The sequence below is a fragment of the Actinocorallia longicatena genome, assembly GCF_039534125.1.
Lineage (GTDB): Bacteria > Actinomycetota > Actinomycetes > Streptosporangiales > Streptosporangiaceae > Actinocorallia > Actinocorallia longicatena.
Genome location: NZ_BAAAUV010000003.1, coordinates 283,403 through 339,266 on the forward strand (window position 1 = coordinate 283,403; position 55,864 = coordinate 339,266).

General features: G+C 71.4%; 53 protein-coding genes (2 of these 53 cut by a window edge). 25 read left to right on the forward strand and 28 right to left on the reverse strand.

Translation table 11 applies throughout. The features are described 5' to 3' along the window. The 4 genes from ABD785_RS06955 to ABD785_RS06970 all read right to left on the reverse strand — a co-directional run. Positions 1-11, reverse strand: partial view of a transglycosylase family protein gene (locus tag ABD785_RS06955; RefSeq protein WP_344823447.1) — the 5' end (the start) only. Its footprint begins 604 nt before the window's first position; the window shows 11 of its 615 coding nt (coding positions 1-11); the start codon lies at positions 9-11; its stop codon lies off the left edge, out of view. A 71-nt stretch (positions 12-82) separates the two neighbouring features. Next, on the reverse strand, positions 83-928 hold the full coding sequence (locus ABD785_RS06960; protein WP_425547742.1) for a TatD family hydrolase: 846 nt from the start codon (positions 926-928) through the stop codon (positions 83-85). After that, positions 918-2,699, reverse strand: coding sequence for a methionine--tRNA ligase (gene metG / locus ABD785_RS06965; RefSeq protein WP_344823450.1), 1,782 nt, complete (start codon positions 2,697-2,699; stop codon positions 918-920). Before metG ends, ABD785_RS06960 begins: the two co-directional genes overlap by 11 nt. Before the next feature lie 36 nt (positions 2,700-2,735). Further along, positions 2,736-3,710: a GlxA family transcriptional regulator gene (locus ABD785_RS06970; RefSeq protein WP_344823453.1), complete on the reverse strand. Its 975-nt coding sequence runs from the start codon at positions 3,708-3,710 to the stop codon at positions 2,736-2,738. 106 nt (positions 3,711-3,816) lie between these two features. On the opposite strand from ABD785_RS06970, the gene ABD785_RS06975 reads away from it, so the two are divergent. Beyond that, positions 3,817-4,713: an NAD-dependent epimerase/dehydratase family protein gene (locus ABD785_RS06975; RefSeq protein WP_344823456.1), complete on the forward strand. Its 897-nt coding sequence runs from the start codon at positions 3,817-3,819 to the stop codon at positions 4,711-4,713. On the opposite strand, the gene ABD785_RS06980 is transcribed toward ABD785_RS06975, so the two are convergent. Further along, positions 4,697-6,040 (reverse strand): glycosyltransferase family 39 protein, encoded by a 1,344-nt coding sequence (locus ABD785_RS06980; protein ID WP_344823458.1) that lies wholly within the window; start codon positions 6,038-6,040, stop codon positions 4,697-4,699. The two genes, ABD785_RS06975 and ABD785_RS06980, sit on opposite strands and share 17 nt — an antisense overlap. 33 nt (positions 6,041-6,073) lie before the next feature. Then, positions 6,074-7,531, reverse strand: coding sequence for a hypothetical protein (locus ABD785_RS06985; RefSeq protein WP_344823461.1), 1,458 nt, complete (start codon positions 7,529-7,531; stop codon positions 6,074-6,076). A gap of 143 nt (positions 7,532-7,674) precedes the next feature. On the opposite strand from ABD785_RS06985, the gene ABD785_RS06990 reads away from it, so the two are divergent. Continuing rightward, entirely contained in the window at positions 7,675-9,339 is a 1,665-nt protein-coding gene (locus ABD785_RS06990; RefSeq protein WP_344823463.1) for a hypothetical protein, read from the forward strand. A gap of 71 nt (positions 9,340-9,410) precedes the next feature. Here the strand turns inward: ABD785_RS06990 and ABD785_RS06995 are convergent, their stop codons facing one another. Further along, a complete protein-coding gene (locus tag ABD785_RS06995; protein WP_344823465.1) occupies positions 9,411-10,628 on the reverse strand; it encodes a glycosyltransferase family 2 protein in 1,218 nt (405 codons plus the stop codon). Positions 10,629-10,859: 231 nt separating this feature from the next. Between ABD785_RS06995 and ABD785_RS07000 the strand changes: the two genes are divergently transcribed. Together ABD785_RS07000 and ABD785_RS07005 are read left to right on the forward strand one after the other, a co-directional pair. Beyond that, positions 10,860-12,119, forward strand: coding sequence for a hypothetical protein (locus tag ABD785_RS07000; protein WP_344823467.1), 1,260 nt, complete (start codon positions 10,860-10,862; stop codon positions 12,117-12,119). Positions 12,120-12,127: 8 nt separating this feature from the next. Further along, complete coding sequence (locus tag ABD785_RS07005) at positions 12,128-13,468, forward strand: hypothetical protein (protein ID WP_344823470.1); 1,341 nt, start codon at positions 12,128-12,130, stop codon at positions 13,466-13,468. On the opposite strand, the gene rsmI is transcribed toward ABD785_RS07005, so the two are convergent. After that, complete coding sequence (gene rsmI, locus ABD785_RS07010; protein ID WP_425547743.1) at positions 13,426-14,283, reverse strand: 16S rRNA (cytidine(1402)-2'-O)-methyltransferase; 858 nt, start codon at positions 14,281-14,283, stop codon at positions 13,426-13,428. The two genes, ABD785_RS07005 and rsmI, sit on opposite strands and share 43 nt — an antisense overlap. Positions 14,284-14,334: 51 nt before the next feature. Here rsmI and ABD785_RS07015 point away from each other — a divergent pair, with 51 nt between their 5' ends. Continuing rightward, positions 14,335-15,894: a dolichyl-phosphate-mannose--protein mannosyltransferase gene (locus tag ABD785_RS07015; protein WP_344823475.1), complete on the forward strand. Its 1,560-nt coding sequence runs from the start codon at positions 14,335-14,337 to the stop codon at positions 15,892-15,894. Positions 15,895-15,921: 27 nt separating this feature from the next. Here ABD785_RS07015 and ABD785_RS07020 read toward each other — a convergent pair whose 3' ends face one another. Together ABD785_RS07020 and ABD785_RS07025 are read right to left on the reverse strand one after the other, a co-directional pair. After that, positions 15,922-16,509, reverse strand: a complete 588-nt coding sequence (locus ABD785_RS07020; protein WP_344823478.1) for a DUF305 domain-containing protein — start codon at positions 16,507-16,509, stop codon at positions 15,922-15,924. 17 nt (positions 16,510-16,526) lie between these two features. Further along, complete coding sequence (locus ABD785_RS07025) at positions 16,527-17,186, reverse strand: class I SAM-dependent methyltransferase (protein ID WP_344823480.1); 660 nt, start codon at positions 17,184-17,186, stop codon at positions 16,527-16,529. 42 nt (positions 17,187-17,228) lie between these two features. On the opposite strand from ABD785_RS07025, the gene ABD785_RS07030 reads away from it, so the two are divergent. Beyond that, positions 17,229-18,194 carry a magnesium transporter CorA family protein gene (locus ABD785_RS07030; RefSeq protein WP_344823482.1) on the forward strand — a complete coding sequence of 322 codons (966 nt, stop codon included), beginning with the start codon at positions 17,229-17,231 and terminating at the stop codon, positions 18,192-18,194. Positions 18,195-18,324: 130 nt separating this feature from the next. Here the strand turns inward: ABD785_RS07030 and ABD785_RS07035 are convergent, their stop codons facing one another. The 5 genes from ABD785_RS07035 to xylB form a co-directional block, all read right to left on the reverse strand. Further along, positions 18,325-18,558 carry a hypothetical protein gene (locus ABD785_RS07035; RefSeq protein WP_344823483.1) on the reverse strand — a complete coding sequence of 78 codons (234 nt, stop codon included), beginning with the start codon at positions 18,556-18,558 and terminating at the stop codon, positions 18,325-18,327. 137 nt (positions 18,559-18,695) lie between these two features. Then, positions 18,696-19,121 (reverse strand): PPOX class F420-dependent oxidoreductase, encoded by a 426-nt coding sequence (locus tag ABD785_RS07040; RefSeq protein ID WP_344823485.1) that lies wholly within the window; start codon positions 19,119-19,121, stop codon positions 18,696-18,698. 56 nt (positions 19,122-19,177) lie between these two features. Then, complete coding sequence (locus ABD785_RS07045; protein ID WP_344823488.1) at positions 19,178-20,314, reverse strand: ROK family protein; 1,137 nt, start codon at positions 20,312-20,314, stop codon at positions 19,178-19,180. Further along, positions 20,301-21,449 (reverse strand): xylose isomerase, encoded by a 1,149-nt coding sequence (gene xylA / locus ABD785_RS07050; RefSeq protein ID WP_344823490.1) that lies wholly within the window; start codon positions 21,447-21,449, stop codon positions 20,301-20,303. The genes ABD785_RS07045 and xylA overlap by 14 nt, the downstream gene beginning before the upstream one ends. A 2-nt stretch (positions 21,450-21,451) precedes the next feature. After that, positions 21,452-22,822 carry a xylulokinase gene (gene xylB, locus ABD785_RS07055; protein WP_344823492.1) on the reverse strand — a complete coding sequence of 457 codons (1,371 nt, stop codon included), beginning with the start codon at positions 22,820-22,822 and terminating at the stop codon, positions 21,452-21,454. Between the two features lie 135 nt (positions 22,823-22,957). On the opposite strand from xylB, the gene ABD785_RS07060 reads away from it, so the two are divergent. Genes ABD785_RS07060 through ABD785_RS07070 form a run of 3 tightly spaced genes read left to right on the forward strand, consistent with a single transcriptional unit; the run spans position 22,958 to position 26,054 of the window. After that, positions 22,958-24,112 (forward strand): PP2C family protein-serine/threonine phosphatase, encoded by a 1,155-nt coding sequence (locus tag ABD785_RS07060; RefSeq protein ID WP_344823494.1) that lies wholly within the window; start codon positions 22,958-22,960, stop codon positions 24,110-24,112. Then, positions 24,112-25,614, forward strand: a complete 1,503-nt coding sequence (locus ABD785_RS07065; protein WP_344823497.1) for a sensor histidine kinase — start codon at positions 24,112-24,114, stop codon at positions 25,612-25,614. The genes ABD785_RS07060 and ABD785_RS07065 overlap by 1 nt, the downstream gene beginning before the upstream one ends. Continuing rightward, on the forward strand, positions 25,611-26,054 hold the full coding sequence (locus ABD785_RS07070) for a response regulator (protein ID WP_344823500.1): 444 nt from the start codon (positions 25,611-25,613) through the stop codon (positions 26,052-26,054). The genes ABD785_RS07065 and ABD785_RS07070 overlap by 4 nt, the downstream gene beginning before the upstream one ends. Positions 26,055-26,109: 55 nt before the next feature. Here the strand turns inward: ABD785_RS07070 and ABD785_RS07075 are convergent, their stop codons facing one another. Then, positions 26,110-27,276 (reverse strand): glycosyltransferase, encoded by a 1,167-nt coding sequence (locus tag ABD785_RS07075; protein ID WP_344823503.1) that lies wholly within the window; start codon positions 27,274-27,276, stop codon positions 26,110-26,112. A 270-nt stretch (positions 27,277-27,546) separates the two neighbouring features. On the opposite strand from ABD785_RS07075, the gene ABD785_RS07080 reads away from it, so the two are divergent. After that, complete coding sequence (locus ABD785_RS07080; protein ID WP_344823506.1) at positions 27,547-28,185, forward strand: TetR/AcrR family transcriptional regulator; 639 nt, start codon at positions 27,547-27,549, stop codon at positions 28,183-28,185. 90 nt (positions 28,186-28,275) lie between these two features. Here ABD785_RS07080 and ABD785_RS07085 read toward each other — a convergent pair whose 3' ends face one another. Beyond that, on the reverse strand, positions 28,276-29,067 hold the full coding sequence (locus ABD785_RS07085) for a hypothetical protein (protein ID WP_344823508.1): 792 nt from the start codon (positions 29,065-29,067) through the stop codon (positions 28,276-28,278). 143 nt (positions 29,068-29,210) lie between these two features. Here ABD785_RS07085 and ABD785_RS07090 point away from each other — a divergent pair, with 143 nt between their 5' ends. Next, positions 29,211-30,005, forward strand: a complete 795-nt coding sequence (locus ABD785_RS07090) for an SAM-dependent methyltransferase (protein WP_344823511.1) — start codon at positions 29,211-29,213, stop codon at positions 30,003-30,005. 103 nt (positions 30,006-30,108) lie between these two features. Here ABD785_RS07090 and ABD785_RS07095 read toward each other — a convergent pair whose 3' ends face one another. Next, positions 30,109-30,381 carry a GlsB/YeaQ/YmgE family stress response membrane protein gene (locus ABD785_RS07095; RefSeq protein ID WP_344823514.1) on the reverse strand — a complete coding sequence of 91 codons (273 nt, stop codon included), beginning with the start codon at positions 30,379-30,381 and terminating at the stop codon, positions 30,109-30,111. Positions 30,382-30,642: 261 nt separating this feature from the next. Between ABD785_RS07095 and ABD785_RS07100 the strand changes: the two genes are divergently transcribed. The 4 genes from ABD785_RS07100 (at position 30,643) to fxsT (ending at position 37,032) form a co-directional block, all read left to right on the forward strand. Beyond that, a complete protein-coding gene (locus ABD785_RS07100) occupies positions 30,643-31,272 on the forward strand; it encodes a hypothetical protein (RefSeq protein WP_344823517.1) in 630 nt (209 codons plus the stop codon). Next, on the forward strand, positions 31,269-32,264 hold the full coding sequence (locus ABD785_RS07105) for a YihY/virulence factor BrkB family protein (protein WP_344823520.1): 996 nt from the start codon (positions 31,269-31,271) through the stop codon (positions 32,262-32,264). The genes ABD785_RS07100 and ABD785_RS07105 overlap by 4 nt, the downstream gene beginning before the upstream one ends. Positions 32,265-32,366: 102 nt before the next feature. Next, positions 32,367-33,005 carry a TIR-like protein FxsC gene (locus tag ABD785_RS07110; protein WP_344823523.1) on the forward strand — a complete coding sequence of 213 codons (639 nt, stop codon included), beginning with the start codon at positions 32,367-32,369 and terminating at the stop codon, positions 33,003-33,005. A gap of 76 nt (positions 33,006-33,081) precedes the next feature. Next, a complete protein-coding gene (fxsT, locus tag ABD785_RS07115; protein WP_344823525.1) occupies positions 33,082-37,032 on the forward strand; it encodes an FxSxx-COOH system tetratricopeptide repeat protein in 3,951 nt (1,316 codons plus the stop codon). On the opposite strand, the gene ABD785_RS07120 is transcribed toward fxsT, so the two are convergent. Further along, complete coding sequence (locus tag ABD785_RS07120; RefSeq protein WP_344823528.1) at positions 36,963-37,898, reverse strand: alpha/beta fold hydrolase; 936 nt, start codon at positions 37,896-37,898, stop codon at positions 36,963-36,965. The genes fxsT and ABD785_RS07120 overlap by 70 nt on opposite strands. Before the next feature lie 150 nt (positions 37,899-38,048). Between ABD785_RS07120 and ABD785_RS07125 the strand changes: the two genes are divergently transcribed. Both ABD785_RS07125 and ABD785_RS07130 read left to right on the forward strand, forming a co-directional pair. Beyond that, on the forward strand, positions 38,049-38,414 hold the full coding sequence (locus ABD785_RS07125) for a BlaI/MecI/CopY family transcriptional regulator (RefSeq protein WP_344823531.1): 366 nt from the start codon (positions 38,049-38,051) through the stop codon (positions 38,412-38,414). Further along, entirely contained in the window at positions 38,411-39,286 is an 876-nt protein-coding gene (locus ABD785_RS07130; protein WP_344823534.1) for a M48 family metalloprotease, read from the forward strand. Before ABD785_RS07125 ends, ABD785_RS07130 begins: the two co-directional genes overlap by 4 nt. Positions 39,287-39,308: 22 nt before the next feature. Here ABD785_RS07130 and ABD785_RS07135 read toward each other — a convergent pair whose 3' ends face one another. After that, a complete protein-coding gene (locus ABD785_RS07135) occupies positions 39,309-39,884 on the reverse strand; it encodes a TerD family protein (protein ID WP_344823536.1) in 576 nt (191 codons plus the stop codon). Positions 39,885-39,948: 64 nt separating this feature from the next. Continuing rightward, on the reverse strand, positions 39,949-40,572 hold the full coding sequence (locus ABD785_RS07140; protein WP_344823539.1) for a hypothetical protein: 624 nt from the start codon (positions 40,570-40,572) through the stop codon (positions 39,949-39,951). Positions 40,573-40,737: 165 nt separating this feature from the next. Between ABD785_RS07140 and ABD785_RS07145 the strand changes: the two genes are divergently transcribed. Together ABD785_RS07145 and ABD785_RS07150 are read left to right on the forward strand one after the other, a co-directional pair. Then, positions 40,738-41,349: a hypothetical protein gene (locus tag ABD785_RS07145; protein WP_344823542.1), complete on the forward strand. Its 612-nt coding sequence runs from the start codon at positions 40,738-40,740 to the stop codon at positions 41,347-41,349. 149 nt (positions 41,350-41,498) lie between these two features. Further along, a complete protein-coding gene (locus ABD785_RS07150) occupies positions 41,499-42,083 on the forward strand; it encodes a TerD family protein (RefSeq protein WP_344823545.1) in 585 nt (194 codons plus the stop codon). Positions 42,084-42,085: 2 nt separating this feature from the next. On the opposite strand, the gene ABD785_RS07155 is transcribed toward ABD785_RS07150, so the two are convergent. From ABD785_RS07155 to ABD785_RS07165, 3 genes are all read right to left on the reverse strand, one after another. Continuing rightward, positions 42,086-43,273, reverse strand: a complete 1,188-nt coding sequence (locus ABD785_RS07155) for a molybdopterin molybdotransferase MoeA (RefSeq protein WP_344823548.1) — start codon at positions 43,271-43,273, stop codon at positions 42,086-42,088. Between the two features lie 44 nt (positions 43,274-43,317). Further along, complete coding sequence (locus tag ABD785_RS07160; protein ID WP_344823551.1) at positions 43,318-44,472, reverse strand: PucR family transcriptional regulator; 1,155 nt, start codon at positions 44,470-44,472, stop codon at positions 43,318-43,320. A 131-nt stretch (positions 44,473-44,603) separates the two neighbouring features. Next, positions 44,604-45,215 carry a TetR/AcrR family transcriptional regulator gene (locus ABD785_RS07165; RefSeq protein ID WP_344823553.1) on the reverse strand — a complete coding sequence of 204 codons (612 nt, stop codon included), beginning with the start codon at positions 45,213-45,215 and terminating at the stop codon, positions 44,604-44,606. A 77-nt stretch (positions 45,216-45,292) separates the two neighbouring features. On the opposite strand from ABD785_RS07165, the gene ABD785_RS07170 reads away from it, so the two are divergent. The 4 genes from ABD785_RS07170 (at position 45,293) to ABD785_RS07185 (ending at position 48,482) form a co-directional block, all read left to right on the forward strand. Beyond that, positions 45,293-46,762 (forward strand): flavin-containing monooxygenase, encoded by a 1,470-nt coding sequence (locus ABD785_RS07170; protein WP_344823556.1) that lies wholly within the window; start codon positions 45,293-45,295, stop codon positions 46,760-46,762. Between the two features lie 50 nt (positions 46,763-46,812). Beyond that, complete coding sequence (locus ABD785_RS07175) at positions 46,813-47,520, forward strand: DUF4097 family beta strand repeat-containing protein (RefSeq protein WP_344823559.1); 708 nt, start codon at positions 46,813-46,815, stop codon at positions 47,518-47,520. A 180-nt stretch (positions 47,521-47,700) separates the two neighbouring features. Beyond that, the gene (locus ABD785_RS07180; protein ID WP_344823562.1) at positions 47,701-48,144 is read left to right on the forward strand and encodes a DUF6325 family protein; all 444 of its coding nucleotides are present in this window, start codon (positions 47,701-47,703) and stop codon (positions 48,142-48,144) included. Then, positions 48,141-48,482, forward strand: a complete 342-nt coding sequence (locus ABD785_RS07185; protein WP_344823565.1) for an SHOCT domain-containing protein — start codon at positions 48,141-48,143, stop codon at positions 48,480-48,482. The genes ABD785_RS07180 and ABD785_RS07185 overlap by 4 nt, the downstream gene beginning before the upstream one ends. Before the next feature lie 64 nt (positions 48,483-48,546). Here ABD785_RS07185 and ABD785_RS07190 read toward each other — a convergent pair whose 3' ends face one another. Together ABD785_RS07190 and ABD785_RS07195 are read right to left on the reverse strand one after the other, a co-directional pair. After that, complete coding sequence (locus ABD785_RS07190; RefSeq protein ID WP_344823568.1) at positions 48,547-49,032, reverse strand: T3SS (YopN, CesT) and YbjN peptide-binding chaperone 1; 486 nt, start codon at positions 49,030-49,032, stop codon at positions 48,547-48,549. A 1-nt stretch (position 49,033) separates the two neighbouring features. Next, the gene (locus ABD785_RS07195; protein WP_344823571.1) at positions 49,034-49,747 is read right to left on the reverse strand and encodes a hypothetical protein; all 714 of its coding nucleotides are present in this window, start codon (positions 49,745-49,747) and stop codon (positions 49,034-49,036) included. A 188-nt stretch (positions 49,748-49,935) separates the two neighbouring features. Between ABD785_RS07195 and ABD785_RS07200 the strand changes: the two genes are divergently transcribed. Beyond that, on the forward strand, positions 49,936-50,643 hold the full coding sequence (locus ABD785_RS07200; protein WP_344823573.1) for a L,D-transpeptidase family protein: 708 nt from the start codon (positions 49,936-49,938) through the stop codon (positions 50,641-50,643). On the opposite strand, the gene ABD785_RS07205 is transcribed toward ABD785_RS07200, so the two are convergent. Next, the gene (locus ABD785_RS07205) at positions 50,631-51,764 is read right to left on the reverse strand and encodes a sensor histidine kinase (RefSeq protein ID WP_344823576.1); all 1,134 of its coding nucleotides are present in this window, start codon (positions 51,762-51,764) and stop codon (positions 50,631-50,633) included. The two genes, ABD785_RS07200 and ABD785_RS07205, sit on opposite strands and share 13 nt — an antisense overlap. A 108-nt stretch (positions 51,765-51,872) precedes the next feature. Next, on the reverse strand, positions 51,873-53,030 hold the full coding sequence (locus ABD785_RS07210) for an ROK family transcriptional regulator (RefSeq protein ID WP_344823579.1): 1,158 nt from the start codon (positions 53,028-53,030) through the stop codon (positions 51,873-51,875). Between the two features lie 94 nt (positions 53,031-53,124). Between ABD785_RS07210 and ABD785_RS07215 the strand changes: the two genes are divergently transcribed. Continuing rightward, on the forward strand, positions 53,125-55,864 hold the 5' portion of the coding sequence (locus tag ABD785_RS07215; protein WP_344823582.1) for a glycoside hydrolase family 97 N-terminal domain-containing protein. 554 nt of this gene lie beyond the right edge of the window; 2,740 of the gene's 3,294 nt are visible here — the first part of the coding sequence; the start codon lies at positions 53,125-53,127; its stop codon lies off the right edge, out of view.

Here is a 55,864-nt window from a genome sequence, read left to right on the forward strand (position 1 = left end):
TGACCAGTCACGGGCACAGGACCCTAGACCCGGTCACTCTCCGTGCGCAGCCGCTCGCCCAAACGTCCGGTCTTGTCGCGTGTCAGCCGCCGAAGCCGAACAGGCGCCTTCCGGTGGCGGCGATGGCCGTGCAGAGCGCGTCGACCTCGACGCCCTTCACCTCGGCCATCAGCCGCACCGTGTGCGGGATCAGGTCGGAGGAGTTCGGCTTGCCGCGGTGCGGGACGGGCGTCATGAACGGGGCGTCCGTCTCGACCAGGATCAGGTCGAGGGGGGCGGCCGCCAGGGCGTCGCGGAGCGGCTGGGCGTTCTTGAACGTGACGTTCCCGGCGAAGGACATCACATAGCCCTTGTCCGAGCAGATCCGGGCCATCGCGGCGTCCCCGGAGAAGCAGTGGAAGACGACCTTGTCCGGGGCGCCCTCCTCGTCCAGCAGGCGCAGGACGTCGTCGTGGGCGTCCCGGTCGTGGATGACCAGGGCCTTTCCGGTCTCCTTGGCGATCGCGACATGGGCGCGGAAGGAGCGCTGCTGGTCGTCCTTGCCCGCGTGGTCGCGGTAGTAGTCGAGGCCGGTCTCGCCGACCGCGACGACCTTGGGCTGCCGGGCGAGCCCGGCGATGACCTCGAGGGTCTCGTCGGAGACGTTCTTGGCCTCGTTCGGGTGGATCGCGACGCCCGCGTAGACGTCGGCGTGCTCGGCGGCCGTCCGCGCGGCCCACTCCGAGGACGGCACGTCACAGCCGATCGTCATGATCCGGGCGATTCCGGCGGCCTGCGCCCGGGTGACGGCCTCGGCCACCGTCATCTCGAGCATGTCGAGATGACAGTGGCTGTCGAACACCGGGACCGGCAGCGGGACGGTCGCCTTCGGGTCGATCGAGTTCGGGTCGATCGAGTTCGGGTCGATCGCGTTCGGGTCAGTCGCCAAGGCGGGCCAGCTCCTCCTCGACCACGGCCTGGTCGAGCTTGGGGAACAGCGGGACGGGCCGCTGGAGCGGGGTCCCCGCGGTGATCGGCCGGTGCTCCCAGCGGGCCTGCGCCGAGGCGTAGTCGCCGGTGATCACCGGGTAGGTGCGCTCGCCCTCGCTCACCTCGTCGATCCGCGGCATGCCCGACCACTCGCCGGTGCCGCCGAGCATCGTGAACACCTTCTGCGAGGAGTTCGGCAGGAACGGCGTGAGCAGGGTCTTGGCGTCGTCCACGACCTGGAGGGCGACGTGCAGGATGGTGCCCTTGCGGATCGGGTCGTCCTTGATCTTCCAGGGCTCCTGCTCGGCGAGGTACCGGTTGGCCTCGCGGACCACGTCGAACGCCTCGGTGATCGCGTTCTTGAAGCGGGAGCGCGACAGCTCGGCTCCGACCGTCGCGTAGGCCCCCGCGGCCTTGGCCAGCACGGCCCGGTCGGCGTCGGTGAGGTCCTTGGCCTCGGGGATCGCCCCGTACTCCTTGGCGGCCATCGAGACCGACCGGTTGACCAGGTTGCCCCACTGCGCGACGAGTTCGCCGTTGTTGCGGTCGACGAACTGCTGCCAGGTGAAGTCGGTGTCCTGGTTCTCCGGGCCCGCCACCGCGATGTAGTAGCGCAGGGCGTCGACGTCGTAGCGCTCGAGGAAGTCCCTGACGTAGATGACGACCTGGCGGGAGGAGCTGAACTTCTTGCCCTCCATGGTCAGGAACTCGCTGGAGACGACCTCGTCGGGCAGGTTCAGCGCGCCCAGGGAGCCGGGGTTCCCACCGCGGTCGCCCTCTCCGTTGTAGCCGAGCAGCATCGCCGGCCAGATCTCGGAGTGGAAGACGATGTTGTCCTTGCCCATGAAGTAGTAGGCCAGGGCCTCGGGGTTCTGCCACCACTCGCGCCAGCGCTCGGGGTCGCCGCTGCGGCGGGCCCACTCCACGGACGCGCTGAAGTAGCCGATCACGGCGTCGAACCAGACGTAGAGCCGCTTGTTGGGCAGGTCGCGCCAGCCGTCCAGGGGGATCGGGACGCCCCAGTCGAGGTCGCGGGAGATCGCCCGCGGCTGGAGGTCCTCCAGCAGGTTCAGCGAGAACTTGAGGACGTTCGGCCGCCACTCGCCCTGCTTGCCGTTCAGCCAGCGGCCCAGGACCTCGGTGAAGGCGGGCAGGTCGAGCATGAAGTGCTCGGTCTCGACGAACTCCGGCGTCTCGCCGTTGATCTTGGAGACGGGGTTGATCAGGTCGATCGGGTCGAGCTGGTTGCCGCAGTTGTCGCACTGGTCGCCGCGGGCGCCGTCGTAGCCGCAGATCGGGCAGGTGCCCTCGATGTAGCGGTCGGGCAGGGTCCGGCCGGTGGACGGCGAGATCGCGCCCATCGTGGTCTTGGGGAAGATGTAGCCGTTGGCGTGCAGTCCCGTGAAGATCTCCTGGACCACCGCGTAGTGGTTCTCGGTGGAGGTCCTGGTGAACAGGTCGTAGGACATGCCGAGGCCGTGCAGGTCGCCGACGATCACCCGGTTGTAGCGGTCGGCGAGCTCACGCGCCGTCACGCCCTCCTTGTCGGCCTGGACCTGGATCGGCGTCCCGTGCTCGTCGGTGCCGGAGACCATGAGCACCTGGTTCCCCAGCATCCGCTGGTACCGGCTGAACATGTCGCAGGGCAGCGCGAAGCCCGAGACGTGGCCGATATGACGGGGCCCGTTGGCATAGGGCCATGCGGGTGCGGTGAGGATGTGACGGGACATGCCATAAGCCTACGGCCGCCCCGCCCCCCGTCCGAATCATTTGGGACGGTCGCGGGGCTTCTCCGCGGCGAGCGCCCGGTAGGCCGACGGGGTCCGCCCGACGTGCCGGACCAGATGCCTGCGCAGCGAGTCGGGGGTGCCGAGGCCGCAGTCGCGGGCGATCCTGGCCAGGGGCAGATCGGTGGTCTCCAGAAGCTGGCGGGCCCGGTGCAGGCGCTGGTCCAGCAGCCAGCGCTGCGGGGTGCCACCGGTCTCGGCGCGGAAGCGCCGGGTGAAGGTCCGCACACTCGTGCGGGAGTGGGCGGCCAGGTCGGCGAGCGTCAGCGGGGTGTCGAGCCTGGCCAGCGCCCAGGCCCGGGTCGCCGCCAGGGAGACGTCGCGGGCCGCGGGCAGCGGTGTCGCGACGATCTGCGGCTGCCCGCCGGGGCGGAACGGCCCGACCACGGCCGCCCTGGCGACCTCCGTGGCGACGGCCGCGCCGAAGTCCGACCGCACGAGGTGCAGGCAGAGATCGATGCCCGCGGCGGCGCCCGCCGAGGTCAGCAGCGTGCCGTCCTCGACGAACAGCACGTCCCGCCGCAGGTCGACGCGCGGGAAGCTGATCTGGAACTCCGTGGTGTGGAGCCAGTAGGTGGTGGCGGCGCGGCCGTCCAGCAGGCCCGTCCCTGCCAGCACGAAACCGCCGGTGCAGATCGCCGCGACCCGCTTGCCCGCCTCCACCGCCCCCCGGACGGCCGCCAGCACCCGGGAATCGATCTCCCTGGCCTCCGTTCCCGCGATGACGACGCTGTCGGCCCAGGAGAGGGCTTCGAGGCCGTGCTCGAACCCGAGGGTGAGGCCGCCGCCGTCCTGCGGGATCCCGGGATCGGCGGTGCAGACCCTGACCTCGTACAGGGCCCGGCCCTCACGGACCGCCGCGCCGAGCACCATCTGGGGCATCGCGACGTCGAAGGCCTTCACCGGCGGGACCGCCAGGATGGCGACCCGATGGGCCGGGGTGTCGCCGCGCATTGGCCGGATCCTCCGCTCAGTTGGCCGGAAGGTCCCTGAACGCTCCCGGCGGGGTCGCGCAGAGTGGCGAACAGCGAGATCCGTCCTTCTCTTCCCGGAGCGTCCCATGCAGGTCATCATCGGCGCCGGCCCCATCGGCACCGCCACCGCCGTCCTCCTCGCCGAGACGGGCGTCCCCGTCCGGCAGATCACCCGCAGCGGCTCGGGCCCGGACCACCCGCTCGTCGAGCGGATCGCCGCCGACGCGTCCGATCCCGGGCTGCTGACCCCGCTGGTGGAGGGCGCGGAGACCCTCTACAACTGCGCGGCCCCGCCCTACGACCGGTGGACGACCGCATTCCCGCCGCTCGCCGCCTCCGTGCTGACGGCCGTCCAGCGGTCGGGGGCCGGTTATGTGATGCTGGGCAACGTCTACGGCTACGGCCCCTCCGACGTCCCGTACACCGAGGACACCCCGCTCCGCCCGTCCTCGGTGAAGGGCCGGCTCCGGGCCTCGCTGTGGACCGACGCCCTCGCCACCGGCCATCCCGTCACGGAGGTCAGGGCCTCGGACTACCTCGGGCCCGGCGCCTTCTCCCTCTACGCCCTGCTGGCGATCCCGGCCGTCCTGGCGGGCGATCCCGTCCTCTGCCCGGGCGACCCCGACGTCCCGCACTCCTGGTCGTACACCCGCGACGTGGCCAGGACCCTGATCGCGGCCGGGGCCTCCCCCGCCTCCTGGGGCCGCGCCTGGCACGTGCCCTCGGTCTCCGACCTGCCCGCACGGGCCCTCTCGGCCCGGCTCGCCGCCCTCGCGGGAGCCCCCGCCCCGGTCTTCCGGCCCTTTCCCCCCGACGGATACACCGATCCGGTCATGGCCGAGGTCCCCGAGATGCTCTACCTCTACGACCGCCCGTCCCTCCTGGACTCGACCGCGACCGAGCAGGCCCTCGGCCTGAAGCCCACCCCTCTGGACGACGTCCTCCGGCTGCATCTCCGGCCGAGGATCAGGGAGTGGTCCTGATCCAGAGCTGGAAGGTGCCGCGGGCGGTGGAGGTGCGCCAGGGGAGGGTGGTGACGCGCTGGTAGGACGGGGTGGCGCGGAGGGCGGCCTCCAGGGCCCTCGAGAGGGCCGGACGGGTTCGGCCGTCGAGGACGACGGCGTCCCAGTGGCCGTCGCGGACGGCCTGGGGGTAGGAGTCCGGCTGGCGGAGGCCCCGGTAGTCGAACCAGTAGACGTTGACCCAGGCGTCGGAGGGGTAGGCGGCGCGGAAGGTGTAGGGCAGGACCTCCGACGGCTCGGCGAACAGCCGGGCGCCCGGCTTCACGTACGGGCGCACGGCCTCGGCGAGGGCGGCCGTGCCCGGCCAGCGGTGGTAGAGGTCACCGGCCTGGTAGATGCCGGTCAGCAGCGGCGCCACCAGCAGGGCCGCCGCCCACCACCGGCGGGGAAGGGCGGCCAGCGCCGCGCCGGCCATCGGCGCGGCGAACCACAGGCCGAAGCCGATGTGCTTGTGGAGCGAGGTGTCGGAGTGCAGGTGGAGCTGGTAGAGCGGGGCCAGCAGGGCGGTCGCGCAGAGGATCCAGCCGATCGGCGTGCGCGCGGCCGCGGCCCCGATCACGGCGAGGAGCAGCAGGAAGCCGCCCCACTGGGCGGACTCGGTCAGCAGGAGCCCGGCCGGGGTCCCTCCGGCGGGACGGCCGGTGGTCGTGGAGCTCAGCGCGTCCCACGCCCCGGTGGCCGCCAGCAGCGCCGCCAGCCCGCCCAGCGCGACGCCCGCCACGACCGGCCCCCGGACCCACCGCCGCGCTCCCCCGCCCGAGGCGAGCACGGCCAGCAGCGCGATCGTCGGCAGGTAGAGGGCGGCGCCGTACTTGGTGCCCGCCGCCAGCGCGCCGGCCGGGCCCGCCGCCCACCACCACCGCTCGTCTGCGGCCAGCCGGGCGGCCAGCGCCAGCAGGAACAGGGCGGGAGCGTCGAAGGTCGCGAAGTTCCCCAGGAACGGGGTGGAGGGCAGGATCGCGAACACCGCGGCCGCCCACGGGGCCGCCGCCTCCCCGGCCAGCCGCCGGGTCAGCGACCAGGCCAGCGCGGTCGCGCCCAGCATGAAGGCCAGGCTCAGGGCCCGGGCCCCCGCGAGCCCGCCCGCGGCGTCCGCGAGCGCGCCCAGCGGCGGATACAGGTACGGGGAGCCCGAGAAGTAACGGACGAACTCCACCTCGCTGCCCCGGCCCAGCTCCAGATGGCCCGCCCACAGATAGAGCGCCTCGTCCTGGAAGACGGTGTTCCGCAGCCTCAGCGACAGGAGCGCCTGAACGAGCAGGATCAGAGCCAGCCACTTGCGTCCCACCGGCACAACCTATCGATGTCGGGAGGAAAGGCCTCAGGAGGCCGCGGCGAGTTCCTTCTCCTCCGCCGGCTCCTCCGCGACGGCCGGAGGCGTCCGGCGGGTCCGGTACCAGGCGAGAAGATCCTTGACGGCCATCGCGGCGGCGACGATCGCGAACGGCACCGCGGGAAGCACGTAGCGGTAGTCGAACAGCACCGTCGCGGGCGGGATGACCAGCAGCGCCATCGCCACCGACCAGGGCAGCAGGGCGTATCCGCCGAACTCGCGCCACCGCCGGACGATCCCGGCCAGGCCCACGAGGAGGATCACGCCGAGCAGCGTCCCGGGCAGCCGGACGATCTTCTGATAGCCGCGCATGAACCCCGCGTAGGGCTCGACGACCCGGGTGCCGCGCTTCTGGGAGTCGTACCTGGCCACGATCCCCTCCCGTCCCGGACGGATCCCGACGTCGCCCTTGGGGAAGAGGTACTGCCCGTAGGTCTTGGGGTCCGGATAGACCGGACGTCCCCAGGTGAAGGTGCGGCCGAAGTCCCGCAGCACGGTCCGCGCGTAGTCGCCGGGCTGAGCCATGATCGCCTTCTTGGCGAAGTCCCTGGCCAGATCGCTCTTGTAGGAGGCGAACGTGCCGCCCGGATAGCGGAAGATCTGCTCCTCCTCCCACACGTAGAAGTGGGAGACCGGCCGCTTCGACGGGGGCGTGCGGGTGCACAGCGGCGTCTCGTCGGGGGGCAGTTCGTCGAGGAACTTGTCGCAGTCGGCGAAGGTCATCGTGCGGCTGTAGAGGAACACCCCGTCGGAGCCCGACAGGGCGAACTTGCCGTTCTCGGCCGAGTACCAGCCCGCGTACCCCGCCAGCGGGACCACGACGGCCGCCGCGGCGGCGGCCAGCACCCACCAGTTGACCCGGCGCACGACCAGGTAGACCACCAGCACGAGGAAGAGCGGGAGGGCGACGGTCCTGGTCAGCGAGGCCGCCGCCAGCAGCAGCCCGGCGTAGATCCCGGCCTTCCAGGTCGGCACCGGCCGCCACAGGATGATCGCGACCGCTCCGACGATCATCAGCTCGAACGCGGCGTCCGACAGGACCAGGTGCTCGAGCTGGATCTGGTTGCCGTCCAGGAGCACCGGGACGGTCGCCAGCGCCGCGATCCAGGCGGGAAGGCCGCGGCCCCGAAAGAGATGGGGCCGCCGCAGCAGCCCGTAGATGATCACTCCGACGGCCAGCCCCATCAGATGCTGGAGCGCGACCACCACCCCGACGCTGTGGAACGGCTTGAGGACCATCAGCAGGAACGGGTAGCCGAAGGTCCGCACCGGATCGGGGCGCGGATGGATCGCCACGTCGAGATAGTCGTAGGAGTCGGAGAACCAGAGCGCCCACCGGAAGCCCAGCGTGGTGATCACCCGGAGCGCGAACGCGACGGCCAGCACTGCCAGGAACACCCGGTGCCGGGCACAGAAGGACCGCACCGAAACGGCGCTCAGTCTCACGTGTCCTCCCAGTAAAGTGCTTCAGCCCCCGGTACCCCTTATCGAGGGTAACCATCGCATCCAAAGACTTACCAGCGGGTACGGACCGCCTGTGGCGGAACAACGGAGTTGATGTGGGATCGATAGCGACCGCGCCCCCGAGAATGCACGATCAGCGCGGGGGAGATCGTCGCTGGTGGTGGCTGATCTCGGCGGCATGGCTGCTCCAGGCCGGGCTCCGGCTGTGGCTGGGATCACATCAGGATGTGCCGGCCGCCAATCCCGACGAGACCGGTTACCTTTTCGCCGCGCGTGTTCTGGGCGGCGGCGCCGACGCCGATCTGTCCGGTGCGACCTTTTACCAGATCGGCTATCCACTGCTGATCAGCCCGGCGTTCTGGTTCAGTGACGACCCCGGCACCGTCTATCACCTGGTGATCGGGATCAACTCTCTGATCAGTGCGCTGATCGTGCCGCTGGCCTATGTGGCGGGACTGCGCCTCGCCCTTTCCCGCGCGACGGCCTTCTGGGTGGCGCAGGCCGCCGCGCTGCTGCCCGCCTCGATCTTCTTCACCCAGTTCGTGCTGACGGACGCGATCCTGCCGGTGGTCGTCCTGGCGTGGCTGCTGGCGATCCACTCCTGGCTCGACCGCGACGCCCGCGGTGAGGGGGCCGCCCGGTACGCGGTCGCGGCGTCGCTGTCGGCGGCCTACGCCTACGCCACCCACAGCCGCGGGCTGGTGATCCTCATCGCCCACGCGGCGCTGCTGGGATTCGTGTTCGCCTTCCGGTGGGCGTCGCGCCGGCCGACCCTGATCGCCGGGGGCGTCCTGCTCGGCGCCGTGGCGGCCGCCTACGCCGCCAACCTGTGGCTCCAGGGCCACACCTATCCCGACGGGATCAAGGAGCTCGGCAACTGGCTGAGCGAACGGCTCACCTCGCCCGACGGCTGGGCCTGGACGATCTCCGGCGGCCTGGGCCAGATCTGGTACCTGACCGTCGCCACCTGGGGCCTCGGCGGGGTCGCCCTGGCCGGGGCGGCCGTGGCGCTGCGCAGGGCCGGCCGTCCCGAGCGGGCCGTCGCCGGGGTGACCCTGCTCACGGTCACCGGGATCGCCTTCGTGACGATCGCGGCCCTGCCCGACGAGCACCGGGTCGGCAACTACGTCTACGGCCGCTATCTGGCCTGCCTGGCACCGGCCCTGCTCGTCGCCGGGTTCGCCCTGCTGGCGCGGCGCAGGCTCGTCTGGGCGTCCGCCGGGCTGCTCCTGGGAACGGCGCTGATCGCCCAGATCCACGCCGGGACGCGCCTGACGCGCTACATCTTCGTCCCGTTCGACTTCCCCGAGACGTCCTTCCTCACCTGGGACTGGCACGGCTTCAAACTGTGGCCCGCCACGGCCGTGGCGCTGCTGATCCTCGGCGCGACCGCGCTGCTGGCCCGCAGGTTCACCGCAGGGGCCGTCGCTCTGCTGTGCGCGGTGGGCCTCGGCGCCGACATCATGGCGACCGACCGGATCTCCGACGTGATGACCGAGGAGATGCACGTCTCGGCCCGCCTGGACGCCCTGCGCCCCGATGACAAGGTCGCGGTCGAGTTCGACGTGCCGTGGAAGATCCGGCTCCCCCAGACCTTCGCGATCCCGTCGGAACTGGGCCGTTTCACCCTGGCCAAGGGCGAGCAGCCGCCGCCCGGCACCACGCTCGTGCTGACGGCCTGGCCGCGGGACGTCCCCGCCGACGCCGCCTGGCCCGGCCGTCCGTCCGGCTGGCACCCGGTCGAGGCCCGCCGCACGACCCTCGGCGACTGGGTCGCCTGGCGCCGATAGTCCTGGCACCCGGTGGAACGGGAACGGCCGGCCCCGCGCGATGCGGGACCGGCCGTTCTCTCGCTTGAGGATCAGTCCTCGACGGAGACCTTCGGGCGGATGGCCTCGAGGGTCAGCGCCGCGGGCTCGGTCTCGGTGCCGGGGTGGCTGGAGCGGCGGATGCCGAGGATCGACAGGAACGCCGTGCCCAGCACGAGCTGGCAGGAGAGCATCAGGGCGGTCGCCGCGGGGACGACCATGCGGAGGGTGTCGCGGGCGTTGAGCTCGCCGTAGTTGGCGCCGTGCCAGTGCACCAGCGAGGCGCCCATGCCGATGAGGCCGGCGAGGCCGAGCAGTCCGCCGATGATCAGGCCGCGCTCGAAGCTCCAGGAGCTCAGCAGCCACCGGGCGCGCTTGTCGGACGGCAGGAAGCCCTCCGCGACACCGTAGGCCTTGGTGAGCAGCGAGAACAGCAGCGCCTGGAATCCGATCACCACGGAGGCCGAGGCGGCGACGAGCGTGTCGACGTCGAAGGTGACCCCGCCGACCGAGATCTCGCTGAACGACAGCGCGATCCCGAAGACCAGGCCGAGGGTCATCAGCACGATGCCGGGCACGAAGAACATCCAGCGCGGGCTGTACAGGAGCAGGAAGCGCAGGTGGCGCCACCCGTCCCGCCAGGTGTTCAGGTGCGGCGGGCGGCTGCGGCCGTCCTTCTTCAGGGTGGTGGGCACCTCGACGATCTTCGCCTTGGCGAGGGTCATCTTGACGACGAGCTCGGAGGCGAACTCCATGCCCGAGGACTGGAGGCCCAGCGTCAGCGCGGTGTCGCGGCGGAAGCCGCGCAGCCCGCAGTGGAAGTCGCCGATCTTGGAGCCGAAGAAGAGGCGGCCGACGAACGAGAGCACCGGGTTGCCGAGGTAGCGGTGGAGCGGGGGCATGGCGCCCTGGTCGATCCCGCCCTTGAAGCGGTTGCCCATCACCATGTCCGCGCCCTTGCGCAGCTCCTCGACGAACGGCATCAGCGCGGTGAAGTCGTAGGAGTCGTCGGCGTCGCCCATGATCACATAGGTGCCCTTGGCGGACCGGATGCCGCCCATGAGAGCGTTGCCGTACCCCTTGAGCGCGACCGGAACGACCCGAGCGCCCGCAGACTCGGCCAAAGCCTGCGATCCGTCGGTCGAGCCGTTGTCGGCGACGATGACCTCTCCGTCGATGCCGTGGTCCTGGAGGAAGCTGACGGCCTTTCGGACGCAGGTCTCCACGGTTTCAGCCTCGTTCAGGCAAGGCATCACCACGGACAGTTCCATGGGAGGTCTCCTTAGATTCGGGGTCGCGGTGTGGTGGGGTGGCCTGGCGCAACATGCTGCCGCACAGATGGGGCGCGAGGCGAGCATGTTGCCAAGACGCAATCCTGGGGCGGCCAGTACCCCAGGATACGGTGTCTTCACCAGAAGCGGGGAAGGAAGCTCTTGACAAAGCGGCGAATAGCCCGCCACCTGGGCTTTCTCACCATTTTCCTGGTGGGTGTCATCCTTCGAGTGATCGTCTTTGTGGGATTCCGGTGGCAGTTGTGGTTCAACGACTCCTGGTCGTACGTGGAATCAGCGGTCCGCCATCAACCGCATGTCGCCAGGCCCAACGGATATGCGTTCCTGCTCCAGGCGTTCCGGCCGTTCCACGCCTACTGGCCGGTGATCCTCCTCCAGCATCTGCTGGCGCTCGCCGCCGCGGTGATCATCTACGCGCTGCTGCTCCGCCGCGGCTCCCGCCGGTGGACGGCCTGCCTGGCCGCCGCCCCCCTGCTGTTGGACGCCTACGAGCTCCAGCTGGAGCACATGGTGCTGTCGGACACCCTCTTCCTGTTCTTCGTGCTGGCAGCGGCAGGTGTGCTCCTGTGGCCCGGAGTCCGCGGCCCGTACGCCTGTGCCGGGGTGGGAGCGCTCCTCGCCGCGGCCGCGCTCACGCGCTCGATCGGGCTGGCCCTCGTGCCGATCGTGCTGCTGTGGATGGTCCGCAGGACGGGATGGCGCTCGTTCGCCGCGCTCCTGACCGCATGTGTTCTTCCCCTCACCGCATATGCGTTCTGGTTCTCCTCCGTTCACGGAAGATTCGCTCTGACGAACTCCGACGGCCCCTTTCTCTACGCCCGGTCGATGGCGTTCGCCGACTGCTCGCGATTCACGGTTCCGGCCGAGGAGCTACCGCTCTGTGATCTGCGTCCGCGATCGGAACGGCCCTCATCCCAGTTCTACGTCTGGGGTGCGGATTCCCCTCTCGCGCGCGTCCCGGGAGATCGGTTCTCTCCGCGCAAGAACGAACTCGCCGGTGATTTCGCCCGCCGCGCGATCGCCGCCCAGCCGCTCGATTTCCTCAAGGCCGCCGCCTCGGACGTGCTGAAGGTCTTCCGCTGGGACCGCACCGTCTACCCCGACGACTACACCTACAGCCAGTACCGGTTCGGGACGGCCACAAAGCCCGTCCAGCCGTGGGCGGAGCCGAGCCTGCGCGCCTACACCGGCGGCTCCCTCGAGCCGACGACGATCGTCCGGCCCTGGGCGACGATCATGGAGTGGTACCAGCGGTACTTCTTCGTGCGCGGCACGATGCTGCTGGCCCTGCTGCTGGTCCCGCTGGTGCGGCTCCGCTGGGACGCGCTGCTGCCGTGGGCGTTCGCCTGGGCGTTCCTGGTCGTCCCGGCCGTGACGGTCGAGTTCGACTACCGGTATGTCGTGCCCGCCGTTCCGCTGGCCGCCCTCGCCGCCGCGCTCTGCTTCACCCCCCGGGAGCCGGCGGAATGAGAGGACGGATGAGGGGACACCGGATCTTCGCCGGGCTGCTGGCCGCGGGGACCCTCCTGCGGGCGGTCGCGATGCTCGGGTACCGGCCCGCGCTCTGGTTCAACGACTCCTATGACTACGTGCGGATCGGGCTGGGCCCGTTCGCCCATCCGATCAGGCCCGCCGGATACGGGATCTTCCTGTGGCTGCTGAAGCCGTTCCACAGCTTCGGGCTGGTCGTGGCGGTGCAGCATCTGCTCGGGCTGGCCGTGGGGGTGCTGGTCTACCTGCTGCTGCGGCGGCGCGGGCTGCCCGGCTGGGGGGCGTCGCTGGCCGCCGCGCCCGTCCTGCTCGACGGCAACCTGATCGAGCTGGAGACGCTGATCCTCTCCGACACGCTGTTCCTGTTCCTGCTGGCGTCGGGGCTGGCCGTCCTGCTGTGGCGCGGACCCTCCTGGGCGGCGGGGCTGCTGCTGGCCGCGGCCACGCTCACCCGGACGATCGGCCTGCCGGTCCTGCTGGTCGTGCTGGCCTGGCTGCTGCTGCGCCGCCGCTGGCGCGCCCTCGGGACGGTCGCCGCGGCCGGGCTGCTGCCGCTGGCCGCCTACGCGGTCTGGTTCCACTCCGCCAACGACCGCTACGCCCTCACCGCCACCGACGGCGTCTTCCTGTGGGCCAGGACGGCCGCCTTCGCCACCTGCACCGGCGTCCCCGACGATCTGCGCTATCTGTGCCCGGCGGGCGAGCCGGGCGAGCGGAAGGCGTCCTCGTCGCAGGTGTGGGCGCCGGAGTCCCCCATCGGCTGGACCTACGGCGAGGCCTTCGACCCGAAGGTCAACGCCGACGCCCAGCGCTTCGCCCTCACGACCATCGCGCACCAGCCCCTGGACTACCTCCGGACGGCCGCCCACGACCTTTTCGCCCGGACCTTCGCCTGGAGCCACGGCGACCACCCCACCCGCGTGACGGCCGAGAAGTACCGGTTCCCGGTCAGGGCCGAGCCGTTCCCCGGCTGGCCGGTGCTCGGCGGCGGCACCCCCTCCTCAGTGGCCACCGCCTACGACCCGTCCGCCGGCACCGAGGCCGTCCGGCCGTGGTCGTCGTTCCTGCGCGGCTACCAGGCGGTCTTCCAGGTGCGCGGGCCGATGCTGGCGGCGGTCCTGCTGGTGCCGTTCGGGGTCTGGTGGCGGCGGCGGAGACGTCCGGAGATGCTCGCCTGGACGGTCGCGGCGGTCCTGCTGGCCGTCCCGCCGCTCACCGTCGACTTCGACCACCGGTACGTGCTGACCGCTGTTCCCTTCGCTGCGCTGGCCGCCGGGCTGGCGTTTCAGCGTCCCGCGGCGCCCTTGGCGTCCAGGACGGCCGAGTAGACGACCTTCTTCGGGACGTTGTTCTCCTTGGCGATCTCGGTGATGGCGTCCTTGCGGGGGATGCCCGCCCGCTCCCGTTCCGCGACGGCCGCGGCGAGGTCGGCGGGCTCGGTGAGCGTCGTGCGCGGCGGCGCCCCGGCGACGACCACCGTGATCTCGCCCTTGACGCCGTCGGCGGCCCAGCCGGCGAGATCGCCGAGCGGTCCCCGCTTCACCTCTTCGTAGGTCTTGGTCAGCTCGCGGCAGACGGCGGCGGGCCTTTCCTCGCCGAACGCCTCGGCGAGGGCCTCCAGGGACGCCGCCAGCCGGTGCGGGGCCTCGAAGAACACCATCGTGCGGGGTTCGGCGGCCAGGTCGGCCAGCCGGGCGGCGCGCTCCCCCGGCTTGCGCGGCAGGAAGCCCTCGAAGCAGAACCGGTCGGTGGGCAGGCCCGACAGGACCAGGGCCGTCGTCACCGCGGACGGGCCCGGCAGCACGGTCACCCGGACGTCCGCCGCCACGGCCTCCACCACGAGGCGGTAGCCGGGGTCGGAGACGCCCGGCATGCCCGCGTCGGTCACCACGAGGACGTCACGGCCCTCCAGCAGGTCCTGGAGCAGTTCGGTGGCGCGGGACCTCTCGTTCTGGTCGTAGTAGGACACGATGCGCGCCGAGAGCGTCACGTCGAGATCGGCGGCCAGCCGCCGGAGTCTGCGGGTGTCCTCGGCCGCGATGATCGGCGCGTCGGCCAGCGCCCTGGTCAGCCGGGGTGACGCGTCGTCGACCCGGCCGATCGGTGCGGCGGCGAGGATGAGAGTTCCCTTCACGAGTCCCATTGTCCACAGCGTCGAGGACTGCGCGGGCGACGCCACCCGTACGATGGCCCCGTGGTAGCCACCGAGATCGAGCCGGCGCGGGCGACGCCCCTGCGCGAACGGCTCGCACCCAGAGTTCCCGGCAGCATGCTGTGGGGGTGGCTCGGCCCGCTCCTGGTGACCGTCTTCGCGGGTTTCCTGCGGTTCGACCGGCTCGGGAATCCGCACTCGATCGTCTTCGACGAGACCTACTACGCCAAGGACGCCTACGCGCTGCTGCGGTTCGGTTACGAGCACTCCGCCCGTGACGATCCCAAGGGCATCGCCGACAAGCTCTTCCTCGCCGACACCCCGGGCCAGATCTGGACCGACGGCGGCTCGTTTATCGCCCACCCCCCGGTCGGCAAGTGGATGATCGCGATCGGTGAGGCGATCTTCGGCACCACTCCGTTCGGCTGGCGGTTCGCCGCCGCCTTCTTCGGCACCCTGTCCGTGCTGATCCTGTGCCGGCTGGCCCGCCGGATGACCGGCAGCACCCTGCTGGGCTGCGCCGCCGGGTTCCTGATGGCCCTCGACGGCCTGCACCTGGTGCTCAGCCGCACCGCCCTGCTCGACATCTTCCTCATGTTCTGGGTCCTGTGCGGGTTCGCCTGCCTGGTCAACGACCGCGACCACGCCCGGCGGACCCTGTCGGCCAAGCTCGACGGCGACCCCGACCGCTCGTTCGGGCTCGGGCCCTACGTCTTCCATCCGTGGCGGATCGCCGCGGGTGTCTGCTTCGGGCTGGCGACGGGCGTCAAGTGGTCGGGGGCCACGTTCCTGTTCGCCTTCGTGATCATGGTGTTCCTGTGGGACATGGGCGCGCGGCGGGCGGCCGAGGTGCAGTTCCCCTATGCCGGGGCGCTCGCCAAGGACGGTGTCGCCACCGTGCTCAGCCTCGGCGTCCTGCCGGTGATCACCTATGTCGCGACCTGGTCGGGGTGGCTGTTCACCAGCGGCGGCTGGGGGCGCGGGAAGGTCTCGCCGACCGTGCTGCTGCGGCCGTTCGAGGGGCTGCCGGACCTGTGGCGCTACCACGAGCGGATGTATGAGTTCCACAGCAGCCTGTCGACCAAGCATCCCTACCAGTCGTGGCCGTGGGACTGGCCCGTGCTGCGCAGGCCGGTCGCCTTCTTCTACCAGGAGTCCACGACGGGCTGCGGGGCCTCCAAGTGCTCCCGGGAGATCCTCGGCATCGGCACCCCCGCGGTGTGGTGGGCGGCCATCGCGGCGCTGCTCGTCATGGTCTTCCTGTACCTGGTGTACCGCGACTGGCGGGCCGGGTCGATCCTCCTCGCCTACGCGGCGGGCTGGATCCCCTGGTTCTGGTACGCCGCCAGCGACCGCACCATGTTCATGTTCTACGCGCTGCCGCTGCTGCCGTTCATGTGCCTGGCGATCGTCATGGCACTGGGAATGATCATCGGTCCGGTCGCCCAGCCCGCGGGCAGGCGGATCGTGGGATCGGCCATCGCGGGCGCCTATCTGCTGCTCGTGCTGATCAACTTCTGGTACCTGTATCCGGTGCTGGCCGCCAAGAGCATCCCCTACGACTCCTGGCACATGCGCATGTGGATGGACTCCTGGGTGTGACGGCCCATGTCGTGATCGGCGTGACGATCAGGGCTTGAGGAGGGCCCTCATCTCGGTGATCTCGGCGGTCTGGCCGTCGACGATCTTCTGGGCGAGGGCCTTGGCGGGGCCGAAGGAGCCCGAGTCGACCTCGTCCCCCGCCATCGCCACCGCGCCCTGGTGGTGCTTGATCATGAGTTCGAGGAAGAGCTGGTCGAACGCGGCGCCCTTGAGCCCGCCGAGCTCCTCCATCTCACCGGTCGACATCATCCCGTTGCCGCCGGTGTCGTCGCTCATCTCGTGATCCGCGGAGGGCGACTCGTTCCAGCCCTTCAGCCAGCCGGTCATCGCGGTGATCTCGGGGTCCTGGGCGCCCTTGATCCGTGCGGCGATCTTCCTGACCTCGGGGCTCTCCGCCCGCGTCTCGGCCAGGACGGCCATCTCCAGTGCCTGCTTGTGGTGCGGCACCATCTCCTGGGCGAACATGACGTCCTGCGGATTGTGGCCGCCCGGTGCCGCCGCGGCCGACTTCCCGCCGCCGTGGCCGTCGTGGGAGCCGGAGTCTCCGCCGCTGCATCCGGTGAGCGCCAGCGCGAGCACGGCGACCGGCAGGATGACGCGCTTCATCGTGTTCATGGTGGCGAACTATACCCCTATGGGGTAATTCGCCGGGCGGAGAATCCGGCGACGGAACCGGCCGTCTCGATCTCCACGTCGTCGAAGTGCGGGGACAGCCACGACTCGAGGTCGTCGGCGGATCCGGCCGGGCCGAACGTCCCGGTCAGCCGGAGGGCGCGCACCAGCAGGTCGCCGCGGCGCCGTTCGCCCGTCACGACCGCGGTCCCGCGCAGGGTCCCGCCGGGCCGCAGGACCCGGGCGAACTCGGCGACGGCCCCGGCCGGGTCGGCGAAGACGTGCAGCCCGTTGAAGCTGGTGACGAGGTCGAAGGAGGCGTCGGCGAAGGGCAGCGACCCGGCGTCGGTGCGGACGAACCGCACCTGGCCGAGCGAGCGCCCGGCGGCCTGGGCCCGCGCCCTGTCCAGCATCGTCTCCGACAGGTCCGCCGCCACGTACCGCAGCCGCCGGCCGCGTGACAGCGCCCGGAACGAGGTGCCGCCGCCGCACGGCAGGTCGAGCACGACGGAGTCGTCGGGCGTCCCGGCCAGCTCCCCGACGCTCTTCCACAACCTGTTGATCTCATAGCCCCACAGGGCCCGGCCGCCCGCCCAGGCGACCGGATAGCTCTGCACCCCGAGGTCGTAGACCGCGGCGGTGAGCCGGTCCCGTTTCCAGCGCTCCCGAAGATCGGCCATGGGATCACCTTTACACACGGCGTTTCTGGGGACTCAACGGGCATGGGCATCGTCAGGACCCGGGCATGGCAGGGCGGCAGGCTGTCGGACCGCGACTTCGACATCGCTCAGGTCAGTGAGCACATCGACGCCGGAGCGCTGGTCTGGGTCGATCTGTGCGACTACGACGAGGCCGATGTCAAGCTGATGGCCGACGAGCTCGGCCTGGACGATCTGGCCGTCGAGGACGCCCTCAGCGAGCACGAGCGCGCCAAGCTCGACCGCTACGCCGGTTATCTGTTCCTCAACGTCTACGCGACGGAGCTGGTCAAGGGCGAGCTCAGGGCGTACGAGATCTCGGCCTTCGTCACCGGGAACGCCCTCGTGACCGTCCGCCGGGGAGACGCCCGTCTCGCCGCGGACGAGCTGGAGGCCCGCTGGGATCCGGAGATGACCGAGCACGGCGTCTCCTACCTGCTGCACGGCTTCCTCGACCAGATCGTCGACCAGCACTTCACGGCCATCCAGGAGCTCGACGACGAGGTCGAGGCCCTGGAGGACCTGCTGTTCGAGGAGGCGAAGGACGACCGCGCCCTCCAGCACCGCGCGTTCCAGCTCCGCCGCAGCCTCGTCCTGCTGCGCCGGGTGGTCCTGCCGATGCGCGAGATCGTCAACACCCTGCTGCGCCGCGACCTCAAGCTCGTCCCGGACACCCTGGCCCCCTACTACCAGGACGTCTACGACCACACCCTGCGCGCCACCGAATGGACCGAGGGCCTGCGCGACCTCGTCGCCAACGTCATGGACACCCGCATCGCCCTGCACGGCAACCAGATGAACGAGGCGATGAAGAAGGTGACGAGCTGGGCCGCCATCATCGCCATCCCGACCGCCGTCACGGGCTTCTACGGCATGAACGTCCCCTACCCCGGCTACGACCAGTCCTGGGGCTTCTGGACGAGCATCGCCGTCCTCGCCTTCTCCAGCATCACCCTCTACGCCGTCTTCAAGAAGCACGACTGGCTCTAGAGCACCGCTATCCCGGCCATCCCCGCTCGCCCGGGAGGAGCTGCGCGGTCGTGAGCTCGGGATCGATCTCCAGCGGGATGAGCAGCAGGTTCACCGCCGCGTGCCCGCTCGGCGGGGTGGTGCCGGGGGATCAGATCTGTTCCTCCAGGGCGGCCACGGCCTTTTCGCCCTCGCGCTCGGCCTCGTCGGGCGACATGCGCTCCAGGGCCGTGCGGAGGGTGGTCTCGGCGGAGTCGACGGCGACCCGGGCGGTGAGGACGTGGGTGTGGGCGTTCTCCAGATCGCCGAGGCCCACGCAGTCGAAGGCGACCTGGGCATCGTGCAGAGCGGACTGGAGCTGGCGGGTGGCTTCTTCCAGGGACATCGGGGGCGTCCTCCTTTGGGCGTCGCGTGAGGAGCGTCTTACCCGCAGGACCAGGGGGAAACCATGACCGGAGAGTTAGGCCGTGTCTTACGGGTCTTGTCCGTCGCGCAGGAGGACGAAGATCCGTAAGTCACGGCCTAGTCGGCGACGTCGCGCTGGGCCAGGACCTTGTCGATGTGGACGCGGACCAGGAGTTCGCCGGGGACGCCGTTGCGGGCTCCGAAGGCCTCGGCCTTGTCCTCGCCCATGTAGCGGGCGGCGATCCGCGTCGCCCACAGGCGGACCTGTGCGAGGTCGTCGATGAGGGTGGCGCGGCCCTCCATGACCACGAAGGAGAAGGGCGGGCGGTCGTCGTCGACGCAGAGGGAGACACGCGGGTCCCGGGCCAGATTGCGGCCCTTGACGGTGTCCGCGCCGGTGTTGAAGACCAGGTCGTCACCGTCCAGGAGGAACCAGATCGGCGCCTGGTGGGGCCGCCCGTCGGCCCGGACGGTCGCCAGCTTGCCCGTCCGGGTCCCCTCGGAGACCAGCGCACGCCATTCGGAATCGGTCATCTTCGCCATGTCTCACACCTTCCACGAAAGCCGAGCACGGGAACCGTGTCCCCGGCAAAAAAGATCTAGAGCGGGTCGGCGAAGACCCGGTTGAGGACCAGGTCGGCGGCGCCCAGGGACGCGGCGGTGACGCCCAGGGACGAGAGCCTCAGCTCGCAGGGGGCCAGGTCGGCGGCCAGGACATGGGCGTCGAGCTCGGCCCGGAGGGGGTCGAGGAACCAGGGGGCGAGGTCGGCGAAGAAGCCGCCGAGGATCAGCGCGCTGGGGTTCAGGAGGTTGGTCAGGGCGGCGGCGCCGCGGCCCAGCCAGGTGCCGTGGTCGCAGAGGGCTTCGAGGGTCGCCGGGTCCGCGGCCTCGGCACGGGAGACCAGGGCGGCGACCTTCTCGTCGTAGGTGCCGGTCACGCCGGGGTCGATCCTGCGCAGCAGGGCCTCGAGGCCGACGACCGCCTCCCAGCAGCCGGTGCGGCCGCAGCCGCAGCGGGCGTCGTTCCCCGCGATGGGCATGTGCCCGATCTCGCCCGCGTAGCCGGAGCCGCCCCGGTAGACGCGGCCGTCCACCAGGAGCCCGGCGCCGATGCCGACGGTCCCGGTGAGGTAGGCGGAGTCGGCGGGGGCGCCGCGCCGGTGCTCGGCGACGACGGCCAGGTTGGCGTCGTTGTCGCAGGCCAGGCCCCCGGGCAGCCAGCCGGCGACCTCGACCTCGCGCCAGTGCAGGTTCGGGGCGTGCCGGACGGTCGCGGTGTCCGGGTCGACCAGCCCGGGGACGGCGACACAGGCTCCCAGCAGCGGCCGTCCGAGCCCCTCGGCGATCACCGCGATCGCCTTGCGGGCCTCCTCGGGCGACGGCGAGTGGACCGCGACCCGCTCGCGCAGGACGATCTCGCCGCCGAGGGTGACCGCGACGGCACTGAGGTAGTCGACGTTGACCTCGACGCCCAGCGCCACCGCGGGCCCGCCGTCCAGGGTGAGCAGCGTCATCGGCCGGCCGCGCCCGCCGGCCGGGGCGGGGCCGGTCTCGGCGAGGAGACCGGCCTCGATCAGGTCCGCGACGATCCCGGAGATGGCCGCCTTGACCAGCCCGGTGTCCCGCGCCAGATCGGCGCGGGAACGCGGGCCGTGGTCCCTGACCTGCCCCAGGACGAGCCGGGCGTTGTGCCGCCTGACGGTGGCCGGAGTGGCCGGACGGTCAGCGAACGCCATAAAGGTGCTCGAGGGCGAGCTGGTCGAGCCGCTCGAACGCCATGCCGCGGGCGGCGAGGGCGTCCACGTCGACGGTCATGTCCCGCAGGGTACGCCAGTCCTCCCCGTCGGCGAGGGTCGGGACGGACAGCTCGTCCACCCGGGCGGCGGACAGCGCGGCGACCACCTCGGGGTCGGCCCGGAACGCCCGGACCTTCTCCCGCAGGATCAGGTAGTTGCGCATGCAGCCCCTGGCCGACTCCCAGACGCCCTCGTCGTCCTCGGTGCGCGGCGGCTTGAAGTCGAAGTGGATCGGGCCGTCGTAGTCGCTGGAGTCGACGGCGTCGACCGTCCAGAAGGCGCCCTCGACGTTGCCGGCGCCGAAGCGCAGGTCCTGGTCGAAGCGGGGGCCGTGCTGGCCGTTGAGGTCGATGTGGAACAGCTTGCCGTGCCAGAGCGCCTGCTTGATGCCGTGCGCGTAGTTGAGGCCCGCCATCTCCTCGTGCCCGATCTCGGGGTTGAGGCCGACGATCTCGGGGTGCTCGAGCTCGTTGATGAAGGCGAGGGCGTGGCCGATGGTCGGCAGCAGGATGTCGCCGCGCGGCTCGTTCGGCTTCGGCTCGATCGCGAAGCGCAGGTCGTAGCCCTGTTCGAGGACGTAGCCGCCGAGGATGTCGAAGGCCTCCTTGAACCGGTCGAGGGCCGCGGTGACGTCCTTGGACGCGCCGGACTCGGCTCCCTCACGCCCGCCCCAGCAGACGTAGGTCTTCGCGCCCAGCTCGGCGGCCAGGTCGAGGTTGCGCATGACCTTGGCGATGGCGAAGCGGCGGACGTCGCGGTCGTTCGAGGTGAACCCGCCGTCCTTGAAGATCGGGTGCGAGAACAGGTTGGTGGTGGCGGTCGTGACGACCAGGCCGGTGTCGTCGAGGGCCTTGCGGAAGGCCGAGATCCGCTCGTCGCGGTCGGACTCGTCGAAGGCGAAGACGTCGTTGTCGTGGAAGTTGACGCCGTAGGCGCCGAGCTCCGCGAGCTTGTGGACGGCCCGCTCGGCGGGCATCGGGGCGCGGGTGGCGCTGCCGAAGACGTCCTGGGCGGCCCAGCCGACCGTCCAGATGCCGAAGGAGAACTTGTCCTGCGGGGTGGGTGTGTAGCTCATGGTCACTCCTCGTTCCAGGAAAGGGTGGCGTCGCGCAGCTCGACGTGCTGGCGGCGGATGATCGGGCGGCTCTCGCCCGTGAAGGTCTCGCTGGGTGCCTCGGGCCAGTCCGGCAGCGTCCCGGTCAGGGCCCAGGCGGCCTGGCGTGCGGCGCCGAGCGCCACGTACTCGGCCGGGCGCGGCACGCACACCGGCACCCCGAACACCTCGGGGGCGATCTTCCGTACGGCCTCGCTGACGGCGGCGCCGCCGATCAGGACGATCCGCGACGGCTCGGCGCCGAGCCGGTCCGCGGCCTCGGCCAGGCTCGCCAGCATCCCCTCGACCCCGGCGCGGGCCAGGTTCTCGCGGCCGGCGTTCCGGGTGGTCAGGCCGCTGAGCACCCCGCTGGCGGTGGGACGGTCGGGCGTGCGCTCGCCGTCGAGGTAGGGCAGGAGGGTCAGGCCGCCGGCGCCCGGCTCCGCCCGCAGGGCCAGCTCCGACAGTTCCTCGAGCGTCGCGCCGATCATGGCGGCGGTCGCGGTGAGGACCCGGGCTGCGTTGAGGGTGCAGACCAGCGGCAGGTAGCGGCCGGTGGCGTCGGCGAATCCGGCGACGGCCCCGCTCGCGTCCGCGGTGGGGGCGTCGCCGACCATGAAGGCCGTCCCGGACGTCCCGAGCGAGACGACCACGTCGCCGGGCCGCAGGCCGAGGCCGAGCGCGGCGGCCATGTTGTCGCCCGTCCCCGCGCCCAGGACCGCGCCCCAGGAGGTCTCCCCGACGGCCTCACCGGGCCCGGCGATCCGCGGCAGCTCCAGTTCCCGTCCGAAGGCCGCCTTGACGTGCTCGGGCAGCCACTCCCCGCCCGCCCGATGGGAGAAGTAGCCGGTGCCGGAGGCGTCGCCCCGGTCGGTCGTGTACCCCGACGCGCCCAGCTTCCAGGTCAGCCAGTCGTGGGGCAGCAGCACGGCGGCGGTCCGCCCGGCGTTGTCCGGTTCGTTCTCGGCCAGCCAGCGGAGCTTGGTGACGGTGAAGGAGGCCGTGGGAACGCTTCCGGTGGCATGGGCCCAGGCCTCACGCCCGCCGAGCTCGGCGACCAGCGCCCCGGCCTGGGGAGCCGAGCGGGTGTCGTTCCAGAGGAGGGCGTCGCGGACGACCTCGCCCCCGTCGTCCAGCGCGACCATGCCGTGCTGCTGACCGGCGACGGAGACGGCGGCGGCCCGGGACAGCAGGCCGTCACCGGCCTTCTGGAGCGCCTCCTGCCATGCCCCGGGAGGGCAGGAGGTGCCGTCGGGATGGGGTGCGGAGGCCGCCGCCACGACCTCACCCGTGGCGGCGTCACAAAGGACGATCTTCGTGTTCTGCGTGCTCGAGTCCACGCCTGCGACCAGCATGACTCTATTTTGTTCACTATATGAACTTAATGTCAATCGCCCGGCTCGGACCCAGGCCCTGGTAAGGGCCCCATATGATCGGCGTCTGCGAGTAAGGTCGCGGAAGGGTGGAATGTCGCATCTGCGGGAGATGACGTGGCAAGCGTGCTCCGGCTGCTGCTGATAGAGGACGACGAGGGTGACGCGGTGATCGTCGAGGATCTCCTCTACGAGAGCGAGACCGCCGTCGAGATGATCTGGGTGCGCACCCTCAAGGAGGCCGTCGCCGCACTCGACCGGGCCAAGCCCGACTGCGTCCTGCTCGACCTCCACCTGCCCGACGCCCAGGAGTTCAGCGGGCTCACGGCCGTCCGCGCGGCGGCGCCCGAGTCCGCGATCGTGGTCCTGACCGGGATGGCCGAGACCCACTCCGGGCTGGCGGCCGTCGCGGCCGGCGCCCAGGACTACCTGGTCAAGGGGCGGCTCGACCCGCAGTGGCTCGGCCGCGCCATCCAGTACGCCGTCCAGCGCAAGCAGGTCGAGACGGCCGCCGCCCAGCTCCAGGCCAGCCTCCTGCGCGCCGAGGAGCAGGCCAGGCTCGAACGCGGCCTGCTGCCCCGGCCGCGCGTCGACACGGACACCGTGAGCGTCGAGCCCCGCTACCGTCCCGGCCGCGAGTTCGCCGCGCTCGGCGGCGACTTCTACGACGTCGTCCAGACCGCCGACGGCGCGGTCCACGCCGTGATCGGCGACGTGTCCGGGCACGGCGCCACCGAGGCCGCCCTGGGCGTCTGCCTGCGGGTCGCCTGGCGATCGCTGGTCCTCGCCGGGCTGACCGGGGTCCGGCTGGTCGAGCTGCTCGAGGAACTCCTGGTCACCGAGCGTGAGAATGCCGACACCTTCGTGACGCTCGTCCAGGTGACACTGCCGCCGGACCGGGCCACGGCGCGGACCGTCCGGGCGGGCCACCACGGTCTGCTGCTGCGCGATCCGGTCGGCGGGGTGAGCTACGTTCAGACGAAGGGCGGGCTGGCCCTCGGGCTCTTCCCCGGCGAGGGCGACTGGGTCGAGGACGTCGTCGCGCTGAGCGACGGCTGCCGTCTCGTGCTCTTCACCGACGGCCTGTTCGAGGGCCTGATCTCCCCCGGAGACCGGCGGCTCGACCTCGACGGCCTGCTCACGCTGGCCCGCGCGCACGGACATCGGCAGGAGTTCATCGACGCCCTCATCGAGGGGGCTGAGGCCGCATCCGCCGGGTACGGCGGGCTGGAGGACGACGTGGCAGTGATCGAGATCGGATGGAGGGGCTGATGGGGCGGAGACTCACCGTCCGGCAGTGGTTCCTCGTGATCTTCGCGGTGATCGGCGCGCTGGTCGCCACCGCGAGCGTCCTCGGCGGCCTGGTGCTGAGCCGCACCGCGACCTCGACCGACCATCTCGTCGACGACCTCACGCCCGCCCGGATCGAGGCGCTGCGGCTCCAGTCGGCGCAGCTCGACCAGGAGACCGGCCTGCGCGGCTACATCCTGACCGGCGAGGCCGACGCCCTGACCCCCTACCGGCAGGGCATCGAGAACGAGAAGAAGGCCCTGCTGCGGCTGGACGAGCTCATCGGCCACGAGGACGGCCTCGGGACCGATCTCGACGCCGTCACCGCGTCGGCCGCGGCCTGGCGGCGCGACTACGCCGAGCCGATGATCGCGACCGTCCGGGCGAAGGGCACGGTCTCCGCCACGACCTCCGCGGCCGGGAAGTCCTCCTTCGACGGCCTGCGCGCCACCTGGGACGTCCAGAACCGGCATCTCACCGAGGAGGTCAGGGCCGCCAGGGACGACCTGTCGGAGATGTTCCGGATCAGGAACATCGTGTTCGCCGCGATGCCGATCGCGTTCCTCCTCGCGGCCTTCCTGGTGCTGCTGATCCTCAACTACGCCGTCGGACGTCCGCTGGCCGCCCTCAGGGACTCCTCGCGGCGGGTGGCGAGCGGTGAGTTCGACCACGCCATCGAGGGCCGCGGCCCCGCCGACCTGCGCTCCCTCGCGGCGGACGTCGAGGCGATGCGGGCGCGGATCGTCACGGAACTGGGCGGGGCGACCGACCGGGAGCGGGTCCTCGACGACCAGGCGGCCGAGCTGCGGCGCTCCAACGCCGAGCTCGAGCAGTTCGCCTACGTCGCCAGCCACGACCTCCAGGAGCCGCTGCGGAAGGTCGTCTCGTTCTGCCAGATGATCGAGCGGCGCTACGCCGACAAGCTCGACGACCGGGGCCTCCAGTACATCGGCTTCGCCGTGGACGGGGCGTCCCGGATGCAGGTGCTGATCAACGACCTGCTGGCCTTCTCCCGCGTCGGGCGGCTGAACGACGAGAAGGACGAGGTCCCGCTCGGCGAGACCCTCGCCAAGGCGATCGACAACCTGTCGACCACGATCGAGGAGAGCGGGGCCCGCGTCACGCTGCCCGACGATCTCCCGGCCGTGCACGGCAACCGCACCCTGCTCACCCAGCTCTGGCAGAACCTCATCGGCAACTCGATCAAGTTCCGCTCGGGCCCCGAGCCGTCCGTGACCGTCGAGTGGGACGGGGCGTCGGAGTTCACCGTGACCGACGACGGCATCGGCATCGACCCCGAGTTCTCCGACAAGATCTTTGTCATCTTCCAGCGGCTGCACACCCGTGACGCCTACACCGGCACGGGCATCGGCCTCGCCCTCTGCAAGAAGATCGTCGAACACCACGGCGGTGTCATCCGGCTCGATCCCTCCTACACAGGAGGAACCCGCATCCGCTTCACCCTGCCCGAAGGAACCCCGTGAACACTGACGAACCGAAGCCCATCGACGTCCTGCTGGTCGAGGACGACCCGGGCGACGAGCTCCTCACCCGGGAGGCGTTCGCCGACAATCTGAGCGGCAACAAGCTCCATGTCGTCCGCGACGGTGTCGAGGCGCTGGACTTCCTGCACCGGCGCGGCGACCACGCGGAGGCCACCCGTCCCGACCTGATCCTCCTCGACCTGAACCTGCCGCGCTACGACGGCCGCCAGGTGCTGGAGAGCATCAAGAACGACGACGAGCTCTCGACCATCCCGGTCGTGGTCCTGACGACCTCGGCCGCCGAGGAGGACATCCTCCGCAGCTACCAGCTCCACGCGAACGCCTACGTGACCAAGCCCGTCGACTTCGACGGCTTCATCAAGGCGATCCGCCAGATCGACGAGTTCTTCGTGACGGTCGTCCGGCTGCCCGGCCGCTGATCACACGAGCACGAGTGAAGGGCCCGGCCGCTGCGGCCGGGCCCTTCACTCGTGCTCAGGCGAGCTTCGCGTAGACGGCGGCCGTCTCGCGGGCGATGCGGTCCCAGCTGTGACGGGAGCGGGCTCGGTCGGCGGCGGCGATGCCGAGGGCCTCGCGCCGGACGGGGTCGGCGAGCAGGTCGCGGATCCGTCGGGCGAGCGCCACCGGCGGCAGGGTCGGGATCAGCAGGCCCGTGACGTTGTCGAGGACGGTGTCGCTGTGCCCGCCCGAATCGTGGGCGATCACCGGGATCCCGCAGGCCATGGCCTCCAGGGCGACGGTCCCGAACGGGTCGTGGTCCTGCAGTGCCAGCACCAGGTCGGCCGAGCGGATGAGCTTCGGCGTCTGCTTGCGGGTCACCCGCCCCAGGATGATCACCCGGTCCTCGACGCCCTCGTGCTCGGCGAGCATCCGGAGCGCGTGCGCGGCGGGGTCGGTCTCCAGGTCGGCGGGGGCGGGACCGCCCGCGACGACCAGCTCGGCGCCGGGGACGCGGGCCAGCGCCCGCACCGCGAGGTGGGCCTTCTCGCCGGGGCCGGTCAGGAGCAGGAGCCGGGCGCGGGCGCCGCGTGGGGCGATCGGCCCGATCTCGGAGAACTCCGCGACGTCGACGCCCGTGGGGACGACCGCGATGCTGCGGCGCGGCACGCCGAGGCGGACGAGGTCCTCGCGGCCCTCGCCGCAGGAGACCGTGGAGGCGATCGCGGCACGGCCCAGCGCCCGCTCGACCCTGGCCTGGGCCGCGGGGTCGACGTCGGGGTGGTGGGCGGCCAGGGTGCCGTAGGTCTGGAGCAGCGGCAGGCGGCGGCCGTCCAGGAGGTCGGCGATCGCGGCCGAGGCCGGCCGGGGGTCCGGGCCCGCGAGCCGGTGGGAGGCCGTGAGGGCTGCCAGCCCGGACGGCCAGTCGTGGGCGTGGGCGACGTCGGGCGAGTTCCTGGTCCACCGCTCGGCCAGGGCGTTCCCGAACTCGGCGAGATGGGGCAGGAGGTCGCCGCCGTGCAGGGGGCGTTCGGGACCGGCGGGCACGGGGTCGACCGTGACCCCGGCGGCGAGGGTGGTGCGGCGCTTGCCGGGCTGCTCACGGCGGGTGTGGACCGTCACCTGGTGGCCCTGCTTGCCGAGTTCACGGGCGAGGGCGGACACCTGGCCGACCCGGTCGACGGCTATCATCGCGATGCGCATTCGGGGCTCCTTGCGGAGGCGCCGGAGCGGTGGACCCGGAACACGGAAAGAGTGCCGTCAGGACGCGCTCACGCGCCTCCGGATCGATACTTCGAACGGGTTTCACCCGTCACCGGAGGGCGTGCCTGCGTCTTAGGCACTCACCCTTAGGTCTCCCCCCGGTCCCCGGGCGCTCAAACCTCCTTCGCGCGGGGAATCCTCGGCCACCTGCGGAAGAACCGGCGCGTGATGTGCGGCACAGGTGGGCGGAGCAGGCTCTAAAGTGGCCGGATGCCGGAGTCGCTGCCTCGTCGTCTGCCCAGGGGGCGTCATGCCCTGCCGCCCGACGAGGTGGCCAGGGTCCAGCGGGGACGGCTGTCGCTGGCGATGGCGGAGGTGATGGCGGAGAAGGGGTACGCCGCGACCTCCGTGGAGGACGTGCTCAAACGGGCCAAGGTCTCCCGGCAGAGCTTCTACACGCTCTTCGACTCCAAGATCTCCTGCTTCATGGCCACGTTCGAGTTCGCGGGCGACATGCTCATCGAGCACGTCCTCGGCGCGCTCACCGAGTCCGTCCCGGCCGAGCGGAGCACCCCGCTCGAGCGGTACGAGCACGCCGTCGAGGTCTACCTCAAGGCCCTCGAGGCCGAGTGGCCGTTCACCCGTCTGTTCCTCGTCGAGGTCTACGCCGCCGGGCCGCAGGCCATCTCCCGGCGGCGCGAGCTCCAGCAGGTGATGGCGGCCGCCATCGCCGACATGCTGGGCGTCACCACCGAGTCCGGCCGGCTGACCTGCTCCATGATCGTGGCCGCCACGAGCGCCCTGGTCACCGCCCCGGTCGCCGAGAACGACCGCGAGGCGCTGCGCGCCGTCGGCCCCGCCCTCGTCGACCACGCCCGCGACCTGATCAACGGCGGGCTCCTCGACTAGGGGCTGTTTCAAAGTCGGCGCCCGTGGCGAGCGGCGTCCAGGTGCGTGCCTGGGCGCCGCGCAGTAGGGCAGTTGACTTTGAAACAGCCCCTAGGGGGCCGGGATCAGGCCCAGGGCGATCAGGTCGTCGAGCGGTTCGGTGATGCTGCAGGTGCCGTAGGAGACGAAGGAGCCCCGGACGGCCTCGGCCTGGCGGGCGTCCAGGCCGGTCAGCAGTTCCGCCAGGCTCGGGCCCGAGCGCAGGGCGAGGATCCCGGCGACCGCGTCGGCGTCGCCGCCGTCGCGGGCGGCATGCGTGGCGGCCAGGACGTTCAGGAATCCGTGGTGCTCGAAGCCGGTGGCCGGATCGGCATGCCGGACGGCGTTGTGGAGACCGGCGGTGCACTTGAACGGCAGTCCCCTGGCGACGGCCGCGACCAGGCTCTCCGCCAGTTCGCGCTCACCGGGGAAGGCCTCGGCGACCGTCCCCCCGGTGCGGAACTTCGCCCGGTAGGGGGTCGCGGCCAGCAGGTCCAGCGCCTTCTCCGTGCCCGGGCCCCGGGGGACCTCGACCGTCCCGGTGGCTCCGGGCGGGAGGTCGCGGTCCAGGAGGGCTACCGCCGCCGCGACGTCCTCAGCGGCGAGTTCGACGCCCACGACGTCGAGCGGGGGCGGTTCCGCCGGGAGGCCCGTCCCGACGACCACGACCCGGGGACGCCGCCCGTCCGCGGCGGCGACCACCTCACCGATCCGGCCCCCCGCGATGATCAGGGGGCCGACCAGCTCGCGGTACCAGGCGTCGCGGTACTCCTCGTGCCCGGCGACGGCGTCCGGCGCGGAGGCGTTCCCCGGCGGGAACATCGCCGCGTCGTCGCACAGCCCGCGGAACAGCGGTGGAATCACTTTTCGGCCCCCTCAACGCGATCTGACCGCATCAAAACAGAAATCCTTACTGTTCCGATCGTACGGATTCGTCCCCCATGCGCGATGATCAGTAGTTGGATGTTCCCGACAGCGCTATCGATGAACGCGTAAGGAAGTTACCCGTGACGAACGAGGCACCAGGGCTCAACACGAACGTCCCTCAGACGGCGCGCATCTGGAACTACTGGCTCGGCGGCAAGGACAACTTCGACGTCGACCGCCAGGTCGGCGACGACATCCTCCAGGTCCTCCCGAACATGGTGCTGCTCGCGCGCAGCACCCGCGGGTTCCTCAAGCGCGCTGTCCACCACCTGGCCGCCGACCTGGGCGTCCGCCAGTTCCTCGACATCGGCACCGGCCTGCCGACCGCCGACAACACCCACCAGGTCGCCCAGGAGGCGGCCCCGACCTCGCGGGTCGTCTACGTCGACAACGACCCGCTGGTCCTGGCCCACGCCCGCGCGCTGCTGACCAGCTCGGACGAGGGCAAGACCGCCTACCTGCACGCCGACCTGCGCGACCCCGAGAAGATCCTCGCCGACGCCGCCGCCACCCTCGACTTCGACAAGCCGATCGCGCTGCTCCTGATGGGCATCCTCGGCCACGTCACCGACTACGACGAGGCCAGGTCGCTCGTCCAGCGGCTCATGTCGGCGCTTCCCAGCGGCAGCTACCTGATGCTCTACGACGCCACGAACGTCGTCGACCCGGCCGCCGCCGAGGCCATCGAGATCTGGAACAGGTCGGCCGAGCCGCCGTACGTCCTGCGCAGCCCGCAGCAGCTCGAAGGCTTCTTCGAGGGCCTGGAGATCCTGCCCCCCGGCATCGTCTCCTGCCCGCTGTGGCACGCTCCGTCCAGCGAGATCGGCGAGGCCGCGGAGCTCGACGAGTTCGGCGGGGTCGGCCGCAAGCCCTGACCACCGTCCGGGGTCACGCTCCCCTGACAGCACGAAAGCCGGTCCCCTCGGGGGGACCGGCTTTTCCGTGGTTCCTACGGTTGCGAACCGGGGGTCCGTGGTGTCACCGGACGCCGCGGCGGCCGTGCCAGCCGGCGACGAGGGCCACACCGACGGCGGCCAGGACGACCTGGAAGGCCAGCTCGATCCAGTCGACACCATCGGTGTCGGCCACGCCCGTGCCCCGCGCGATCGCGGTTCCGATCAGCGCGGCGACGATGCCCACGCCCACGGTCAGCAGCACACCGATCGGCTGGCGGCCCGGCAGGACCAGACGACCCAGCGCACCGATGATCGCACCGATGATGATGGCGGTGATGATTCCAGCGATGGTCATCTTTTCTTCTCCTCTGTCCTCGGGGGGTCTCGTGCGAAGCCGCTATGCCCGGTGGATCGCGGTTATCACCTCCATCCTCTGAGCGGCGCGGATCCGGGCGAGAACGGGCCGGTCAGCGGCGAGATCACGCCGGGCGGCTTTGCCCGCGGTCCCGTTTCAACACGAAAGGGGCGGGCACCACACCACAGTCCTGATGGCCGCTCCGGGGCAGACCGTGGAGGGCGTCGGGACCTGAGCCGACAAGCCTAGGAGAACGCGATCATGAGCACCGAACACACCGGCCACGTGGGGACCCCGGACCACGAGGACAGCGCTCCCGTGAACATCGTGCCGACCCCGCCGCAGGGCAGGGATTCCAAGAAGCCCGCCGGCGACACCGATGTGAAGGCCCGGGCGCAGGAGACCGCAGGCCAGGTCAAGACGGCGGCGCAGGACGGTTTCGCGACCGCCAAGGCCAAGGCCGCCGAGGTCGGCGGGCAGGCCAAGCAGGCCGTCCAGGACCCCGAGAACGCGGGCAAGGTCAAGGGCGGCGGCGCGGCGGCCGCCGGCACCGCGGCGGTGGCCGTCGTGGTGTGGGCCGTGCGCAGGCGCCGCAACCGGCCGCGGACCCGCTGGGAGAAGACCACCGACGCCACCCGCCAGGCCTGGGAGAGGGCCGCCGCCTACGGCGACGCCGCCCTCGCCAGCGACCAGGTGAACCACGCGGTCGCCACGGGCCGCAGGGCAGCGAAGAAGGCGGCGAAGCAGGCCGCGAAGCAGAGCCGCCAGGTCGCCGCCGCGGCGCCCGACGCGACTCCGCGCCGGGTCGGCGGGGCCGGCCTCCTGCTGGCCCCGGCCATCGCCGTCGCCGCCTACCTGGCGGGACGCCGTTCGGCAGCGAGCGGGTCATGACCCGGAAGGCGCGGCCGGAGGACGAGGGCACGGCCGCGCCTGAAGGCCCCACCGACCTGGCACCGCGGTCCTGGCGGGACGCGATCAGGCGGACGCTGAGCGAGTTCCAGGAGGACGGGCTCGCCGACTGGGCGGCCTCGCTCACCTATTACTCCGTTCTGTCGATCTTTCCCGCGCTGCTCGTGATCGTGTCCCTCGTCGGCCTCGGCGGGCAGTCGGTGTCCGACCAGTTCCTCGACAACGTCGGCGACCTCGCTCCCGGCGCGGTCAAGGACGTCCTCGACAACGCGCTCACCGAGCTCGGCAAGGGCAGGAGCGGCGCGGGCGTCGTCGCCCTGCTGAGCCTGGCCGGGGCCTTCTGGTCGGCCTCGGGATACGTGGGCGCGTTCATGCGCGCCTCCAACGTGGTCTACGACGTGCCCGAGGGCCGTCCGATCTGGAAGACGCTCCCCCTCCGGGTGGCGATCACCTTCGTGACGCTCGTCCTGCTGTCGGTCTCGGCCGTCGCGGTCGTGGTCTCCGGCCCGATCGCCCAGCGCGTGGGCGACCTCATCGGCCTGGGCCCGGCCGCGGTCACGACCTTCAACATCGTGAAATGGCCCATCCTGATCCTCATCGTCAGCGGCCTGATCGCCCTGCTCTACTGGGCCTCCCCCAACGCCAAGCAGGGCTTCCGCTGGGTCACCCCCGGCGGCACCCTGGCGATGGCCCTCTGGCTCGCCGCCTCCGCCGGCTTCGGCCTCTACGTCGCCAACTTCGGCTCCTACAACAAGACCTACGGCAGCCTCGCCGCCCTCATCGTCTTCCTCGTCTGGCTCTGGCTCACCAACCTGGCCATCCTCCTGGGCGCCGAACTCAACGCCGAACTAGAACGCTCCCGAGCCATCTCCGCAGGCCTCCCCCCCACCACCGAGCCCTACCTGGAACTCCGCGACACCCACACCCTCGACGACCCACCCCCCAACCCCACCCTCCCCAAGGACTCATCCTGAGCCCACCCGAGGTCAGACATGGCTCGGCGAGAACCGGTGTCAAGGCGGCTCTTCCGGTTTCATGAGGGGTTGGCTACCCTTCGTGTCACGGGGAGGGCCTGGATGGCAGCCGAAAGTCCGTACTTCTTCCTCAGCTACGCGCGAGGGCATTTCGACACCGGCAGTCACCCCCACAAGTGGATCGTCAAGTTCTTTAGGGATCTCTGCGCCGATATCGCCGAGCTGACCGGATCCCCCACCCCCGGTTACATGGACAAACAGCGGCTCGAGATCGGCACTCGATGGCCTTTCGAACTCACCGACGCCCTGGCCACCTGCAAAGTCCTCCTTCCGATCTTCTCGCCGCAGTACTTCACGAGTGACTACTGCGGCAAGGAATGGGAGATCTTCAGTCGCCGGATCACGCGTCACCCCTGGGGCGACGACCCGCCAAAGGTGATCATTCCTGTCCATTGGACGCCCATGGAGATCGAAGACCTTCCCGAAATGGTCCGGCACGTCCAGCACCGTCAGGCCGACCTGCCGCAGCATTACCAGCGGGAGGGGCTCTACGGGATCATGAGGCTGGGCAAGTACCGCGAGGCCTACAAGGAGACGGTGCTCCACCTGGCCAGGGCCATCGTGAAGGCGGCCGGCGTCGAACTCACTCCGCTGGACGAGTCCGAGCGGGTGCCTCCGCACCAGATCCCGAGCGCCTTCACCGACGTCAAGGCGTTCAAAGGCGGTCTCGATGATCGGTGAGTCCCCGTCCCGTCCGGGATCCCGGCGTGGCGTGCCACACGACAGGTTCGAGGAGCCCCCGGCTGAAGGAGGAGACATGGCCGACGAGACCGGCACGATCATCACTTTCTACTCGTACACGGGCGGCACGGGTAGAACGATGGCCGTCGCCAACGTGGCCTGGATCCTCGCCATGAACGGCAAGAAGGTCCTCGTCGTCGACTGGGATCTCGAGTCTCCGGGTCTGCACAAGTTCTTCCGGCCGTTCCTCGACGCCGACACCGTGGCGTCCACCGACGGCCTCATTGAAATGATCACTAATTACTCGTATGCGATGATCAATGGCGCGGATCCGTCGGCGCACAGAGCCCTGCTGGCCAAGCACGCCAAAGCCGAACGGCATGCGGTATCCCTCACGTTCGGTTTCCCCGACGGCGGCACTCTGGATCTTCTGACGGCGGGCCGGCAGAACCGCGACTACTCCTCGCTGATCTCGATGGACTGGGATCACTTCTACCGGGAGCTGGGCGGCGGTCAGTTCTTCGACGCTCTCGGCACCGATATGCGCGCCCATTACGACTATGTTCTGCTCGACAGCCGCACGGGTCTCAGCGATGTCGCCGACATCTGCACGATCCATCTGCCGGACGTGCTGGTCGACTGCTTCACGCTGAGCGAGCAGAGCATCGAGGGCGCGGCCAATGTGGCACGTCAGATCGACGACAGATACGAAGCGCGGGGCATCCGCATCCTGCCCGTGCCGATGCGCATCGAATACGGGGAGAACGCCAAGGTCGAGGCCGGACGTCACGCCGTCCGAAGGGCCTTCGAAGGCTTTCCGCGAGGTCTGGACCCGAAGGCCACCACCAAGTACTGGCTGGATGTGGAGATCCCCTACCGTCCGTTCTTCGCGTTCGAGGAGACCCTCGCGGCCTTCGGGGAGCCGGCCGGCTCCCCCACGTCGATCCTCGCCGCCTTCGAGCGCCTCACCTCCGTGATCACCGAAGGTGAGATCACCACCTCACCCGAGCTGGACGACAAGCTGCGCAACACGATGCTCGACCGGTTCACCCGCAAGAGCTCGGTCGCGCCGGCCGAGCTTCTCGTCGTCTACCTCTCCGACGACCGCTGCTGGGCCGACTGGGTGGAGAAGGTCCTGGAGTCCGCCCACTTCCAGGTCTCCACCCATTGCGTGGACGCCTCGAACACCGCCGAGCTCCAACACCGGATCGATGACGCGGGTCGTGCCGTGCTGATCCTTTCACCCGCGTTCGTTCGCTCGCAGAGCTCCAACGACACGATCGGCGCCCTGGTAGCCGCCCAATCCCTGGGCCTCCACCAGCGGCTCACCACGATCCGGATCTCCGAGGTGCGTCCGTCCGCGACGCACAGCCTGCCTCTCACCCTCGACCTCGCCGGGCTGGAGGAGGAGCAGGCCCTCGAGCGGCTCCTGGACGCTCTCGACCAGCCCATCATCGACGCCGAAGACCGACCGCAGGCCTCCCGGTTGGACGTGCGATTCCCCGGTGGGCGCAAATCCGACCCGATCGTGTGGAACGTGGCTCCGCGCAACGCCATCTTCACCGGCCGCGGATCGGCCCTGGAGCAGCTCCGCGACCAGCTGCTCCAGCGGGGGCAGAGCGTGGTCGTCGCCCAGGTCGTGCCCCAGGCGCTGTACGGGCTCGGCGGTGTCGGCAAGACCCATGTGGCCCTGGAGTACGCGCACCGCTTCCGCACGGACTACGACGTGGTGTGGTGGATCAGCGCGGAGTACAAGGACCGCGTCAACTCCTCGCTCGCGGAGCTGGCCGGGAAGCTCGGGATGGCGGTCGGCGAGAGCGTGGCCGAGGCGGCGGCCGCGGCCCGTGACGCACTGCGCCGGGGCGATCCGCATCCTCGCTGGCTGCTCATCTATGACAACGCCGATGATCCCGCCGAGCTGAAGGACGACCTGCCGGAGAACGGCCATGTCCTCATCACCTCCCGGAACCAGGCGTGGTCGCACGTGGCGGCTCCGCTGGAGATCGACGTCTTCACGCTCGAGGAGAGCACCGCCCACCTCGAGCGGAAGGTCCCGAGGATCAACAAGGTCGAGGCGAAGGAGCTCGGTGAAGCGCTGGGATTCCTGCCGCTCGCGGTCGAGCAGGCCGGTGCCTGGCTGGTGAGCACCGGTATGCCCGCCCGGGACTATCTCGCCCTGCTGGAGGAGCAGACCGGGCAGGCTCTCGAGCTGGCTCCCGAGGGTTTCCCCGTGGTCGTCGCCAAGACGTGGTCCCTGTCCTTCAAGCGCCTGAGCGAGAGTTCCCCTGCGGCGATCCGCATGCTCCAGCTCTGCGCGTTCTTCGCTCCCGAGCCCATCTCGACGAAGATGATCTACAGCGACGAGATGGCCCGGCTGCTCAGCCACTATGACTCGACCCTGCGGGAGAAGCAGATGGTCGCCAAGGTGGTGCAGGAGCTCAACAGGTTCGCTCTCGCCAAGGTCAGCTACGGCGACAACACGATGCAGGTACACCGGCTCGTCCAAGCGGTCGTCAGCGCCCAGATGTCGGCAGAGGAACGCGCCACGGCCTGCCATGACGTCCATCGCATTCTCTGGGGGGCCAAACCCGCGCAGGAGGGCACGGACATGCCGACGGACGACCCGGCGAACTGGCCGGTGTTCGAGCAGATCCTGCCGCACCTCAACCCGTCACGAGCCGCCGAATGCCCCGAGGACGAGACCCGGCAGCTCCTCACCGACCTGGTGCGCTACCTGTGGAAACGCGGCGAGTTCATCCGCGCCCTGGAGCTTGGTGAAGCACTGTCGGCTCGCTGGCTGGAGACCTTCAGCGCCGATGACCAGCAGCTTCTCTACATGCGTTTCCAGATGAACAACGCGCTGCGCTCGCTCGGCAAGTTCGAGGCCGCTTATGCCGGTGACCACGAGGTCTACACCAAGCAGCGGGAGCTGCCGGACATCGGCCCCGACCATTCCCACACCCTGATGACGGCGGGGGGACTCGGTGCCGATCTCAACGGGCTCGGCCGCTTCCGCGAGGCCATGGAGCTGTACAAGGAGACCTACGACAGGCAGAAGGCCAACTTCGGCGAGGACCACCCGCTCACGCTGAGCGCGGCCAACAACGTCGCGGTCACCTTCCGCCTGCTCGGCCGCTACACCGACGCCCTGGCCATGGACGGCGACACCCTCACCCGCCGCCGCGCGGTCCTGGGCGAGAAGCACCCCCTGACGCTCTTCTCCGCCGAGAACCTCGGCCGCGACCTGCGCGACTGCGGGCGCTACCGCGAGTCGGTCGAGGAACTGCGCCGCGCTCACGCCCTCTTCGCGGAGGTGCTCAAGACCACGAACGCCACCGAGACACTGCGGACCGCCAAGAGCCTCGCGGTGTCCCTCCGCCGCCTCGGCCACTACCAGGACTCCAAGGCGCTGATGGAGGAGACGCTCAGGGGCTATCTGCAGCACTTCCCCAGCACACCGGAGCGTCCGTCGACCGAGCTCGCGCTGGCGAGCTGCCATGCCGCCCTCGGCGACGACCAGACGGCGAAGACCATGGCCCAGGCCATTCACGACTCCCAGCTCGACGATCTCGGCGCGGATCACCCGTTCACCCTCGTGACCGGCGCCAATCTCGTGGCGTTCCTGCGCGGGATCGGCGATCTGGAGGCCGCGGCCGACCTCGGGAGCCGGACGCTCACGGCGCTCCGCTCCAAGCTCGGTCCCGACCATCCCTACACACTGGCCTGTGCGGTCAACGTGGCCAACACCCTCGCCGATCAGGGTCAGCCGCAAGCCGCCGCCGACCTGGAACGGGAGACCCTGCGCCTGTTCAGGGACGTGCTGCCCCCCGATCATCCCGACACGCTCGCCTGCCAGGCGAACCTGTCGATCTCCCTGCGCCAGAGCGGCAAAGCCACGGAGTCGAACGATCTCCGCAACCGGACCGTCGACTCCCTGCGCCTCATCCTCGGCGAGGATCACCCACTGGTCGCCGACGCCAGAGCCCATCGCCGGATCGACGGAGAGATCGAGTTCCAGCCCCTGTGACCGTGCGCCAGCCCGGAGATGATGTCCGGCATGATGTTGAGCGCGCCGAAGTGCCCGCGCCCGGGCTGGATCACCACATGGCTGCCCGGGATGCGCGCACCGAGATTCCGGGCGTGACCGACGGGTGACAGATGGTCATCGGCCCCGTGCCATACGAGGGTCGGGACCCTGATGTCGGCCTGGTCGAAGCCCCAGGGTGCGACGAAGGCCAGCAGATCGTCGATCCAGCCGTCGGTCGACTGCCGGATGCCCTCGGTCCAGCTGCTGATGAGCAGGCTGCGGATGCCCGCGTCGTCGATCACCCTGCGATCCGATTCGGTGAGTTCGGCATAGAGTTCACGGACCAGCAGGTTCGGATCCCTCTGGAAGCGCTCGGCCTCGAGGCGGGCCATCACCGCTCTCGCTCCGCGCCTGGCCGCATGGTAGGCGCGCCGGTTGAACCCGGTCATCTGCTCCGACCATTCGCCGATGGAGTCGTCGGCGGTCTCGGCCAGTCCCACCAGGACGGCCACCCGGGTGACGCGGTCCGGCAGGAGCGCCGCACACGCCAGCGCGTGCGGCCCACCGCCCGAGCGGCCGAGCACCGCGAACCGGTCCAGGTGCAACGCGTCGGCGAGATCCGCGACGTCGGCGGCCACGTCGACGACCCGGCGTCCCGGCTGACGATCCGAACCTCCGTAGCCGGGCCGATCGAAGGCGATCAGCCGGACTCCCATCTTGTAGAGCACACTCGAACGCGGACAGGGGCCGAGCCTGCTTCCCGGAGTTCCGTGCAACAAGAGAACCGGTCTCCCGTCAGGCCTCCCGAACTCCGCGACGGCCAGTCGCCTGCCGTCACGGACCCTGACGATCGCTGTCAAAGACATTCTCCCGTCGGAGTCGGCAGCCGTCTCCAGGATGTCTCACGATCGCGGCCGGGGGAAGACGCCGAATGCTCACTGCGCTCCATCCGCGATCTTCATGAGGGTTACCATTACACGTGTAGCAGATGGAAGGCCAAGCCGGGGAGGTGCCAGGTGGCGCTCTCGAGACGTCCGCTGGGGCAGCTCGAAGCCGAGGTGCTCGCCGCGGTGGCGGCGGGCGGTCCGATCAGCGCAGCGGACGTGGTCGCGCGGATCCCGGGCGAACCGGCCTACACGACGATCAACACGATCCTCTTCCGGCTGCACGACAAGGGGATGCTCGCCCGTGTCCGGGACGGCCGCCAGTTCCTCTACCGGACGGCCGTCGACGAGGCCAGGGTGGTCGCCGACCGGATGCACGACCATCTGCGCCACGCCAGCGACTCGGGCAGCGTCCTGAACAGGTTCGTCCAGTCGCTGAGCCCGGAGGAGGAGCTGGAGCTGCGGCGGATCCTCGCCGAACGGGGTGCCGCGCCGTGATCTGGCTGACGTTCCTGCCCGCCGGGATCACCCTGGCGCTCGGCGTCCTGCTCGGCCGGGTCGGGCTGCCGCTGCACCCGGTCTGGACGGCGCGGGTGCTGTGCACCGTGGCCGCGATGACGGTCCCCGCGGCCGCCGGCACCCTCGGCTTCGTCGCGGTGAACTTCTGGGCGACCCTGGAGCCCGCCGCGGCCGGCCGGATGCCGGAATGGGCGCTGTTCGGCGACGACGAGCCCGTGCCGGTGCCGCTCGGGGTGGCGGCGATCGTGCTGCTGGTGGCCGGTCTCTGCGTGACGCTCCGGCTCGCGTCGCGGTGGGTGGCCGAGGTCAGGTCGGCCCAGGATCTCGCGCAGAGCCTGCTGGAGTCGGACGTGCCGATGGCGGTGTCGGTGCCGGGACGCCGCGGCGGGGTGCTGGCCTCGCGCGGGCTGTACCAGGTCCTCGGAGCGGCCGAGCTCGAGGTCGTCTTCCACCATGAGGCCTCGCATCTGCGCCACGGCCACCACCGCTACCTGGCGGCGGGCTCGCTCGCGGCCGGGCTGCTGCCGCCGCTGCGCCGCCTCAACGGGCGGATGCGGTTCTCGCTGGAGCGCTGGGCCGACGAGGACGCCGCCGAGGCCGTGGCCGACCGGGAGCTCGTCGCCCTGACCATCGCCAGGGTCGCCCTCCTGCAGCCATCGGGCGAGCCGGGGCCGCTGCCCGCGTTCGCCGACTCCGGCATCCTGCGCCGGGTCGAGGCGCTGATGGCCCGCGCACCGGGCCGCAACCCGGTGACGGGCCCCGTCAGCCTGCTGGGCACGGGCCTGGTGACCGGCGCGCTGGCGCTCACCGCGCTCCAGATCGACCACGCCTTCACCCACGCCTTCCTCTGACCGGCGGGGCCCTCCGGGACGGTCAGACGTTGACGCCGTAGTCCGAGGCGATGCCCGACAGGCCCGAGGCGTAGCCCTGGCCGACGGCGCGGAACTTCCACTCGGCGCCGTGCCGGTACAGCTCGCCGAAGACCATCGCGGTCTCGGTGGAGGCGTCCTCGGTGAGGTCGTAGCGGGCGATCTCGGCGCCGCCCGCCTGGTTGACGACCCGGATGAAGGCGTTGCGGACCTGGCCGAAGCTCTGGGAGCGGTTGACGGCGTCGTAGATCGACACCGGGAAGACGATCTTCACGACCTCCGCGGGGACGTTCGCCAGGTCGACCTTGATCGCCTCGTCGTCGCCGTCGCCCTCACCGGTGAGGTTGTCGCCGGTGTGCTCGACCGAGCCGTCGGGGCTCTTGAGGTTGTTGAAGAACACGAAGTGCGCGTCGCTGACGACCTTCCCCGCCTCGGTGCACAGCAGCGCGCTGGCGTCGAGGTCGAAGTCGGTGCCCGTCGTGCTGCGGGCGTCCCAGCCGAGGCCGACCAGGACCGCGGTCAGGCCCGGCGCCTCCTTGGACAGTGAGACGTTGCCGCCCTTGGCAAGGCTGACTCCCATGAACCCCTCCTCCGTGCGGACGGCCCGCCGTTCGGGCCGTCGCCTTCGAACCTACTGTCATGACCTACCCGAAGGCCGGATTGACCTCCGCGGCCTTGTCGTCGGCCTGCGCCCAGACGGTGCCGGGCGCGAAGACCGTGCCCCGGACGGCCTCGGCGGTGTACTTGGCCCGGACGACCCGGGTCATCTTCCGTCCGCCGTCCCCGTCGTGGGCGACGGCTCCGGTGACGATCAGCAGGACCGAGCCGTAGCGGGGCAGCCGGGTCCGCTGGACGAGCTGGAGGATCCTGACCGCGTCGGTCCTGGCGAGGCCGGGGGCGGCGGGATCGCCCGCCAGGCTCGTCACGGTCCAGCCGATGATGATCTGGTACTGGGCGAACTTGCGCCGCTGGACCCGCACGCCCGGCGTGCCGTGCCGCGCCGGATCGCTGATCTCGGTGGTGATCGCGGAGGCGAGGCCCGGCATCGTCTGGACGGGCCCCGTCGGCACCGGCGGGCTCGTCGCGGGCCGCTCGGTGGTCTCCGGGAGGCCGGGGGCCGTGACCACCGGGTCGGGCGAGGGCGTCAGCACCGTTTCCGGGCCCGCTTGCGCGGGATCGGCGCCCGCGCCCTCGACCCGGCCGCCGGAGCAGCCCGCCTGCGCCAGGCAGGCCAGGGCCAGGACGGTCGCGGTGACGACGATGCGCATGGAAATGGGTCCCCCTGTCGCTATTACGCCTGTAGTTTACGGACGGCCCGAGGTGCGCGAGCCGCAATGGATGAGAATGCCGGAATTACAGGTGTCGTAGCGCTTCTGGTAGCCTCCCGGCTCGTCGGCAGCCGTGCCGCGGTACGTGGATCGGAGTGCGGAGAGATGGCTCAGAGGTCGCGTGGTTCCGCGGTGGTGCGGGCCGTCAAGCGCAGGAGCGAACACCTCGCGGAGGCCCTCAGGCCCGCCCGCGGGCAGAACGACGCCGATCATCCGGCCGACCGGATCGGGGCCCGGCTGGTCGTCTCGCCGGTCTTCGTGGTGTCGGCGTCCGCGCGGGCCACGGAGGCGCTGGCCGAGCGGCTCGGCGCGCACCCCGAGATCGTCGCCCCGAAGGGCCTGCGGCTGGAGACGCTCAGCGTCGAGCCGAACCGGGACTACTCCGAGGCGATCATGGGCGCGCTCGGCCTCGACCGGGAGGAACTCGACCACCTCCTGTGGGACCGGGTCCTGCACCACGAGCTGGTCCGCTCCGGCCGGAGCGTGATCGTCGACACCAGCCCGGCCAACGCCCTGATCTGGCGGCGCATCCTGCGCGCGTGGCCGTCGGCGCGGTTCGTCTTCGTCACCGACGACGCGACCGGTGATCCCGCCGTCCAGGCCGCGCTGCACGAGGCCATGGGCGAGCTGAACGGCGTCGAGGTCTCGCACAAGGCGCTGACCGCGGACCCCGGCGAGGAGATCCGCCGCGTCCTGGCCCATCTCGGCCTCGCCTAAGGCATTCGCCCCTCCCCCGGCCCCGTGGAACGCACCCGGGGCCGTTTGCGTTGCACCGTTAGCCGGTTTCGGGGCGATTTGTCCGCTCCACCCGGATTATTACAGGTGTAGTTTTGTTGCGGACGCAAGCGGACGACGAGAGGGAGATCATGGCGATCACGCTGACCAAGGAAGACGGAGCCGCGGACCTGAACGGCATCACCCACCTGGTCGTGGGTGTGGCCTGGGACCCGTCGGCGGGGTCCAGCGGGGGCCTGCTGGGCATCGCGCGGCGCAAGAAGGGCGTGGACCTCGATCTGATCGCGGTGCTGATGCAGGGCGCCGAGCCGGTCCGGTTCGCCGGGCTCGACTCCCTCGACCCGCTCGGGAACGGCTCGGTCAAGCACTCCGGCGACGAGCAGACCGGCGCCGCGTCGGGCGACGACGAGACGGTCCAGGTCACCTTCTCCGAGATCCCGACCGCGATCACCTCCATCGTCTTCATCGCCAGCGCCTTCAAGCGCGGCAGCTCCTTCGACAAGGCCAACAACGTCTCGTTCAAGATCTACGACGCCACCGGCGGGAGCAGCAGCCAGGTGGCCGACATCTGGCCGTCGCTGCTGGGCTCCGACAACGCCAACGCCATCTGCCGTGCCTTCCGCAACGGCTCGCAGTGGCAGCTCGAGGTGCTGAACCGGTCCGGGAAGATCAAGCAGGGCGACCGTCAGGCCCTGATCAGGTTCGCGGTCCAGTAGCGCTAGCGCAGGACGATCAGCGGGACCGGGTCCTCGCGGTTCCAGCCCGGCGGGACCGCGGCCAGGGCGTCGGCGAGGGCCGCCCCGTTCAGGAACGCCGCCCCGTGCCCGCCCAGGACGCGGGCGGCGGCGCCCGCCCAGACGACCGGCAGCAGCCGGGTGCGGCCCGGCGTGACCGGGACCTCGCCGGTCAGCGGGAGCATCGGCAGCGCAGGGAGGCCGCGCCCCGCGAGCCCGGCCAGGAGCGGGGCCAGCAGGGTGTGGGCGGCGACCAGCGCGGCGTAGGGGTTGCCGGGCAGGCCCAGCAGCAGGCGCCCGTCCGGGAGCTCGGCGAGCAGCTGCGGATGCCCGGGACGGCAGGCCACCGTGTCGACGATCCAGCGGGCTTCGTGGTCGTGCAGCAGCCGGCGGAGCGCGTCGGTCGTGCCGACCGAGGTCGATCCCGTCACCACGATCACCTGGGCCTCGCCCGCTCCCTCGACGGCCTCCGCGAGCGCGTTCCCGGGGGCGTCCTCGACCTCGTGCACGCTGAGCGGCTCCCCGCCGAGCCCGGTGACCAGCGACGGAAGCGACGGCCCCAGGGCGTCCCTGATCCGGCCGGGACCGGGTTCCCCCGCCCGGACCAGCTCGTCGCCCGTCACCAGCAGCCGCACTCCGGGCCGCGGCCGGACGCGCAGAGTGTCGTGGCCGCAGGTCGCGGCCAGGCCCAGCAGGGCGGGGCCCGCGGGAGTGCCCGGCGGCGCCAGGACCGTCCCGGCCGCCGCGTCCTCTCCCAGCCGCCGGATGTGCCCGCCGGGCCTGGGGTCCGGGCCGGTCAGCAGGTCCCCGGCGCGTTCGGCGACCTCGACGGGCAGCACGGAGTCCGCACCCGGCGGCACGCAGGCCCCGGTGGAGATCGCGACGGCCTCGCCGGGGCGGAGCGGGCCGCCCGTCCAGACCGTCCCCGCCCTGACCGTCCCGCGGATCCGCCAGGGTCCGGGGCCCGCGACGCCGAAGCCGTCCATGGCCGAGGTGTCGAAGGCGGGCAGCGCCGTCCGGGTGACGAGCTCCCGGGCCAGGGTCAGCCCGGCGGCCAGGTCCAGGGGCAGGTCGACGGCCCCGAGCGGCCGCGCGGCGGCGTGGGCGAGGTGCCGGGCGCGCTGCCACGGCACGCCCCGGACATCGGACGGCGGTCCACCCACGGATGTCATGGGGGCCATCCTGCCCGCCGCGCCCCCGGCACCGCGCGGCCGGGTCAGCACTGCCAGACGCCGGCGCCGTCGGGGGCGCTCAGCAGGCGCCAGGCGCGCAGGGCGATCAGGTGGTCGAGCATCCGGTCGGGGTCGTGCAGCTCGGGACCGAAGATCTCTTCCAGCCGCCGGATCCGGTAGCGGACGGTCTGGGCGTGGACGTGCAGGCGGTCGGCGACGGCGCCCGTGCTGTAGCCGCATTCGAAGTAGGCCAGCAGGGTCTGCATGAAGACGGCGCGCTTGCCGCGCGGCTGGCCCGCCAGCGGGGCGAGCGTCCGCTCGGTCAGCCGCCGGAACAGGTCGGGATCGCTCATGATCATGAGATCGGGAACGTGGTCGATCGCCCGGACCGGGAAGTGCTCGCCGGGGGAGCCGGGCGCGAGCAGGTCGAGCGTGCGGCGGGCGAGCCGCAGGGAGACCTCCGCCCTGCCGGTGCCGACCGTGGGGCCGATCGCCGAGGGGCGCCCCTCCAGCATCCGGCGGAGGGACGCGGGCCGCCCGGGGCCCTCGGGATCGGGCACGACGAGGAAGCGGCCGGCCGGATGGAGGAGCACGTCGGCGGGCCAGTGGAGCGCGGACGCCGCCGGGGACTCCTTCAGGGCGATCACCGCGAGGCCCCTGGGCAGCCGCCAGCGGGCCCGGTCGGCGGCGAGGGCGAGCTGGACGCCGTCGGGGTCCGGCTGGAGCAGCAGGTCCAGCAGCGGCCGCACGTGGGAGGGCGGCTCGTCGTCGACGGTGGCGAGATATCCGGCCGTCGTCGCCTCCTTCAGGCCGGCGATGAGATCGAGCGCCCGCCGCATCAGGAGCCCGTTGGCCTGCGGGTCGGCGAGGGCGCCCGAGCGGGTCAGATGCCGGGTGAGCAGGTCGAAGGCCGTCCCCGTGGCGGCCTGCTGGGCGGTGCGGACCTCCGCCAGCGGGACGCCCTGACCGGCGCAGCGCGCGCCCATCCGCTGGAAGACGTCCTCGACATGGCGCTCGGAGAGCATCGCCGGGTCGAGGAAGAGGTCCATCGCCTGGCGGAGCGCGTGGCGCAGGCCGCGGAGGGGTGCTCCGTCCGCCGCCGTGGCGTCGTCGACCGCGGCGGCGATGATGCCGGGCACGGCCGCGCGCAGGGCGTCCGCCGCGAGCGGGGCCCGGGATCCGATGAGCGTTTCGGTCACGGCTGATGCCACCTCCGGTGGGCTGATGCGCCTAGGGCAACCGACACCAATGTCGGTTATTGAGACCTACTATGCGAAGGCCGCCGCGGGGCGTCAAGGGCCCCACGGCGGCCGGAGGAGACACATCTCGTTCAGCGTCTCGGGGCGAGGCCCTCCCACAGGAGCCACATCGTGGCCTCGACCAGGGTGGACCGCGGGACGTCCGGCTTCCGCATCCGCCACTGGGCCACCCCGTCGAGACCACTGATGATCAGCTCCACCATCGCCTCGGTCGCCATCCCGGTCGGGTCCGCGCCGATCCACTCGACGTCGGAGGCGAGCAGGGCCGTCACCGCGCTCAGCCGGGCGTCGCGGATCCCCTGCCGGACCGTGCTGACCTCGGGATCGTCGTCATCGGTGCGGTCGAACAGCAGATGCCTGGCGGCGGGCTTGTTCTCGGCGAAGCTGAAGTAGGCGTCTATCGTGCTCGCCATCCTCTCGCGCGGGGTCCCCGCGCTCATGATCCGGACCCCGATGTACTCGATCAGGGCCGCGTTCTGCTCGTGCATCACCGCCAGGAGCAGCACCCTCTTGGAGGGGAAGTGGTCGTACATCACCGTCCGGGCGACGCCGGCGGCCTTGGCGATCTCGCCCAGCGACGACGCGTGGTAGCCCTTCGCCGCGAAAACCTCCACCGCGGCCGCAGTGATCAACGCCCGGCGTTCCGGGGCCCGCATCCGGGTCTTGGGTCCTGGGTCTGTCACCTGTTCCGTCCCTCTGTGCTACCGTCGCGCCTACCGACATCATTGTCGGTTACATTACTCGCTGGTTGGAGTCGATCATGCATCGTCGGCACCTGTCGATCGGGATCGTCGGAAGCGGTTTCAGCGGGCTCGGGCTCGCCATCGAGCTCATGAAGGCCGGTTTCCGCGACATCACCCTCCTGGAGAAGGCCGGCCGGCTCGGCGGAGTCTGGCGCGACAACACCTACCCCGGTGCGGCCTGCGACGCACCGTCCCATCTGTACTCCTACTCCTTCGCCCCGAATCCCGGCTGGAGCCGGCGGTTCGCCGAGCAGCCCGAGATCCTCGCCTATCTGGAGGACTGCGCCGACGCCCACGGTGTTCACGAGCGGATCCGGTTCGACAGCGAGGTCGAGAGCGCCGAGTTCGCCGAGGCGACCGGCACGTGGACCGTCCGGCTGACCGACGGCACCCGCCTCGGGTTCGACCTGCTCGTCAGCGCCTGCGGCCAGCTCTCCAACCCCGCCGTCCCCGGCCTTCCCGGCGCGGAGTCCTTCACCGGCCCGTTCTTCCACTCCGCCCGCTGGGACCACGGGACGGACTTCACCGGCCGGCGTGTCGCCGTCGTCGGCAACGGCGCCAGCGCGGTCCAGTTCGTCCCCATCATCGCCCCCAGCACCAGCCGCCTGACCGTCTTCCAGCTCGAACCGCACTGGATCAGCCCCAAACCCGATCGCGTCTACCCCGCCTGGCGCAAGGCGCTCAACCGCCGGTTCCCCGCGATCCAGAAACTCTCCCGCCTCGGCATCTTCCTGTGGTTCGAGCTGCTCCTCAACCCCGCGCTGATCGCCCCGGCCGGGCGCAGGGCCCTCTCGGTCCACATCCGGGCCCTGTGCCGGTACGCCCTGCGCACCGTCACCGATCCCGCCCTCCGGCGGCGCCTGACCCCCGCCTACGAGCCCGGCTGCAAGCGCATCCTCACCTCCGACGACTACTACACCGCGCTCAACGGGCCCGGCGTGAGCGTCGTCGACTCGGCGATCACCGAGGTGACCGCCGACGGGGTCCGCACCGCCGACGGCCACAACCATCCGGCCGACGTCATCATCCTCGCCACCGGCTTCCGCTCCCAGGACTTCATGGCGCCCATGCGGGTGACCGGCGCGCACGGCCTCGACCTGAACTCCGCCTGGAAGGACGGCGCCCGTGCCTTCCTGGGCCTGGCCGTCTCCGGCTTCCCCAACTTCTTCCTCATGTACGGGCCGAACACCAATGTCGGCTCGGGCTCGATCGTCCACATGCTGGAGAGCCAGATCGCCTACATCGTCCAGGCGGCCCGGCTGCTGGCCTCGGGCGTCACGGTGATGGACCTGCGCGAGGACGTCCTGGAGGGCTTCGACGCCGCCGCCCAGCGGCGCCTGTCCACGACCGTGTGGAACCAGGGCGGCTGCGACAGCTGGTACCTCGACGAGCGGCGCCGCAACACCAGCAACTGGCCGGGCTCCATGACCGCCTACCGCCGGGCCACCCGGCGGCTCGACCCGGTGCACTACCGCCTCGTCCGGTAGACCGGCCCGCCGCGATTTTGGGTCGGCGGATTCGGGGAACTCCGGACGCCATGAAGGTCATGAGCGCCTGTGCCGCGGCCGGGCTGATGGTCGCCCTGACGGGCTGCGGCGGCGACGGAAGGCCCGGCGGAGATCACTGGAGGGCCGGTGACGGCGGGCGGACCGTCGTCATCACCGAGAACGGGGTCCGGCTGCGCGGAGTCTCCGGCGACCGGATCACGGTCGACGGCCGGGTGGCGGCCCGCTGGTCCCCGGGTTCCTCGACCCTCGACCTGCGCTGCCCGGAGAACGGCGCCGCGTGCGACCCGATGCCGGTCGTGAGCGTCCCGGCGGGCACCGCGGTGACGGTCACGGCCCGCAACGCGGGAATCGAGGCGAGCGGGCTGACGGGCTCCCTCGACCTCACGACCGTCAACGGCGACGTCGTGGTGGCGGGCCCCGGCGATGACGGGGCACCCCTCAGGCTGGCCACCCAGAACGGTTCCGTGCGGGTCGCCTCCCAGCGCGCGGCCTCCGTCGAGGCGCTGACCACCAACGGCGACGTCGTCCTGGGCTGCGCCACCGCGCCCGCCCGGGTCACCGCCACCACCGTCAACGGCTCCGTCCGCCTCACCCTCCCGCCGGCCGCCCCGCCCTACGCCGTCACCGCCGCGACCGAGCACGGCCGGACCAGCGTCACCGTCCCCACCTCCCCCTCCGCGGACCGTCACCTCACCCTGCGCACCACCAACGGCGACCTGACGGCCCTGTCCGGCTGATCCGGGAACGGGACGCCCTCATCCGGCGGCCGCTCCCTGGTCTCGGCTGCCGGGCCGTTCCCTCTCGGCGGGGCCTGACCCTGCGCGGGGCGAAGCTTGCCCGGCCGTTTACGCCGGGGACGGTCGCCTCGCACGCCTCCGGGAAGAACAGCGGATATCGCATCGGGTGGGGGGAGAGGCATGGCAACGATGCTCAAGGCCGAATCGGTGGGTCCCGTGGACGTCGCCGTGGTCGAGCTCGGCGGGGACGGCGTCGACCAGGAGGTCGCCGCGGCGATCCTCGATCTGCGCGACACCGGGACGGTGAAGGTCATCGACATCAGTTTCGTCGCCAAGTCGGCGGACGGCACGGTGACGATCACCGAGGTGACCGAGTCGAACGTCGCCGAGGTCTACCGCGGCCTCGTCGACGACGAGCTCGACCTCCTCAACGCCGAGGATCTGGAGCTGGTGGGGGCCGAACTCCCGCCCGGCTCGACGGCCATGGTGATGGTCTGGGAGAACACCTGGGCGTCCCGGCTCAGCGCCGCCCTGCGGAGGTCGGGCAGTCGGGTGCGGATGCTCGAACGCGTTCCCCGCCCGGTCGTGCAGGAGGCCATCGGCGCTCTCGAGGAGGACAAGTGATCAGAGGGGGCAGGGTCGGGCGTCCCGGCCTGATCGGAACGATGGCGCGGACGGCCGTCATCACCGGCACCGCCACGGCGGTCCAGGGCGGGATGCGCAACCGCGCCGCCCGCCGGTCGGCCGAGCAGGACCAGTACGCCTACCAGCAGGAACAGCAGATGGCCGACCGGATCAGCAGCCAGGTCCAGGCCCAGCAGCAGGTGCAGCAGCAGGCCGCGCCCGCCGCCGCGGCCCCCGACCGGGTCCAGCAGCTCCGCGACCTCGCCCAGCTCAAGGCGGACGGCGTGCTGACCGACGAGGAGTTCGCCGCGGAGAAGGCCCGCGTCCTCGCCACCTGATCGATCAGCCGATCCGCCGGCACCGGAAAGGGCCGCCCCGGATGATCCGGGGCGGCCCTTTCGGTTACAGGTACATGCCGATGCGGTCGCGGTCGGGGACGGCGTGCGGTCCGGCCTCGTCACCGATCGCGCGCATCCCCCCGAAGCGATCGGCCAGCTCGTCGTCGAGATCGTCGGCGAGGCCGGTCATGAGACTCAGGGCGATCATGAGGTGCTCCGGCTGGAACGGCCGGGCGAGCACCGGGCAGGACGCCCAGATCGTCCGGTCGGTGCAGTAGACGCGGCCGATCAGCATCCGCCGGGTGATCGCGCCGAGCGCCTCGTGCAGTTCCGGGTCGAAACCGACGTCCCGGACCAGCGGCGAGATCAGGTCGATCAGCGGCGGCTCGTCCAGGACCCGCAGGTAGACGATCGCCGACCCCGAGCCCACGCTCAGATCGGCCAGGGCGGCGGGGGCCGTCGCGAGCCCGTTGGCCGCCGCCCAGGCCGTGGTGATCGCCACGGCCTCGGCGTGGAGGCACTCGGGTTCGTCCGGGACCGCTGCCCCCACCTCAGGAACCGGACGGGCGGCCGGGCCGCGGCGTGGGGCGCTCCTGACGGTCCCCCAGCGGCGACGGGTCGGCGTCGGCCTGGAAGTAGGTCGCCTGCGCGCCGGCCTGGAAGGCCTCGGGAGCGTGCTGCTGGTTCAGCGCGGCCTGGAGGGCCTGCTGGTGCGCGAGCGCCGCGTGGTGGAGCTGTGGCTGGTAGGCGGCCTGAAGCGGCTGCTGCTGGGCGAGCGCCGCCTGCAGGACCTGCTGCTGGGCCACGGCCGCCTGCTGGAACTGCGGCTGCTGCGCCGCCTGCGCCTGGTAGGCCGGGACCGGCTGCTGGGCCAGCGCCGCCTGCAGAATCTGCTGCTGCTGCTGCGCGACCGCCGCCTGGTAGGGCTGCGGCTGGTAGGCCGCCTGGTAGGCCTGCGGCTGGTACGCGGCCTGGTAGGCCTGCGGCTGGTAAGCCGCCTGGTAGGCGGGGACCGGCTGCTGGGCCAGCGCCGCCTGCAGAACCTGCTGCTGCGCGACCGCCGCCTGGTAGGCCTGCTGCTGATAGGCCGCCTGGACGGCCTGCTGCTGCGCCATCGCCGCCTGAAGGACCTGCTGCTGCGCCTGGGCGGCCTGGAGCGCCTGCGCCTGCGGGTCGGCCGCGGCCTGAAGCGGCTGCTGCTGCTGCTCCTGCCCGCGTCGCTCCGGCCCCTGCGGGGTGGTGCCCTTCGCGGTGGTGTTCGGCATGACCGTCTCCCTGCGTGTGATGGATGAGTGACTCCGAGTGATGCACTCGTCGCCCATCGTAAGCACACTTGCCGACAAGTCTGTTAATAGGGGTGCATAGAAGGCATAAGCAATCCGAGCGCAACCCTTGCCGGAGCTTTCCGCTCCCGGCACGGCCGGGGCCCGGGGTCCGGGGTACGACACTTGCCATGCCTTCCTGGAAGCCGCTGAGGCGCGCCGCGTTCGTCGGAGCGCTCTCCGCCGCCCTACCTCTGCTCGGCGCGCCGGCGTACGCGGCTCCGGGTACCGTCGCGCCCGACCGTCCGACGCTCCGCCTCGGCGACTACCGGGCCGAGGTGCGCACCGTCCAGCGGCGCCTGCGCGACCTCCACTACGACCCCGGTGCGGTCGACGGCCTGTTCACCGAGGACCTGCGGGCCGCGCTGTGGGCGTTCAAGAAGATCAACCGCCTTCCCGTGACGACGGTCGTCGACGCACGGACCTGGACGGCGCTCGCCTCGCCCCGCAGGCCTCCGGCGTTCCGCCCCGAGGGCGGCGGGAACCGGGTGGAGATCAGCCTGCGCCGCCAGGTCCTGACCGTCTTCCGCGGGAACCGCCCGGCCTTCATCACCCATGTCTCGACGGGCTCCCGGCGCGCTTACTGCGAACGCGGCGGCTGCGGCAGCGCCATCACCCCGCGCGGCTCCTTCCGGGTCTACCGGAAGATCCACAAGTGGCATGTGGGCCCGCTGGGGGCGATGTACAAGCCGATCTACTTCCACGGCGGCATCGCGATGCACGGCTCGGTGCGGGTTCCCCGCAGGCCCGCCTCGCACGGCTGCGTCCGCGTCCCCCTCACCCAGGCCGCGAAGCTCTACCGCATGGTCCCGAAGGGCGCCCGCGTCTACGTGCGCTGAGCGACCGGAAGCTCCGCGTGGACGGTCCAGCCGCCGTCCGGGGCGGGCCTCCCCGCCACGGTGCCGTGCAGGCGGGCGGCGCGTTCGGCGAGCCCGGCGAGGCCCACGTGGCCGTTCGGCAGCGGGCTCTCGCGCACCAGCGGAGCGCGGCCGTTGGTGACGTCGAGGACCAGCCGGCCGGGCTCGCGGCGCAGCACCACCCGGACGGCCGCGCCCGGCGCGTGCTTGAGCGTGTTGGTGAGCGACTCCTGGACGATCCGGAACCCGAGCCGGTCGACGTCCTCGGGCAGATCCCCCAGCTCACCGTCCAGGACGAGCTCCGCCGGCATCCCCGCCTCCGCCAGCCGCCGGACCATGGCGGGCACCGAGGCGAGCGACAGCAGCTCCGCCGCGGCGGAGCCCTCGGCCCGTCCGCCCAGCGTGAAGACGATCTGCCGCAGTTCGGCGAGGGCCTGCCGGGCCAGTCTCCCGATCCGCTCCGCCCCCTGACGCCCGCCGTCCTCCGCCGTGACCGCCAGCATCCCCGCGTGGACCGCGATCAGGCTGAGCTCGTGGCCGAGGGAGTCGTGCAGTTCGAGGGCGAGGCGCCGCCGGTCATCGGCCCTGGCCCGGTCGAGCGCGGCCTCCCGCTCGATCCGCCGGGTGAGCTCCCGCTGCCGCTGGAGTTCGGTGCCGGCCCGCGCGGAGAACCCGACCGCGACGGGCGCGATCGAGGCGAGCAGGGACCCGGCGATCCGCGGCAGATGCTCCAGATCCCACTCGCGGGCCGTCCAGGGGTCGAAGCACAGCAGGATCGCGATCGCCAGCGCCGCCCACAGCACCGGACCCCGCCGCCGATGGTGCGCCACAGCGGCGACGGAGAAGAAGTAGACGATGACGACGGCCATGTCGAGGCGCGGATCGGCGGCGTCGGCGAGCACCGCCACGGCCAGGACCGCCACGGGGAACCGGTGCCGCAACGGCAGTGCCAGCGCCGCCAGCGCCACCCCTCCCGACCCCGGTCCCGGGTCCACGAACAGCGCCAGCACGACCGCGAGACCGGTGATGCTGACGTCCAGGACGACGATCCACGGACCGGGCTCCTCATGGTCCCTGAGCAGCGCTTCCCTGTACCGGCCCATCCACCGCACGCTAGGCCGCACCACCACCGCGACGCCCCGCGCCCCGTCCCCCTTACGGAGCCTTTCCCGGTGGCTGCCGCCCCTTGAACAACGCTCCGGGCCGCCGGATCACGGCGCCGCGGCCGCCGCGGCGAGGGTCAGCGCGCCGACGAGCGCCGCCCGCGGCCCCAGCACGGAGGCGCGGACCTGGACGCGGTCGCTGATCGCGGGCTGGGCGAAGCGGCGCAGCGACTCGCGGACGCCCTCCAGCAGGGGGTCCCCCGCGCTGGCCAGCTCGCCGCCGATGACGAGCATCGCGGGGTCCAGGGCGTTGCACAGATCGGACAGGACCCGGCCCAGCGTGCGGCCGGCGTCGGCGACGATGCGGGCCACGACCGGATGGCCGATCAGAGCGCTCAGCGACAGGTCCGCGGGCCGTTCGGCCTCGGGCAGCCCCGCCGCGACGAGCTGCCGCCACACCTCGCCGATCGAGACGACCGACTCCAGGCAGCCGCGCTGCCCGCACCGGCACTGGTTCCCGCCCTCCTGGACGAGCGTGTGCCCGATCTCCCCCGACGCCCCGTAGGCCCCGGTGTACCGCCGTCCCGCGAGGATCAGCCCGGCCCCGATCCCGTGCGACGCCTTCACGTAGATCAGGTCGGACACGTTCTGCCCGGCCCCGTGCGTGTGCTCGGCCAGCGCCGCCAGTTCGGCGTCGTTCGCGATGGCGACCTCCCCGCCGAGCCGGCCCGCCAGCTCCTCCCGCGGGCTGATCCCGGCCCAGCCGGCGAGGATGGTGGCCGACTGGATCCTGCCGGTCGCCTGGTTGATCGGCCCGGGGATCCCCGCCGCGGTCCTCCGCACCGACCCGGACGGCACGCCCGCCCGCTCCAGCAGGGCGGAGACCAGGATCGCGGCCTGGTCGAGCGCGTTGCCCGCCGAGGCGTCCACGTCGAGCGGCACCGAGTCCTCGGCGACGATCTCCAGCCCGGTCGTGGCGAGCGCCGCCGAGATGTGGGTGTGCCCGAAGTCGATGCCGACGAGATGACCCGGCGGCCTGCTCGGCGACAGCCGCGACGACGGCCGGCCGCGCCCCTCGTGGTCGGCGGACTCCCTCTCCTGCACGAGCCCCTCGGCCAGCAGGCCCCGGACGATCCCCGCCACCGTGCTCGGTGCGAGGCCGGTCCTGCGGCTCAGTTCCTGGCGGGTGGCGGGAAAGGACTCGTTCAGCGCGTCGAGGAGCATCCGCCTGCTGCGCTCGAGCCGCTGGTTCGGTGTGGGGGGCACCCGCCGATCCTAGCGAATTTGAATGTTAAACACACTAATTATTTCCTATTAAGAGTGTTGACCGGAGACTTTTCGGACCTCTACCGTCACCGAAATGGAACGCAAGAACGCCGAGCGGCGGAGAAGGCTGACGGGGCTGTTCGCCCTGACGGCGGCCGTCGTCGTCTCCGGCGGCATCACCACGGTGCCCGCACAGGCCGATGACCCCACCCCCGCCCCCAGTGCCCTCACGGCCGTCGCCGCCGACGGCGCGCAGACCGCCGCCTCGCCCGACGGCGAGGTCCAGGTCGCCGTCACCACCGTCGCCGGACGCCTCACCTACGGCGTGACGAGCCATGGAAGGACCCTCGTCGGCGCGTCCGGCCTCGGCTTCGACCTCGCCGGGCGGCCCAGCCTGACCCAGGGCATGGCCATCGACTCCGTCGAGCGGCGCACCATCGACGAGACGTGGAAGCCCGTCTGGGGGACCTCCAGCAAGGTCCGGAACCACGCGAGCGAACTGACCGTCCATGCCGTCCAGGCGAGCACCGGATTCCGGCTCGACCTGGTGTTCCGCGTGTTCGACGACGGTGTCGGCTTCCGCTACCGCTTCCCCGGCCAGCCCGGCCTCGACGCCTACACCGTCACCGCCGAGCAGACCGAGTTCGCCCTCGACCCCGCCGCGCGGAGCTGGTCGATCGCCGCGGGCAAGACCTGGTCGGCCGACGAGCAGCACTACCGCGACCTGCCGCTGTCGGGCGTCGCCACCGCGCAGACCCCGATCACGGCCGCCCCCGCCGCCGACTCCTACGTCGTGGTGCACGAGGCCGACCTGACCGACTACCCGAGCATGACCCTGAAGGCGGTCTCCGGGCGGCCCGGCACGTTCTCCAGCGACCTGATCGCCCTCCCCGACGGCACCAGGGCCAAGCTCAGCGGCGAGTTCTCGACCCCGTGGCGCACCCTGACGATCGGGCGGCGCCCCGGCGACCTGGGCGAGTCCCACCTGATCGAGAACCTCAACGACGCGTGCGCGATCTGCGACGACACGTCCTGGATCAGGCCCGCGACCTACACGGGCGTCTGGTGGGAGCTCCAGCGCCGCCAGACGACCTGGAACTCCGGGCCCAAGCACGGCGCGACGACCGCCCGGGTCAAGCAGTACATCGACCTGGCCAAGGCGGCGGGCGCGAAGTTCGTGCTGGCCGAGGGCTGGAACACCAACGCCGGAGGAAGCTGGGCGAACCAGGACTTCCTGACCCCACAGGCCGACTTCGACCTGCCCGAGATCCTGAAGTACGCCGCGGACAACGGCGTCGGGTACATCGCGCACAACGAGACCCGCGGCGACGTCGACTACTACGACAAGAACATGGAGAAGATCTTCTCCGCGTACGAGGCGCTCGGCATCCACGCCATCAAGACCGGCTACGCCACGAAGTTCCTGCTCGGCGGCGTCAACCGCAGCCACTACGACCAGGAGGCCGTCCGGCACTACCAGCGGGTCATCGACACCGCGGCCCGGCACCGCATCACCATCGACGCCCACGAGGCCATCAAGCCCACCGGGCTGGCGCGCACCTACCCGAACATGATGACGGGCGAGGGCGTCGCGGGCATGGAGATGCAGAACTACATGGGCGCCAACGGCAACCCACCCGCGCAGGCCACGATCCTGCCCTTCACCCGGTTCATGGGCGGGCCCGCCGACTACACGCCGGGCGTCCTGAACGTCCTGTGGGACCCGTCGAAGCAGAACACGCGCGTCCAGACGACCTCGGCCGCGCAGCTCGCGCTGTACCCGACGTTCTTCAGCCCGATGCAGATGCTCGCCGACACCCCCGAGAACTACGCCGCCCACCCGGGCTTCGCCTACCTCAAGGACATGCCCGCGACCTGGGACGAGTCGCACGTCCTGGACGGCGTCATCGGCGACTACACCACGACCGCCCGGCGCAGCGGCGACACCTGGTACCTCGGCGCGATCACCGACGAGAACGACCGGACCCTCCAGGTCCCGCTGTCGTTCCTGTCCGGCGGCACGTTCGTGGCCGAGACCTACGCCGACGCCCAGGACACGACCTGGAAGGGCGACCCGCTGCCCGTCGAGATCCGCAGGACCCTGGTCCGCTCCTCGACCCGGCTGTCGATGTCGCTGGTCGCGGCCGGCGGCCAGGCCGTGAAGATCAGGCCGGCGACCGCCGCCGAGACCGGCTCACTGCCCTGGTACACCGCGCCGCGCGCCTCCTACGGCACCCCGAAGGCCGTCCTGGACCCGGCCACCCAGCGGCTGACCGTCACGGCGGAGATCACCAACGGCGGCAGCACGGTCGCCGAGTTCCCGATCGTCGCCTACCTCGACGGCCGCACCGCCGGTGAGGTCCGGCGGGTCCGGGTCGCGGGAGGCGCCTCCCGCACGGCCGAGTGGACCCTGCCCGCCGCCGAGGTTCCGGACCGGGACTTCCGGGTCGCGGCCGGAGCACCGTCCGGCGAGCGCGGCGACGCGGTCGTCGTCCCGCAGACCGGCTCCCTGCTCGGGCTCGTCCGCGAGCTGCGGAAGTCCGGCGGGATCTCCTCCTCCGCGATGGCGCTGCTCCAGCCCGCGCTCGACCGGGCCGAGACCCTGCTCCGCCAGAACGACCCGGCCGGACGCCTGCTCGCCCTCCAGGAGGTGCGCCTCTCCCTGTACGGCCTTCCGCTCACCGAGGTCACCGCGCAGGCCCGCGCCGCCGTCGACGACCGGCTCACCCTCGTCCTCGGCGGGCCGGAGGCGCTGTTCTCCCTGGCCCTGAAGGTCCGTCTGGCCTCGGACGCGGGCTCCCTCGACGAGGGCCTGTCCGCCTCCCTCGTCACCG

Bases quoted from the DNA above. Each gene is read 5' to 3' on its own strand.
- metG (WP_344823450.1), bottom strand. From the start codon at position 2,699: ATGTCCCGTCACATCCTCACCGCACCCGCATGGCCCTATGCCAACGGG.
- ABD785_RS06970 (WP_344823453.1), bottom strand. From the start codon at position 3,710: ATGCGCGGCGACACCCCGGCCCATCGGGTCGCCATCCTGGCGGTCCCG.
- ABD785_RS06975 (WP_344823456.1), top strand. From the start codon at position 3,817: ATGCAGGTCATCATCGGCGCCGGCCCCATCGGCACCGCCACCGCCGTC.
- ABD785_RS06990 (WP_344823463.1), top strand. From the start codon at position 7,675: ATGCACGATCAGCGCGGGGGAGATCGTCGCTGGTGGTGGCTGATCTCG.
- ABD785_RS06995 (WP_344823465.1), bottom strand. From the start codon at position 10,628: ATGGAACTGTCCGTGGTGATGCCTTGCCTGAACGAGGCTGAAACCGTG.
- ABD785_RS07005 (WP_344823470.1), top strand. From the start codon at position 12,128: ATGAGGGGACACCGGATCTTCGCCGGGCTGCTGGCCGCGGGGACCCTC.
- rsmI (WP_425547743.1), bottom strand. From the start codon at position 14,283: ATGGGACTCGTGAAGGGAACTCTCATCCTCGCCGCCGCACCGATCGGC.
- ABD785_RS07020 (WP_344823478.1), bottom strand. From the start codon at position 16,509: ATGAACACGATGAAGCGCGTCATCCTGCCGGTCGCCGTGCTCGCGCTG.
- ABD785_RS07025 (WP_344823480.1), bottom strand. From the start codon at position 17,186: ATGGCCGATCTTCGGGAGCGCTGGAAACGGGACCGGCTCACCGCCGCG.
- ABD785_RS07030 (WP_344823482.1), top strand. From the start codon at position 17,229: ATGGGCATCGTCAGGACCCGGGCATGGCAGGGCGGCAGGCTGTCGGAC.
- ABD785_RS07035 (WP_344823483.1), bottom strand. From the start codon at position 18,558: ATGTCCCTGGAAGAAGCCACCCGCCAGCTCCAGTCCGCTCTGCACGAT.
- ABD785_RS07040 (WP_344823485.1), bottom strand. From the start codon at position 19,121: ATGGCGAAGATGACCGATTCCGAATGGCGTGCGCTGGTCTCCGAGGGG.
- ABD785_RS07045 (WP_344823488.1), bottom strand. From the start codon at position 20,314: ATGGCGTTCGCTGACCGTCCGGCCACTCCGGCCACCGTCAGGCGGCAC.
- xylA (WP_344823490.1), bottom strand. From the start codon at position 21,449: ATGAGCTACACACCCACCCCGCAGGACAAGTTCTCCTTCGGCATCTGG.
- xylB (WP_344823492.1), bottom strand. From the start codon at position 22,822: ATGCTGGTCGCAGGCGTGGACTCGAGCACGCAGAACACGAAGATCGTC.
- ABD785_RS07065 (WP_344823497.1), top strand. From the start codon at position 24,112: ATGGGGCGGAGACTCACCGTCCGGCAGTGGTTCCTCGTGATCTTCGCG.
- ABD785_RS07075 (WP_344823503.1), bottom strand. From the start codon at position 27,276: ATGCGCATCGCGATGATAGCCGTCGACCGGGTCGGCCAGGTGTCCGCC.
- ABD785_RS07080 (WP_344823506.1), top strand. From the start codon at position 27,547: ATGCCGGAGTCGCTGCCTCGTCGTCTGCCCAGGGGGCGTCATGCCCTG.
- ABD785_RS07095 (WP_344823514.1), bottom strand. From the start codon at position 30,381: ATGACCATCGCTGGAATCATCACCGCCATCATCATCGGTGCGATCATC.
- ABD785_RS07100 (WP_344823517.1), top strand. From the start codon at position 30,643: ATGAGCACCGAACACACCGGCCACGTGGGGACCCCGGACCACGAGGAC.
- ABD785_RS07105 (WP_344823520.1), top strand. From the start codon at position 31,269: ATGACCCGGAAGGCGCGGCCGGAGGACGAGGGCACGGCCGCGCCTGAA.
- ABD785_RS07110 (WP_344823523.1), top strand. From the start codon at position 32,367: ATGGCAGCCGAAAGTCCGTACTTCTTCCTCAGCTACGCGCGAGGGCAT.
- fxsT (WP_344823525.1), top strand. From the start codon at position 33,082: ATGGCCGACGAGACCGGCACGATCATCACTTTCTACTCGTACACGGGC.
- ABD785_RS07120 (WP_344823528.1), bottom strand. From the start codon at position 37,898: ATGTCTTTGACAGCGATCGTCAGGGTCCGTGACGGCAGGCGACTGGCC.
- ABD785_RS07135 (WP_344823536.1), bottom strand. From the start codon at position 39,884: ATGGGAGTCAGCCTTGCCAAGGGCGGCAACGTCTCACTGTCCAAGGAG.
- ABD785_RS07140 (WP_344823539.1), bottom strand. From the start codon at position 40,572: ATGCGCATCGTCGTCACCGCGACCGTCCTGGCCCTGGCCTGCCTGGCG.
- ABD785_RS07145 (WP_344823542.1), top strand. From the start codon at position 40,738: ATGGCTCAGAGGTCGCGTGGTTCCGCGGTGGTGCGGGCCGTCAAGCGC.
- ABD785_RS07150 (WP_344823545.1), top strand. From the start codon at position 41,499: ATGGCGATCACGCTGACCAAGGAAGACGGAGCCGCGGACCTGAACGGC.
- ABD785_RS07155 (WP_344823548.1), bottom strand. From the start codon at position 43,273: ATGACATCCGTGGGTGGACCGCCGTCCGATGTCCGGGGCGTGCCGTGG.
- ABD785_RS07170 (WP_344823556.1), top strand. From the start codon at position 45,293: ATGCATCGTCGGCACCTGTCGATCGGGATCGTCGGAAGCGGTTTCAGC.
- ABD785_RS07175 (WP_344823559.1), top strand. From the start codon at position 46,813: ATGAAGGTCATGAGCGCCTGTGCCGCGGCCGGGCTGATGGTCGCCCTG.
- ABD785_RS07180 (WP_344823562.1), top strand. From the start codon at position 47,701: ATGGCAACGATGCTCAAGGCCGAATCGGTGGGTCCCGTGGACGTCGCC.
- ABD785_RS07195 (WP_344823571.1), bottom strand. From the start codon at position 49,747: ATGCCGAACACCACCGCGAAGGGCACCACCCCGCAGGGGCCGGAGCGA.
- ABD785_RS07200 (WP_344823573.1), top strand. From the start codon at position 49,936: ATGCCTTCCTGGAAGCCGCTGAGGCGCGCCGCGTTCGTCGGAGCGCTC.
- ABD785_RS07205 (WP_344823576.1), bottom strand. From the start codon at position 51,764: ATGGGCCGGTACAGGGAAGCGCTGCTCAGGGACCATGAGGAGCCCGGT.